This window comes from Polaribacter sp. 2305UL8-11 (genome assembly GCF_058147165.1).
Genome location: NZ_JBYVJW010000006.1, coordinates 57,672 through 115,342 on the forward strand (window position 1 = coordinate 57,672; position 57,671 = coordinate 115,342).

At 28.3% G+C, this 57,671-nt stretch carries 55 protein-coding genes (1 of these 55 only partly in view); 27 read left to right on the plus strand and 28 right to left on the minus strand.

The features are described 5' to 3' along the window. The 11 genes from ACY2RW_RS06980 to ACY2RW_RS07030 form a co-directional block, all read right to left on the minus strand. A protein-coding gene (locus ACY2RW_RS06980; RefSeq protein WP_490121993.1) for a hypothetical protein crosses the window boundary here: on the minus strand, positions 1-862 show its 5' portion. Its footprint begins 305 nt before the window's first position; 862 of the gene's 1,167 nt are visible here — the first part of the coding sequence; its start codon is at positions 860-862; its stop codon lies beyond the left edge, outside the window. A 33-nt stretch (positions 863-895) separates the two neighbouring features. Beyond that, the gene (locus ACY2RW_RS06985; protein WP_490121994.1) at positions 896-3,019 is read right to left on the minus strand and encodes a Tex family protein; all 2,124 of its coding nucleotides are present in this window, start codon (positions 3,017-3,019) and stop codon (positions 896-898) included. A gap of 197 nt (positions 3,020-3,216) precedes the next feature. Next, complete coding sequence (locus ACY2RW_RS06990; RefSeq protein WP_490121995.1) at positions 3,217-3,858, minus strand: alpha/beta hydrolase; 642 nt, start codon at positions 3,856-3,858, stop codon at positions 3,217-3,219. Between the two features lie 14 nt (positions 3,859-3,872). Then, positions 3,873-4,199 (minus strand): hypothetical protein, encoded by a 327-nt coding sequence (locus ACY2RW_RS06995; RefSeq protein ID WP_490121996.1) that lies wholly within the window; start codon positions 4,197-4,199, stop codon positions 3,873-3,875. Positions 4,200-4,204: 5 nt separating this feature from the next. After that, positions 4,205-5,461, minus strand: a complete 1,257-nt coding sequence (locus tag ACY2RW_RS07000) for a dihydroorotase (RefSeq protein WP_490121997.1) — start codon at positions 5,459-5,461, stop codon at positions 4,205-4,207. After that, the gene (locus tag ACY2RW_RS07005; RefSeq protein ID WP_490121998.1) at positions 5,458-7,407 is read right to left on the minus strand and encodes a BatA domain-containing protein; all 1,950 of its coding nucleotides are present in this window, start codon (positions 7,405-7,407) and stop codon (positions 5,458-5,460) included. Before ACY2RW_RS07005 ends, ACY2RW_RS07000 begins: the two co-directional genes overlap by 4 nt. A 4-nt stretch (positions 7,408-7,411) precedes the next feature. Next, positions 7,412-8,896, minus strand: coding sequence for a S10 family peptidase (locus tag ACY2RW_RS07010; RefSeq protein ID WP_490121999.1), 1,485 nt, complete (start codon positions 8,894-8,896; stop codon positions 7,412-7,414). A 70-nt stretch (positions 8,897-8,966) separates the two neighbouring features. After that, positions 8,967-9,731, minus strand: coding sequence for a TIGR02757 family protein (locus tag ACY2RW_RS07015; protein ID WP_490122000.1), 765 nt, complete (start codon positions 9,729-9,731; stop codon positions 8,967-8,969). Positions 9,732-9,736: 5 nt separating this feature from the next. Then, positions 9,737-10,762, minus strand: coding sequence for a hypothetical protein (locus tag ACY2RW_RS07020; protein WP_490122001.1), 1,026 nt, complete (start codon positions 10,760-10,762; stop codon positions 9,737-9,739). After that, positions 10,763-11,425 carry an ABC transporter ATP-binding protein gene (locus ACY2RW_RS07025; RefSeq protein ID WP_490122002.1) on the minus strand — a complete coding sequence of 221 codons (663 nt, stop codon included), beginning with the start codon at positions 11,423-11,425 and terminating at the stop codon, positions 10,763-10,765. A 92-nt stretch (positions 11,426-11,517) separates the two neighbouring features. Next, positions 11,518-14,004 (minus strand): DUF5916 domain-containing protein, encoded by a 2,487-nt coding sequence (locus tag ACY2RW_RS07030; RefSeq protein WP_490122003.1) that lies wholly within the window; start codon positions 14,002-14,004, stop codon positions 11,518-11,520. Between the two features lie 231 nt (positions 14,005-14,235). On the opposite strand from ACY2RW_RS07030, the gene sucC reads away from it, so the two are divergent. Beyond that, on the plus strand, positions 14,236-15,432 hold the full coding sequence (gene sucC / locus ACY2RW_RS07035) for an ADP-forming succinate--CoA ligase subunit beta (protein ID WP_490122004.1): 1,197 nt from the start codon (positions 14,236-14,238) through the stop codon (positions 15,430-15,432). Positions 15,433-15,530: 98 nt separating this feature from the next. Next, positions 15,531-15,977, plus strand: a complete 447-nt coding sequence (locus ACY2RW_RS07040) for a hypothetical protein (protein ID WP_490122005.1) — start codon at positions 15,531-15,533, stop codon at positions 15,975-15,977. 210 nt (positions 15,978-16,187) lie between these two features. Here the strand turns inward: ACY2RW_RS07040 and ACY2RW_RS07045 are convergent, their stop codons facing one another. From ACY2RW_RS07045 to ACY2RW_RS07080, 8 genes are all read right to left on the minus strand, one after another. Further along, complete coding sequence (locus ACY2RW_RS07045) at positions 16,188-17,429, minus strand: hypothetical protein (protein WP_490122006.1); 1,242 nt, start codon at positions 17,427-17,429, stop codon at positions 16,188-16,190. Between the two features lie 51 nt (positions 17,430-17,480). Further along, positions 17,481-19,469 (minus strand): excinuclease ABC subunit UvrB, encoded by a 1,989-nt coding sequence (gene uvrB, locus ACY2RW_RS07050; protein ID WP_490122007.1) that lies wholly within the window; start codon positions 19,467-19,469, stop codon positions 17,481-17,483. Between the two features lie 44 nt (positions 19,470-19,513). Then, a complete protein-coding gene (locus tag ACY2RW_RS07055; RefSeq protein WP_490122008.1) occupies positions 19,514-22,276 on the minus strand; it encodes a T9SS type B sorting domain-containing protein in 2,763 nt (920 codons plus the stop codon). Positions 22,277-22,279: 3 nt separating this feature from the next. Continuing rightward, positions 22,280-25,180 (minus strand): T9SS type B sorting domain-containing protein, encoded by a 2,901-nt coding sequence (locus tag ACY2RW_RS07060; protein ID WP_490122009.1) that lies wholly within the window; start codon positions 25,178-25,180, stop codon positions 22,280-22,282. A gap of 44 nt (positions 25,181-25,224) precedes the next feature. After that, a complete protein-coding gene (locus ACY2RW_RS07065; protein ID WP_490122010.1) occupies positions 25,225-26,070 on the minus strand; it encodes an ABC transporter permease in 846 nt (281 codons plus the stop codon). A gap of 21 nt (positions 26,071-26,091) precedes the next feature. Then, positions 26,092-26,991, minus strand: a complete 900-nt coding sequence (locus ACY2RW_RS07070; RefSeq protein WP_490122011.1) for an ABC transporter ATP-binding protein — start codon at positions 26,989-26,991, stop codon at positions 26,092-26,094. A gap of 109 nt (positions 26,992-27,100) precedes the next feature. After that, positions 27,101-27,244, minus strand: a complete 144-nt coding sequence (locus ACY2RW_RS07075; RefSeq protein ID WP_490122012.1) for a hypothetical protein — start codon at positions 27,242-27,244, stop codon at positions 27,101-27,103. Positions 27,245-27,312: 68 nt separating this feature from the next. Further along, complete coding sequence (locus tag ACY2RW_RS07080) at positions 27,313-27,813, minus strand: IS1096 element passenger TnpR family protein (protein ID WP_490122013.1); 501 nt, start codon at positions 27,811-27,813, stop codon at positions 27,313-27,315. 71 nt (positions 27,814-27,884) lie between these two features. Here ACY2RW_RS07080 and ACY2RW_RS07085 point away from each other — a divergent pair, with 71 nt between their 5' ends. After that, positions 27,885-28,301 (plus strand): PaaI family thioesterase, encoded by a 417-nt coding sequence (locus tag ACY2RW_RS07085; RefSeq protein ID WP_490122014.1) that lies wholly within the window; start codon positions 27,885-27,887, stop codon positions 28,299-28,301. Between the two features lie 13 nt (positions 28,302-28,314). Then, a complete protein-coding gene (locus tag ACY2RW_RS07090; protein WP_490122015.1) occupies positions 28,315-29,379 on the plus strand; it encodes an isochorismate synthase in 1,065 nt (354 codons plus the stop codon). Positions 29,380-29,519: 140 nt separating this feature from the next. On the opposite strand, the gene ACY2RW_RS07095 is transcribed toward ACY2RW_RS07090, so the two are convergent. Both ACY2RW_RS07095 and ACY2RW_RS07100 read right to left on the minus strand, forming a co-directional pair. Next, positions 29,520-29,885 carry a PUR family DNA/RNA-binding protein gene (locus tag ACY2RW_RS07095; RefSeq protein WP_490122016.1) on the minus strand — a complete coding sequence of 122 codons (366 nt, stop codon included), beginning with the start codon at positions 29,883-29,885 and terminating at the stop codon, positions 29,520-29,522. An 80-nt stretch (positions 29,886-29,965) separates the two neighbouring features. Beyond that, positions 29,966-31,720, minus strand: coding sequence for an ABC transporter ATP-binding protein (locus ACY2RW_RS07100; RefSeq protein ID WP_490122017.1), 1,755 nt, complete (start codon positions 31,718-31,720; stop codon positions 29,966-29,968). A gap of 147 nt (positions 31,721-31,867) precedes the next feature. Here ACY2RW_RS07100 and nusB point away from each other — a divergent pair, with 147 nt between their 5' ends. The 8 genes from nusB to ACY2RW_RS07140 all read left to right on the plus strand — a co-directional run bounded on the left by nusB (position 31,868) and on the right by ACY2RW_RS07140 (position 38,366). Further along, positions 31,868-32,806: a transcription antitermination factor NusB gene (nusB, locus tag ACY2RW_RS07105; RefSeq protein WP_490122018.1), complete on the plus strand. Its 939-nt coding sequence runs from the start codon at positions 31,868-31,870 to the stop codon at positions 32,804-32,806. 52 nt (positions 32,807-32,858) lie between these two features. Beyond that, a complete protein-coding gene (locus ACY2RW_RS07110; RefSeq protein ID WP_490122019.1) occupies positions 32,859-33,323 on the plus strand; it encodes a DUF1573 domain-containing protein in 465 nt (154 codons plus the stop codon). Further along, positions 33,323-33,643: a preprotein translocase subunit YajC gene (gene yajC, locus ACY2RW_RS07115; RefSeq protein ID WP_490122020.1), complete on the plus strand. Its 321-nt coding sequence runs from the start codon at positions 33,323-33,325 to the stop codon at positions 33,641-33,643. The genes ACY2RW_RS07110 and yajC overlap by 1 nt, the downstream gene beginning before the upstream one ends. A 102-nt stretch (positions 33,644-33,745) precedes the next feature. Continuing rightward, positions 33,746-34,690, plus strand: a complete 945-nt coding sequence (locus tag ACY2RW_RS07120) for a CdaR family protein (protein ID WP_490122021.1) — start codon at positions 33,746-33,748, stop codon at positions 34,688-34,690. A gap of 1 nt (position 34,691) precedes the next feature. Beyond that, positions 34,692-35,276: a dephospho-CoA kinase gene (coaE, locus tag ACY2RW_RS07125; protein WP_490122022.1), complete on the plus strand. Its 585-nt coding sequence runs from the start codon at positions 34,692-34,694 to the stop codon at positions 35,274-35,276. Between the two features lie 116 nt (positions 35,277-35,392). Further along, the gene (locus ACY2RW_RS07130) at positions 35,393-36,961 is read left to right on the plus strand and encodes a sensor histidine kinase (RefSeq protein ID WP_490122023.1); all 1,569 of its coding nucleotides are present in this window, start codon (positions 35,393-35,395) and stop codon (positions 36,959-36,961) included. Positions 36,962-36,973: 12 nt separating this feature from the next. Beyond that, positions 36,974-37,675 (plus strand): response regulator transcription factor, encoded by a 702-nt coding sequence (locus ACY2RW_RS07135; protein WP_490122024.1) that lies wholly within the window; start codon positions 36,974-36,976, stop codon positions 37,673-37,675. Positions 37,676-37,745: 70 nt separating this feature from the next. After that, entirely contained in the window at positions 37,746-38,366 is a 621-nt protein-coding gene (locus ACY2RW_RS07140; RefSeq protein WP_490122025.1) for an L-threonylcarbamoyladenylate synthase, read from the plus strand. Between the two features lie 62 nt (positions 38,367-38,428). Here ACY2RW_RS07140 and ACY2RW_RS07145 read toward each other — a convergent pair whose 3' ends face one another. Both ACY2RW_RS07145 and ACY2RW_RS07150 read right to left on the minus strand, forming a co-directional pair. After that, entirely contained in the window at positions 38,429-39,427 is a 999-nt protein-coding gene (locus tag ACY2RW_RS07145) for a glycosyltransferase family 2 protein (protein ID WP_490122026.1), read from the minus strand. A 200-nt stretch (positions 39,428-39,627) separates the two neighbouring features. After that, positions 39,628-40,071: a type I restriction enzyme HsdR N-terminal domain-containing protein gene (locus tag ACY2RW_RS07150; protein ID WP_490122027.1), complete on the minus strand. Its 444-nt coding sequence runs from the start codon at positions 40,069-40,071 to the stop codon at positions 39,628-39,630. 68 nt (positions 40,072-40,139) lie between these two features. Between ACY2RW_RS07150 and ACY2RW_RS07155 the strand changes: the two genes are divergently transcribed. From ACY2RW_RS07155 to ACY2RW_RS07170, 4 genes are all read left to right on the plus strand, one after another. Further along, on the plus strand, positions 40,140-40,373 hold the full coding sequence (locus tag ACY2RW_RS07155; RefSeq protein WP_490122028.1) for a GxxExxY protein: 234 nt from the start codon (positions 40,140-40,142) through the stop codon (positions 40,371-40,373). Between the two features lie 215 nt (positions 40,374-40,588). Further along, positions 40,589-41,590: a DNA polymerase III subunit delta gene (holA, locus tag ACY2RW_RS07160; RefSeq protein ID WP_490122029.1), complete on the plus strand. Its 1,002-nt coding sequence runs from the start codon at positions 40,589-40,591 to the stop codon at positions 41,588-41,590. Positions 41,591-41,704: 114 nt separating this feature from the next. Further along, positions 41,705-42,157 (plus strand): DUF1569 domain-containing protein, encoded by a 453-nt coding sequence (locus tag ACY2RW_RS07165; RefSeq protein WP_490122030.1) that lies wholly within the window; start codon positions 41,705-41,707, stop codon positions 42,155-42,157. Next, complete coding sequence (locus ACY2RW_RS07170; protein ID WP_490122031.1) at positions 42,100-42,798, plus strand: hypothetical protein; 699 nt, start codon at positions 42,100-42,102, stop codon at positions 42,796-42,798. The genes ACY2RW_RS07165 and ACY2RW_RS07170 overlap by 58 nt, the downstream gene beginning before the upstream one ends. Positions 42,799-42,966: 168 nt before the next feature. Here the strand turns inward: ACY2RW_RS07170 and ACY2RW_RS07175 are convergent, their stop codons facing one another. Together ACY2RW_RS07175 and ACY2RW_RS07180 are read right to left on the minus strand one after the other, a co-directional pair. Then, positions 42,967-43,626 (minus strand): HAD family hydrolase, encoded by a 660-nt coding sequence (locus ACY2RW_RS07175; protein WP_490122032.1) that lies wholly within the window; start codon positions 43,624-43,626, stop codon positions 42,967-42,969. Positions 43,627-43,694: 68 nt separating this feature from the next. Next, positions 43,695-44,111 carry a thiol-disulfide oxidoreductase DCC family protein gene (locus ACY2RW_RS07180; RefSeq protein WP_490122033.1) on the minus strand — a complete coding sequence of 139 codons (417 nt, stop codon included), beginning with the start codon at positions 44,109-44,111 and terminating at the stop codon, positions 43,695-43,697. Positions 44,112-44,289: 178 nt separating this feature from the next. On the opposite strand from ACY2RW_RS07180, the gene ACY2RW_RS07185 reads away from it, so the two are divergent. The 4 genes from ACY2RW_RS07185 to ACY2RW_RS07200 are packed head-to-tail and all read left to right on the plus strand — an operon-like array spanning position 44,290 to position 48,593. Beyond that, positions 44,290-44,982 carry an ABC transporter ATP-binding protein gene (locus ACY2RW_RS07185; RefSeq protein WP_490122034.1) on the plus strand — a complete coding sequence of 231 codons (693 nt, stop codon included), beginning with the start codon at positions 44,290-44,292 and terminating at the stop codon, positions 44,980-44,982. 2 nt (positions 44,983-44,984) lie between these two features. Next, positions 44,985-46,217, plus strand: a complete 1,233-nt coding sequence (locus tag ACY2RW_RS07190; protein WP_490122035.1) for an ABC transporter permease — start codon at positions 44,985-44,987, stop codon at positions 46,215-46,217. Positions 46,218-46,219: 2 nt separating this feature from the next. Further along, entirely contained in the window at positions 46,220-47,464 is a 1,245-nt protein-coding gene (locus ACY2RW_RS07195; protein ID WP_490122036.1) for an ABC transporter permease, read from the plus strand. 19 nt (positions 47,465-47,483) lie between these two features. Further along, positions 47,484-48,593, plus strand: coding sequence for an efflux RND transporter periplasmic adaptor subunit (locus tag ACY2RW_RS07200; RefSeq protein WP_490122037.1), 1,110 nt, complete (start codon positions 47,484-47,486; stop codon positions 48,591-48,593). A 128-nt stretch (positions 48,594-48,721) separates the two neighbouring features. On the opposite strand, the gene ACY2RW_RS07205 is transcribed toward ACY2RW_RS07200, so the two are convergent. Further along, positions 48,722-49,534: a DUF1853 family protein gene (locus tag ACY2RW_RS07205; RefSeq protein ID WP_490122038.1), complete on the minus strand. Its 813-nt coding sequence runs from the start codon at positions 49,532-49,534 to the stop codon at positions 48,722-48,724. A gap of 55 nt (positions 49,535-49,589) precedes the next feature. On the opposite strand from ACY2RW_RS07205, the gene ACY2RW_RS07210 reads away from it, so the two are divergent. Genes ACY2RW_RS07210 through ACY2RW_RS07225 form a run of 4 tightly spaced genes read left to right on the plus strand, consistent with a single transcriptional unit; the run spans position 49,590 to position 52,438 of the window. After that, complete coding sequence (locus ACY2RW_RS07210; protein WP_490122039.1) at positions 49,590-50,264, plus strand: DUF2461 domain-containing protein; 675 nt, start codon at positions 49,590-49,592, stop codon at positions 50,262-50,264. Continuing rightward, a complete protein-coding gene (locus ACY2RW_RS07215) occupies positions 50,264-50,659 on the plus strand; it encodes an acyl-CoA thioesterase (protein WP_490122040.1) in 396 nt (131 codons plus the stop codon). Before ACY2RW_RS07210 ends, ACY2RW_RS07215 begins: the two co-directional genes overlap by 1 nt. Positions 50,660-50,688: 29 nt before the next feature. Continuing rightward, on the plus strand, positions 50,689-51,810 hold the full coding sequence (locus tag ACY2RW_RS07220) for a DEAD/DEAH box helicase (protein WP_490122041.1): 1,122 nt from the start codon (positions 50,689-50,691) through the stop codon (positions 51,808-51,810). A gap of 1 nt (position 51,811) precedes the next feature. Next, on the plus strand, positions 51,812-52,438 hold the full coding sequence (locus tag ACY2RW_RS07225; RefSeq protein ID WP_490122042.1) for a trimeric intracellular cation channel family protein: 627 nt from the start codon (positions 51,812-51,814) through the stop codon (positions 52,436-52,438). Positions 52,439-52,605: 167 nt separating this feature from the next. Here the strand turns inward: ACY2RW_RS07225 and ACY2RW_RS07230 are convergent, their stop codons facing one another. Beyond that, on the minus strand, positions 52,606-55,863 hold the full coding sequence (locus ACY2RW_RS07230; RefSeq protein ID WP_490122043.1) for a S41 family peptidase: 3,258 nt from the start codon (positions 55,861-55,863) through the stop codon (positions 52,606-52,608). Positions 55,864-55,938: 75 nt separating this feature from the next. Between ACY2RW_RS07230 and ACY2RW_RS07235 the strand changes: the two genes are divergently transcribed. Then, on the plus strand, positions 55,939-56,403 hold the full coding sequence (locus ACY2RW_RS07235) for a MaoC family dehydratase (RefSeq protein WP_490122044.1): 465 nt from the start codon (positions 55,939-55,941) through the stop codon (positions 56,401-56,403). A gap of 47 nt (positions 56,404-56,450) precedes the next feature. Here the strand turns inward: ACY2RW_RS07235 and ACY2RW_RS07240 are convergent, their stop codons facing one another. Next, on the minus strand, positions 56,451-56,870 hold the full coding sequence (locus ACY2RW_RS07240; RefSeq protein ID WP_490122045.1) for a hypothetical protein: 420 nt from the start codon (positions 56,868-56,870) through the stop codon (positions 56,451-56,453). 119 nt (positions 56,871-56,989) lie between these two features. On the opposite strand from ACY2RW_RS07240, the gene ACY2RW_RS07245 reads away from it, so the two are divergent. Beyond that, complete coding sequence (locus ACY2RW_RS07245) at positions 56,990-57,433, plus strand: hypothetical protein (protein ID WP_490122046.1); 444 nt, start codon at positions 56,990-56,992, stop codon at positions 57,431-57,433. Between the two features lies 1 nt (position 57,434). Beyond that, entirely contained in the window at positions 57,435-57,635 is a 201-nt protein-coding gene (locus ACY2RW_RS07250; protein ID WP_490122047.1) for a helix-turn-helix transcriptional regulator, read from the plus strand. Positions 57,636-57,671: the final 36 nt, after the last annotated feature.

Below are 57,671 nucleotides of genomic sequence, written 5' to 3' on the forward strand. Positions count from 1 at the left end.
TTAGAAGAAATGAAGGTAGTAATAGGTTTTTGTATAAGAAATTTTTAAGATAAATATACCCAACAATATAATATGCAACTACACTTATTATAACAACATAATCTTTTATTTTTCTGTTGAGTTTAACTTGAGGATTTTTTAAAGTAGCAAAATCATTTTTTAATTCTATTAAATTAAAAAGTAATATAATTAATGTAACTATTCCTCCAATAAGTGCAGTTTGAATTTGTTCAATAGAGCTACTAACATAATCAGAAAGATTGAAGAAATAACCAATATTGAGATCATACAAACTAAAAAGAATTTTATTATATAAATAACCTCCACAAAATATTACTGTACTTGTAAGTGTTAGATATGATAAGATTTCTTGAAGAGAAAAGTTTATTTTAAATGCTGTTCTATCAAGTAGTTCCTCATAATCATTTTTGATTATTTTTTTTAATTCTTTTTTAACTTTTTTTATTGAAACATTTTCAATGTTATCAAAAATTACTTTTTTAGGCTTTTTATCTATATTAATTATATCTTTTTCTAGAGTCTTATTTATAGAGTTTTGTATTTTAAAATACAAATCTGTAAACTGTAATACTTTTTCATCTTTATATGAAAAATCAAGAATTTCTTTTAATTCATTATTTTTAGTTAATTTTATTTTTAAGATATGATTAGTTAATTCATATGTAGTATTATCCTCTGATTCATTATAACCATAATTTTTAAAATTATTTATTATTCTTATTCTTGTGAAAATGCACCATTTTATAAAATTTTGTAATTCTATTTTCTTTTTAAAATTAGATATATAAAACTTAAGTTTTATTTTGTAATACAACTTTATTATATAATTAAATATTCTCATATTTTGTAGTGATTTTATTTTATTACAATATAATCATTTCACCAAAGCCAATTGAATTCGCTTTCTAACTGCATCAACTTCTAAAATTTTTACTACAATTTGTTGTTGTAAAGACACAATGGTATTGACATCTTTTACAAAAGTATCTGATAAATTAGAAACGTGAATTAAACCACTTTCTTTGATACCAATATCTACAAAACAACCAAAATTGGTGATGTTATTTACAATACCTGGTAAGATTTGCCCTATTCTTAAATCGCTAATGGTTTTAATATTGTCATCAAAGGCAAATGCTTTAGCCTTTTCTCTTGGATCAACACCTGGTTTTTCTAATTCTTTAATAATATCTTTTAGAGTAGGCAAACCAACAGTTTCAGTAATATAATTATTAAACTTAACTTTTTGCAGAATTTCTTTTTTACCAATTAAATCGTCAACTTTAATTTTTAAATCTTTTGCAATTTTATCAACAACAGCATAACTTTCAGGATGTACTCCAGAATCATCTAAAGGATTTTTTGCGTTTTTAATTCGTAAAAAACCTGCTGCTTGTTCATACGCTTTTCCTCCTAATCTTGGTACTTTTTTAATATCATTTCTAGATGAAAAAGAACCATTTTCGTTTCTGCAGGTTACAATGTTTTCCGCCAATTTTGGTCCAATTCCAGAAACATAACTCAATAAAGATTCACTAGCAGTATTTATGTTTACACCTACAGTGTTTACACAACTTTCAACAGTTGTGTCTAGTGCTTTTTTTAGTTTTGTTTGGTCTACATCATGTTGATATTGTCCAACTCCAATAGATTTTGCATCAATCTTAACCAATTCAGCTAAAGGGTCTTGCAATCTTCGTCCAATTGAAACAGCTCCACGAACTGTCACATCATAGTTTGGGAATTCATCTCTTGCAATTTTAGAAGCAGAATAAATGGATGCACCAGCTTCACTCACAACAAAAACATCAACCTTAGTTTTAAACTGAACTTTTTTAATAAATTGCTCAGTTTCTCTAGATGCTGTTCCATTTCCAATAGCAATTGCTTCAATTTTATAAGATTCTGCCAAAGAACTGATTTTCTTAATGGCTTCAATGGTTTGTTTTTGAGGTTCGTGAGGAAAAATAGTTTCATTGTGTAACAAATCTCCTTGCTCATTTAAGCAAACCACTTTACAGCCTGATCTAAAACCAGGATCTATTGCCAATGTTCTTTTTTCTCCTAAAGGTGCACCTAATAGCAACTGTTTTAGGTTTTTTGCAAAAACAGTAATGGCTGCATCATCTGCTTTTTCTTTGGCAATAGTTAAGGCTTCATTGGATAAAGAAGGAAATAATAATCGTTTAAAAGCGTCTTGAATTGCCAATTGGATTTGAGAAACACACTCGTTATTAGAACGAATAATTCTATCTTCCATTTTTTGAAGTACTCTTTCAGTATCAATTTCTAATTTTATGCGAATAAAACCCTCGTTTTCTGCTCGTAAAATTGCCAATAATCTGTGTGATGGGATTCTGTTTAAAGATTCGCTCCAATCAAAATAATCTTTGAATTTTTGCGCTTTTTCACTATCAATTTCTTTCTTTATTACCTTTGACGAAATCGTTGAATAACGTTCTAATTCACGACGAATATGAGTTCTGATATCTGTTCTTTCGTTAATCCATTCTGCAATAATAAAACGCGCTCCTTCTAAAGCATCTTCAATAGTTTTAACATCTTTAGAAGTATGTTTAGAAGCAGTATATTCCAAATTATTTACACGCTGACTCATAATCATTTTAGCCAAAGGTTCTAAACCTTGTAAACGTGCAGTTTCTGCTTTGGTTTTTCGTTTCTTCTTAAAAGGTAAATACAAATCTTCTAAAGCAATTAAATTTTTAGAATTATTTATTTTTTGAGTTAATTCATCAGATAAAACATTTTGTTCTTCTAACGTTTTTAAAATCGCTTTTTTGCGTTTTTCTAAAGCTTCATAAGTTTCTTTAAATTTTACAATTTCACTAATTTGTACTTCATCTAAATTGCCAGTCATTTCTTTTCTATACCTGCTTATAAAAGGAATAGTTGCATCTTCATTTAGTAATGAAATTGTGTTTGATACAGATTTTTCTGATAGCTGAGTTTGTTGAGTTATATATTGAAGGATTTGCATTTATTATCTTTTAATTTATCTATTATTTTGAGCCTTTCGTCTTCGCTCAAGACAGGCTTTGTAGAAAAATATATGTGATTGATTTTGATTAAATAAGATTTCTCCTTTACAGAAATGACAAATTTTAATACTTTTCAGACAACCTCGACTAAGATACTTTATTTTGTGTTTTTCTTGAGCGAAATTATTTGTAAAACTTATAATCGTTTTTCAATCCAAGTTTTAAAACTATAAAAGTTTTGTGGTGCAACTCCATGACCTACAGGATATTCAGAATATTCGCATTGTAAACCTAAATTATCTAAAAAAGGTTTTGTATTTCTTGCCCAAGCTACAGGTAAAACTTGGTCTACAGTTCCATGAGAAGCATAGTAATTTGTAGTAATCTCTTTAGAAATTATTTTAGGTAGTAAATCTGTATTTATATAACCGCTCAAAGCAATTACATTCTGGACTTTATTTGGGTAGAAAAAACTTAAAGAATAGCTTAAAATTGCACCTTGACTAAAGCCTAATAAAAATGTTTTATCTGGATTTGTGTTGTATTTTACTTTAATTTCATCAATAAAAGTAGCTATTTTGTCTATAGATTCTTTGGCTTGAGTTAAATCTGAAAATTTTCCGTTTACATCATCAAAATTAATAGCATACCAAGCATAACTTCCAAAACCCATAGAATAGGGTGCTTGGGCACTAATAATTAAAAAATCTGCAGGTAATTCTTCTGCAAAAGAAAACAAATCTTGTTCATTACTACCATAACCATGCAATAAAACTAATAAAGGCGGGTTTTCTATTTGTTTTTTAGGTTCTCTTATTAGGTAATGTAAGTTATTCATAAATAGTTGTTTAATTAAATACTTTTAAACCAATCTTGAAAATGATCACCAAAAATTGGAACTTTTTTTTCATCACCTTTTATACAGCCAATAAAACTAATTAACCATAAGACGAATATGATAACTGCAAAAATCCAGCCAACAAAACCACCTATTAAGTCGTAAATAACCCACTTGTTAATAATGATAAGTATATTAATTCCTATCATTTGTCTGATATAAAAATTGGCAAAAGAATTTTTTTTACTGTTATTTAAGATAAAAGCAATAATTAAACCTATTAACCATAAATGACTGATAATTGCAAAAGTTTTACCTTCGTTTACTGTTTGGTTTTTCATAAAAATTAGTTTAAAATAAGTTGATTGTTTGCGTAAATTCCAAATGCCTTTCCAGTTAGTTTTTTATGTAAAAAAGCACTGTTTTTAGACGTTGATAAAATTTCTTTACTTGTAAAGTTGTATGTTTCTTTAGGGTTGAAAAGTGTAATTTCTGCTTTGTTACCTTCTTTTATAGTATGGCTTTCTAAGCCAAAAATAGCTCTAGGTTTTTGGGTTATATTGTCTATAAAATCTGTTAAATCTAAGACAGAGTTTAAAGCTCCGAAAAAACTTTCCAATCCGATTGTTCCGTTTTTAGCTTCGCTGAATTCGACTTTTTTGTTTTCTATATCAATTGGGTTGTGGTCTGATGTAATAACATCAATTACTCCAGATTTAACTCCTTTTTGTAGCCCTTTTACATCACTTTTTGCTCTTAATGGAGGGGTTACTTTGTAATTGCTGTCAAATTCGTGCAATTCATCATCAGTTAAAAATAAATGATGTGCAGTTACGCTACAAGTAACCTGAAGTCCTTTTTTCTTAGCTTCTTTAATTAAATTTACAGATTTTTCGGTTGTTATAGTTGGTATGTGAAGTTTGCCTCCTGTATATTCTAACAAAAACAGGTCTCTAGCAATTTGTATATGCTCTGCTAAAGCTGGACTTCCTTTTAAACCTAATTTTGTGCTATTTAAGCCTTCATTTGCAATACCTTCTCCTGCAATTGAATTGTTTTTAGGGAAACTCAATACCAAACCATCAAAATTCTGTGCATATAATAATGCAATTTTCATAAGATTGTCGTTGGTAATTGATTTTTGATAATCGCCAAAAGCAATAGCTCCAGATTGTTGCATGTCATACAATTCTGCCATTTCCAAACCTTTGCTTTCTTGAGTTAATGCAGCAATAGGATAGAGGTTTGTAGCTGCACCAATTGCTTTATTTTTTAAAAATTCTACAGCAGATTTTGAGTCTATAATTGGGTTTGTATTTGCGTTTACAGCAATTGCAGTAAACCCACTTTTAGCAGCAACTTCTAATCCTTTTTTTATGGTTTCTCTTTCTTCAAAGCCTGGTTCTCCTAAAGAAACACTTGTGTCAAACCATCCTAAAGAAACATGTAAATTTTCTTTTTCTACAATTTGATATTCTTTTTTTACAGGAATAATATCATCTATTTTTTCAATAATTCCTTTACGAATTAAAATGTCTTTTGTTTGTTGATGATAAGGGCTTGAAGAGTCTATAATCGTTGCCGATTTTATAAGCGTAATCATGGTTTATAGAATTTTAAAATCAAAATTTCTAACAGCAAAGATACAATTGCGATTGCTAAAAACCATTTCCAAAGCCATTGAACTTCATTTTTTTTATTAATAGTAGTAAAAACGGATGCAACTTCGTTAGAAATATTTATATTTTCATTCACTTTTTTAAGTTCGTTTATATCTAAAAAGTTCAAGTTACTCTCTTCTTTTGGGTAGTTAAAAGCCACTTGCTCTAAAGTATCGTTTTGTACTAAAATATGATATATACCAGCTTTTTTGGGTTGGTTTTTAGTAATGATGGTAACCTTGTTTTGAAATGTTTGTTGCAAGGGAATAAAGTTGGTTTTGTCATTCGAAATTGATAAAACTTGATCTTTTTTTACAGAAACATTTACATCTATTTTGTTTTCCTTTAAAATAGAGTAATACAATTTTGGGTGTTTAAAACTTAACTTTCCGAAATTGTAAAAGATAGGAACAATTATTGGTGAATTTAAAAAGTTACTATTTGCTTTATTAATAGCACTTGACAGTAAATAGATGGTGTTTTGTTTTTTATTTATTTGTTGAATAAATGGCTGGTTATTTTCGAAAGATAAAATAGTACTACTAGATTTTAATTGAGTAGGGTAGTAGTTATATGTTTCTGGATATTGGAAATTAGATACTTTCTTAGAAAAAACATTGTTAAACAAAGGATGACTATAATTGATTGAAGTAATTTTAACAGTATCTTTTATTTTTGATTTATAATTACCAATATTTAATTGATTTAAAAAAGTATTGTAAGAAACAATGTCTGCATTTTCGTTTGGAATAATTACCAAATTGCCACCATTTTTTGAAAATTCTAATAATTTTTTTGATAAGATTTGTGGTATATTTTCAAGTTCTGAAATGATGATTAAATCTTGTTTATCTATGCTACTATAATTTACATTTAAAAGTGAAGAATTAGTAAAGTTAAATTCTGTTTTATCATAAATTTTAGATAGAAAATTTAGATTACTACCAACAGCTAAAATGTTTGTTTTTTTGTTGTTTTTTATAGTAAAATAAAAAGTGTTGTCAAAATCAAAAGTATCGACAAAAGGTATGGTTATTTTCCCTTCAAAATTTATTTTATTTTGAATGTTAAATTCAATATTTTTTTCTGAATCTTTTTCGATAGAGAAGGACTGTTTGCTGATGAGTTTGTTTTTGTTGAAAATAGCTATGGGAACCTCTTTTTTTGAAGTACCTTGATTTCTGACAACAATATTTAGAATGAAACTTTCTGCGTTTGTATTACTAATGAAAACACTATCTATAGAAATGTTGTTTTTAATGGATTGATTCAATTTTATAGCAGAAAAAGTGGGTGTTACATTTGTAAACTCATTTAGGTAATTGTTCTGAAAATCAGAAATTAATATATTATTATTTAAAGTTTTAGTTTCTGATTCTGAATTTTGTTTTATTTTTAGTAAAACTGTTGATATATCTAATTTTTCTGTACTGTTTTTTAAGTTTAAGAGAGTGTTTTTTAATTCTGTACTTGTAATATTACTATAAAAATCTGTATTTGTTTGCAAAGAATAGATACTGTTTTCTTTTGTGTTATCTATAATTTCCTGTGCAGTAACTTTTAATAATTCGCCTTTTTCTCCTTTAGCATTTGTGCTTAAAGAGTTGTCTAAATATATAAAATTATGTGATTTTTTTTTAGCTTTTTTACTGCTAAAATAAGGTTGAGAAAAAGCAAAAAGTATCGCTGAAAATAATAGTAATCTATTTGCTAAAATCAACCATTTTTTTATACGTGAACTTTTTCTTGTTTGTTGTATTAATTTTTTAAGAAATGCAACATTTGTAAAAGGTGTTTTAACAAATTTTTGCAATTGAAATAAATGCACTAAAATAGGCACAATTAAGAGCACTAATAAGTATAATATTTCAGGATTTTTAAATTGCATTTATTTAATATTTTGCAGGTTTTCCATTGGATAAACTTTGTTTGATAAATGTTCTTAAATCATCATTTGCTTTTTGCAAATCTTCATTTCTTAAATACATCATGTGTCCACTTCTATATCCCTTAAAAAAGAACCGATCTTTCATTTTTCCACTAGGATCTATTTTCCACATCGTATATTTTGCTCCAAAATAAGTTGTTGCACCATCATAATAACCAGATTGTACTAATACTTTTAAATAAGGGTTTTGAGCCATGGCTTGCCTCAAACCTTCTCTTACATTATTATTTCTATTGTCCCAAGGAGAAACAGATCCAAAAACATTGTATTTCATATCTGTTTTAAAATTTAGTTCTTCTCTAATATAGAAGTTTATAGCTGGTGTAAAAGAGTGTAGCCAAGAGGTTAATTCTGAGTTAAAATCTGGTCTTGTACCAATTTCACGTTTATCTAAACCCAAATACCTAGAGTCTAACCTGCCTATTGTTTGCCCAGTTCTGTTACGTAGAAGCTCTTTCCAAAAAAAGCTAGGAGATACCTCTAAATTGTTTTGTAATATTACTTTTTTGCTTAAACCTGAAAAGTAAGAGAATTTTTCTGCAATACTATTTCTCTGACTTTTATCTATAAATCCGCCTTTTGCAATTGCTGGTAATAAAAAGTTGATAGCAAAATCTTCAGATTTTGGCAAAATTTCTAATAAATCTTGTTTTTGAAGTTCTTCTGGTAACATTTTATGATACCAAGCAGCAGCAGTAAAGTAAGGCAGATTAATTGCATAATCTACAGAGCTTTCTGTTCTTAATACTTTGTAATCTGCTGGAGATACCATGATAACTCCATTTAAATACATCCAGTGTCTGTTTTGTAGTTCTGCAGCTAAACCCATTACTCTTGTGCCTCCATAACTTTCTCCAATGATGTATTTAGGTGATTGCCATCTGTTATTTCTGGTAATAAAAGTATTTAACCAACCTGCCAAATATTTTACATCTGCATTAATGCCAAAGAAAAGAGATTTATGTAATTTCTTTCCTTTAGCTACAACTGGTCTTGAGTAGCCTGTATTTACTGGGTTTACATAAACAATATCTGCAACATCTAAAATAGAATTGGGATTGTCTTTGACTCCATAAGGTTGTATAGGAAAACCTTCGTCATCAATTTTTAAAACCTTAGGCCCTGTATAGGCAATATGCATCCAAACAGAGGCAGAACCTGGACCACCATTAAAAGACATGATAATTGGTCTTTTAGAGGTATCTTTTACATCAGTTCTTTTGTAATAAGTGTAGTATAGAGAGGCTATTATTTGGCCATTATCATTCCAAACTGGTTGGAAACCTGTTGTAGCCTTATAATTTATAGTTTTGCCTTTTATTTTAACAGAATTTGTGGTTACAACTGTTGTGTCTAGTGGCATTCTGTGATCTTGACTTACAGTGCTTATGCAGTATGTTAAGAGAAATAAGAATACTATTTTTTTCATAATACTTATAATTTAGAAAGATTAAATTTATCGTAATAATTACGATAAAAAAACACTTGTTAATTTCTATTTAAAACTTTTCAAAAACTCCTAAGCCAAACAAGGCAAAATCATACTTTACAGGATCGTTTTGGTCTAATTTTCTAAGTTTTGTATCTAATTCTGATAAAGCTTTCCAATCGTTTTGCATTCTTTTTAATAAAGTTAACTTTCTTGCTACATTGCCAGAATGTACATCTAAAGGACAGGATAAATTTGCTGGATTATGCGATTTCCAAATACCAAAATCTACACCAGCATTGTCATTTCTAACCATCCAACGTAAAAACATATTTATACGCTTTGCAGCAGAATTTTTTAAAGGATCTGAAATGTGTTTTTGAGTTCTTTGTTGATGTGGAATTTCAAAAAAAACTTGCTTTAAGTGATGTATAGCATTTTGGTAAGTATTTGCATGATCTTTAATTAACAGCACATTTTCTAAGCCTTGGTGATTTTTGTAAATATGTTGCAAAGATTTTATAAACTGTTGTAAATCTATGTTGTTAAAGGTTCTGTGTACAAAGTTATTTAAATGTTTTACATCTTTTTTTTGATGATTTATTACAAAATCAAAAGGAGCATTATCTAACAAATTCATTAGTTTAGAAGCATTTTTAATAATCATTTTACGATTGCCCCAAGAAATTGTAGCTGTTAAAAATGCTGCGATTTCGATATCTTCTTTTTTACTAAATAAATGCGGAATTTGAATAGGGTCAGACTCAATAAACTTAGGATTATTGTATAGAATTACTTTTTCATCTAAAAACTCTTTGAGTTGTTGTTGAGTCATAAATATTAAAAATTAATACCAAATTTGCACCCTAAAGAAAAATTTAGAAGAGTTCTTTTATTATAATCTTTAAATTCTTTAAAATCAAGAGATGGAAAATCATCATCATAAATTTTGTGAATAGTTTTATCATATTCTAAATTTATATGATTAAATTTTTTTATTCTTATTCCAAAGCCAGTGTAAAAATCAAAATAAAACCTTTTTCCAAGCGGAATTATTGCTCCATACTTTAAATTTAATACGATTACTCTTTTTTTTGTGGCAAAATCGTCTCTTATTATGTTACTGTAATTTATATTATTAACATCTTCATGATAGTCTATATAATCATTATATTGGCTGTTTATATTTCGAAATTCTATTCCTAAATATTCATTTAAATGAACATTTTCTGTCAAGTTTATTCCATTATACCATTTGGTTTCAAATCGATACAAGTTGGCAGCATCTTTTAAATAAGCAATGTTATGTCTTTTAAGTTGTGTTTTAGGAAATAAAGTACCATATTCTGCACTTAGGCTAAAGTTTTTTGCAAAAAAATATTCAACACCTATGGTTCCCATTGGAATAGAAAAATAATCGAATGCTTGGAGTGGAGAAGTATATAAAAAAAAGGTATTCTTTTTAAATGTTGTTAATTTTTTATTGCTGAGAATAATTTTTTTAGAAATCGTATCAGTTGCAAAATGAATGTTATTTCTGTATCTAAATATTTTTTTGTTATTTATATCTACTAATAAACCAATACCATAATTGTATATATTAAGTAAGGTTGTAGAAGATATTTTTCTTTTAAAATAGAAGACTTGTTGTAAACTATCTTTTATTACTGTTATTTTTAAGGGTTTGCTTGAACGAAGAGGTTTAATAATAGTTTTTTCTCTATTTATAGCAACAGTATCATTTTCAACTATTATTTTACTTAAATTATCTGATGAAATTTTAACAGTAGTTCTTTTTCCATTTAAAATAGACGCACAAGATGTTAATAGTAAAAAACTAAAAAAATAGAGTACAATTTTTTTCATTTACTGCTTAATTTTGCCATCAATCATAGTAAGAGTTCTATCTGCCATATTTGCTAATTCTTGATTGTGAGTAACTAGAACAAATGTTTGTCCAAATTCATCACGAAGCTTAAAAAATAATTCATGCAAACTTTTTGCAGAATCACTGTCTAGATTTCCACTAGGTTCATCAGCTAAAATAACAGAAGGGCTGTTAATTAAAGCTCTAGCTACTGCTACTCTTTGTTGCTCTCCTCCAGAAAGTTGGTTAGGTTTGTGTTGTATTCTATGTGATAATCCTAAAAATTCTAATAGTTCTTTTGCTTTTTTCTCTGTTTCTGATTTTCCTTTTTTACCAATAAATGCAGGGATGCAAACATTTTCTAGAGCTGTAAATTCTGGTAATAATTGATGAAATTGAAAAATAAAACCTATATGATTGTTTCGAAAACTAGATAATTCTTTATCTGAAAGGTTTTTTAGAGAAGTGTTGTTTATAGAAAGCTCAAAGTTTTGTTCTTTTAAGGGGCTGTCTAAAGTACCTAAAATTTGCAGAAGAGTTGTTTTTCCTGCTCCAGAAGGACCAACAATGGCAACAATTTCTCCTTTTTTAATATGTAAATCTACGCCTTTTAAAACGGCTACATCTCCATAATATTTATGGATATTTTTTGTAATAATCATACGAATTTTATCTTAGCACTAAAGTATAAAAAAACAGATACACTTAATTAAGTATATCTGTTTTTCTTCTAGTAATTGGGGAGATAATATTTTTAAAAAATGTTTTTTAGTTTGTTGTAATCTATAAAGTAAACAAATCTTACAGAAAATGTATGTCTTTGAGATTGGTCAAATAAATTTTCTAAATTTTCTGTAAAACTTAAATTAGAATTTGTGTCTGAATTAAAAATTGAATTTCTGTAAAATGCAATTAACTGGCTTCCAGGAGCAAATTGCCAGATATAGTTTAAGTCTAAATTCCAACTGTTAAAGTTTACATTATTACCAGTATAATTTGAGTTTGGATATAGGTTTCCATCAGAAAATAAATTTGCATAGCTGTTATAAGAAACTGTCTCCCAATAATGTCTAAAACTTAGTGATAAAGATGAATTTGTGCTAAAACTATACTTACCAGAAATAGTGTTGGTGTAATTTTTTCGGTCTCTAAAACCAAAAATAATATTATTTGCAGTTTCATCTACATATCCTTGGTCGTCATTAGTTTTATTAAATCTTAATCTATATCTTAAAGAAAACTGATTGTTAAATCTTTGACGAAGTCCAACACCAAAACCATAGCCTTCTTTTGGGTTGTTAGAATAACCAGTATAATAAATACTCCCTTGAAGTTCAAACTTTTTTTGTGAGTTGGTTTCGAACCAAGTGTTTACATTCATTCTTTGGGGTTGTGTAAAATAGATACCACTTGTTGTACCTTGTCTTGGCTCAAAAAAATCTTTGCTTTCAGAACCATAATTTAAATTACCTCCAAAAGAAAATCGTTCTCTGGTTTGTGCACTTCCTCCAACACCAGCTCTATATCCAGTATAAACACCAGAAAAGTGCTGAAAATTAGCATTGTGATAAGAATTGATCCAAATTCTATTAAAGTTTTTTGTTGGTTGTACAGTTCTCCAGCCCAAATTACCGTAAATGGTTTGTTGGTTGTTTGTAAATAAGATACCTAAATCGTTAGGGTTAAAGTCTTTATTTTCAAAGTTATATCCTAATTCCCAAAACCAATTTCCAGAGTTGTAACCAAAACTATTGTCAAATGTATACCCAGTGTTTGGGTTGTTAACATCATCAGAAATATTACTCATTCTAAAAGAACCATCTGCATTATACTTGCTATCTTTTGTCTCTATATGCCAATCTAAAGCAGTTACGTTTGCATCTCTAAAACGTCCATCTCTTGTAACATTTGTATTTATTAAAGATACACTTGAGTTTTGATTAAATTGTTGATCTAGTACTAAGATATTGTAGTTTGTAAATGGACTTGTTACTTCTTTTCTTTCTGAAACTTCTCTAGTAAATGTTCCGTTTGTATTTGTAGAGTCTACTCTTTTTATTGTTGCTTCAGTTTTTTCTGTAATGGCATTAAAAAAACCAATACCTAGGCCTTTTTTTGTTCTCCCAGAAATTTTTACAGCATTAAGCATGGTTACTTTTGTAGGGTAATCTATAATTTCTTCATTTACTTTTTTTCCGTTTGCATCAAAATTATCTTGATTTATTAAGGTAGACCTTACATTAAACTGATCAATAGGTGCATCACCAATTCTTCTTGAATAAAATAAATTGGCAATGTTAAAAAGCTCAGTACCTTCTGTAAAAAACTGTCTTTGCTCTCTAAATTGTTGTTCAAAAGGCCCTAAATTTAAGACAACATCATCAAAACCAACCTGACTAAAATCTGGGATTAATGTAGCATCTAACGTAAAGTTTTCTGTTAAACCGTATTTTACATCCATACCCACACTCCAATCAAACTCTGTTTTTCCTTCGAAAGTATTTGTAATTGCAGAGGCATAAGGATATAAATTTAACCTTGTACTTGGCTTAATATCTCTAAAATCTGTAATTAAACCATCATACTGTGTCCATCTACCTACAGTATTGTCTATATGTGTCCAAGTATGTTGTTGGTTTAGTTTTTCTAATCTTCTATGAAAATTAAATCCCCAAGATTGTACAGGTCTGTTTGCAAAACGTAAAGCTCTGTAAGGTATTTTCATTTCTACATTCCAACCATTTTCATCTGTAGAAACAGCACTATCCCAAACAGCACTCCAATCAAAATCTTCATTTCCATTAGAAACTTTAGAATCTGCTTGATTTCCTGTTGATTGGACTATAAACTCAAAAGGATTCTGACCATCATCATTTGGGTTTATGGTTACTAAAAAAAAATCTGCTTGACTAAAATTATCTCTCACAGCAAATTCTTTTGGGATGCCTTTAGGATCAGGGTCATTCATTTGTGCAGAAATATAAATAGCATCATCATCATAAATAACCTTTACTATAGTTTGATAGTTTGGTTTTACCAATTCACCATTTTCGGGTCTAAAAATTACAAAGTCGGTACATAATTCTGCTTTTTTCCAAGCTTCGTCATTTAAAACTCCATCAATTTTTGGAGCTTTTGTAACTCTTGTTGTTTTAATTGTTTTTCTGTTTTCTTTGTTTTGTGCCGAAAACTGATGAACAGAAAAAACTGCAATCAGTAATAAAAAGATCTTTTTTAACATATAGTTTTGGTTGATTATGTGTAAACACACCACGAAAGTATTTATCTTATGTAAAGAAAAATCTTAAAGAGGTGTTAATTATAAGAAAGACATCACAAAATTTAGAGTGTTACATTATTGGTTTGTTAAATATTTCTTAAAGAAAATTTCTATTTCATCTTTTAGAAAAAACTATGCATCGTTTTATTTCTGAATTTGTACTTTTGTAAACGTTTTTTAAAAGAACTATAAATGAACTTACACGAATATCAAGGAAAAGAAATTTTAAGCAGTTTTGGCGTTAGAATTCAACGTGGAATTGTTGCAAGCAACCATAAAGAAGCTGTAGATGCAGCAAAACAATTAACTGCAGAAACTGGAACAGGTTGGCATGTTATTAAAGCACAAGTTCATGCAGGTGGACGTGGAAAAGGTGGAGGAGTAAAGCTAGCTAAAAATTTGGCTGAAGTAGAAAGTATTTCTAATGAGATTATTGGAATGATGTTGGTAACCCCACAAACCTCTGCAGAAGGTAAAAAAGTAAATCAAGTTTTAATTTGTGAAGACGTTTATTATCCTGGAGATTCTGAGCCAGATGAATATTATATGTCAGTTCTATTAAATAGAGCCACTGGTAAAAATATGATTATGTATTCTACTGAGGGTGGAATGGATATTGAAACAGTTGCAGAAGAAACTCCGCATTTAATTTTTACAGAAGAGATAGATCCTTTGTTAGGAATCATGCCTTTTCAAGCTCGTAAAGTTGCCTTTAATTTAGGTTTGTCTGGAGCAGCTTTTAAAGAAATGACAAAGTTTGTTACTAATTTATACAAAGCATATATAGGTTCAGACTCTTCTATGTTTGAGATTAACCCTGTATTAAAAACATCTGATAATAAAATTATGGCTGTAGATGCTAAGGTTTCTTTAGATGAAAATGCATTATACAGACACAGAGATTATGCAGCAATGCGTGATTTACGTGAAGAAAACCCAATAGAAGTAGAAGCAAAAGCGGCTGGTTTAAATTATGTAGACTTAGATGGAAATGTAGGTTGTATGGTAAATGGAGCAGGTTTAGCAATGGGAACTATGGATTTAATTAAAGAATCTGGAGGAGAGCCTGCTAACTTTTTAGATGTTGGAGGAACTGCGGATGCACAGAGGGTAGAAACTGCTTTTGGAATTATTTTAAAAGATCCAAATGTAAAAGCAATTTTGGTAAATATTTTTGGAGGTATTGTACGTTGTGACAGAGTTGCACAAGGTGTTGTAGATGCATACAAAAGCATGGGAGACAAAATTAATGTGCCAATTATTTGTAGGTTACAAGGTACAAATGCAAAAGAAGCTAAAGAATTAATAGACAATTCTGGAATGGAAATTATTTCTGCTACAGAATTTCAAGAAGCAGCAGATAAAGTTGCTGAAGTTTTAAAGAGCTAGTAATTTTTTGAAGTTATATTTTTATAAAAACCTTGCAAATTGAATTTGGTTCAGTTTTTGCAAGGTTTTTTTTGTATATTAAAGTTAAATTTTAAAGAATGAAGATAATCCTTTTCTTTTTTATGTTGATGTCTTTACCAGTTTTTTCAAATATAGAATTTATTTCTAAGCAATTTGATGTAGAGATATATGTACAAGACAAAACCATATTAATAAAAAAGATTAAAGTAAAAATAAAAGCTTTACAAAAGAAACGTAAAAGATTAGTAACTCTTAAAAAATGGTCTGATTCTCAAGAAAAAGAATATGTTGATAAAATTAAAAACTATCAGTTAAACCTAGAAAAACTAGGCGAAAATTCTTCAAGAAAGCTAACTAATGAGCAAATTATTAAAAAATTACAAAAAGAACTAAAATATATTAATAACGCTAGAGTTAATAAAAATGCTAAAGATTCGTGGACTGAAAAAGACCGAATTAAATACGAAAAAAGAGCAAAAGTATTAATTGATAGTATTATTAAGTTGAGGATGGAAAAGAGGTAGAATTTTTACTAATTAAGAATAGATATTTTGTACTTTGAGTTAGTTAATTTAGTTTTTATAAAAAGAAACTTATGGTTGAAACATCTATTTTTGTAAATTAAACTTTCTCCTTCAAAACTGCAATTTCATCACGTAATTTTGCAGCACAATAAAATCTAAAGCTTTTGCAGTACTTCCATTTTATTTTCTGCTCATTTTTTTTTAGCATGTTTAAAATATAGAATACCCAAGAATTAATTCAAAGGAGGAAAGGTTTACGGCTTCTACTTTAATGTTATTCACATTATTAAATAGCGTTTCTCTAATATTTCTTTCTAAAGTATATTTTAATTCCATAGATAATCTATTTTTTTTGAGACCTATTCCAAAGTCATAAAAATTTCTATTTGCTATACCTAAATCTTTAGCACCATTAATAATTTCTCTATTAAATAAAATAGAAGTAAATATCATATTTGCATTTAAAAATAATTTTGAAGTATTATTAAAATAAAAATATCTTCTAATACCTACTGGAAATTTTATCCCTGAATAATCAGCGGATGTCAATATAGTTCTTGGGAAACCTACTGTTGGTGTTATAGTAGTTTTATTTTTTGTTTTAAAATAAAAGTAGGTAGGTTCTATTATTATTGACCATCTATTATTTTTTAGTGGAAAAAAATATTCAAATTCTAATCCAGTTCTATAAGTAAAGTTATTACCAGATTTTGCTGAAGTATCTTCAATTTTAAATCCTGTTGGAGTAGATGTGTTTATTAATACTGAAGATAGATTGTAAGTTACTCCAGGCCTAATTGATATTTTTAATTTTCCTCGAGAATCAGTAAACTTATTATAATCTTTAATTTTATTAGATTTACATTTATTAAATTTTATAAAATGTTTAGTTAAGCTATTCTTTGAATATTTCATATTTTTATAAGAAATATTATTACACTTTAAATTATTTTTTAATTGAAAAAGATAATTCGTATTTTCTTTAATTTTATTGGAACTAGTTTTATATTTTTTATATTCTAATTGAATTGGAGTTAGATTTTCTTTTTTATAAAAAAACTTTAATAAATGACCTTTCTTAAACATTAATAAACTTACATTACTTTCTACTAAATATTTTAAAAATAAAGTTTTTTCTTCATAATCTGATGTTCTTTTGTTACTTGGTTTATTAGAAATAGAGTTATCTATTTTTATTTTAAACTTTTTAAACTTGTAACGATTGTAAATAGAAAACTCTGAAATATTATTCATGTTGGCATTTATAATCTTTTTTGAAGATTCAGACAATTTGTAATTAAAGCCATCAAAATTATCTGTAGATTCAACGTTTTCAATAAAACATTCAGTCTTTAAATTATTATTATCAATAAAATATCCTTTTTCAAATTTTATTTGAGCTGTGAAACTGAATCCTATTAATAGGATAATAATAGTTGTGATTTTTTTCATAAAAAAATGTTGTTAGCAATTTATTTTAAGCAAACAATAATACAAAATAAATTAAACTTTCTCCTTCAAAACCGCAATTTCATCACGTAATTTTGCAGCCACAATAAAATCTAAACCTTTGGCTGCAGCCTCCATTTGTTTGCGTTTTTCTCTAATACGTTTTTCTATTTCTTCCTTTGGTAAATATTGTAAATCTTGCTCTGCAGCTACTTGTTTGGCATTGTCATAATGATAACTTGAAATTGCAGATTTAGATAAAGTATCGTCAATTTTTTTATTGATTTGAGTAGGAGTGATGTTATTTTGAGTGTTGTATGCAATTTGTTTTTCTCTTCTTCTATCGGTTTCATCCAACGTTTTCTGCATACTGTTAGTAATTTTATCAGCATACATAATAGCCAAACCATTTACATTTCTTGCAGCTCTACCTACAGTTTGCGTTAAAGAGCGGTTAGAACGTAAAAAACCTTCTTTATCTGCATCTAAAATAGCGACTAAAGAAACTTCAGGTAAATCTAAACCTTCTCTAAGTAAGTTTACCCCAATTAAAACATCAAACAACCCTTTACGCAAATCTTGCATAATTTCTACTCTTTCTAAAGTGTCTACATCAGAATGTATGTATCTACAACGTATATCTACTCTTGTTAAATATTTTGTTAACTCTTCTGCCATTCTTTTGGTAAGTGTGGTTACCAAAGTACGTTCGTCTTTTTCTACTCGAATTTGAATTTCTTCAATTAAATCATCTATTTGGTTTAAGCTTGGCCTTATTTCAATAGGTGGGTCTAATAAACCTGTTGGTCTTATAATTTGTTCTACAAAAACACCTTCTGTTTTTTGTAATTCGTAATCTGCAGGTGTTGCAGAAACATAAATAACCTGATTTTGTATGGCTTCAAACTCTTCAAATTTTAAAGGTCTATTGTCCATTGCTGCTGGTAAACGAAACCCATATTCTACCAAATTTTCCTTTCTGCTTCTGTCTCCTCCATACATAGCATGTGTTTGGGGTACAGTTACGTGGCTTTCATCAATAACCATTAAATAATCATCAGGAAAATAATCTAACAAACAGAATGGTCTTGTACCAGGTTCACGTCCATCTAAATAACGAGAATAATTTTCAATTCCAGAACAATAACCTAATTCTCGAATCATTTCTAGATCGAACTCTGTTCTTTCTTTTAAACGTTTTGCTTCTAGGTGTTTTCCAATTTCTTTGAAATAACCTACCTGTTTCATCATGTCTTCTTGAATTTGATGAATGGCATTTTGTAATACATCAGGAGAGGTTACAAACAAGTTTGCAGGGTAAATAGTAAGTTCATTAAATTTTTCTAAAACGGTTTGGCTCTCTAAATCAAACGATTCTATTTCCTCTATTTCATCACCAAAAAAATGAACTCTATAACCATTATCACCATAAGATGGATAAATTGTTACTACGTCTCCTTTTACTTTAAATGTTCCGCTTTTTATTTCGTGTTCTGTTCTAGAATATAAACTGGTGACTAATTGATGTAAAAATTTGGTTCTAGAAATTTGCTGATCTACATGAATAGGAATAACATTTTTCTTGAATTCTGTTGGATTTCCAATACCATACAAACAGGATACAGAAGCTACCACCAAAACATCTCTTCTGCCAGAAAGTAGGGAAGAGGTTGTGCTTAAACGCAAGCGTTCAATATCATCATTAATAGATAAGTCTTTTTCTATATAAGTTCCAGTTACTGGAATGTAGGCTTCTGGTTGGTAATAATCATAATAAGAAACAAAGTACTCTACAGCATTTTCTGGAAAAAATTGTTTAAACTCAGAATACAATTGTGCTGCTAATGTTTTATTATGTGCTAAAACTAAGGTTGGTTTTTTTACATTTTTTACGACATTTGCTACTGTAAAAGTTTTACCAGAACCAGTAACTCCTAAAAGGGTTTGGTATTTTTCGCCTTCTTTTACACCTTTAGAAAGTTCTTTTATTGCTTCTGGTTGATCTCCTGTTGGAGAAAATACTGATACAAGTTTAAATTCCATATTGTAAAAATACGGAATGTTGTATTATTTTAATGCAGAATTTGTTAGTTTCTAATTAAGCTAAAATAACCGGTTTCTTTTATAAGATTATCGTTTATATCTATAATTTCTGCAGTAAACCAATAATTATTTGCTTGTTGAGGTTTACCTTTAAAAGTACCATCCCAACCTTTGGAGTTAAAAGAATTTATGATGCCAATAATTCTACCAAATCTATTAAAAATAATAATATTGACAGATTTATAGAGTGTACTATCTAAACCGTTTACATTCCAAAAATCGCTATTTCCATCTCCATCTGGAGTAAAATATTTTTTAAAGCCAATAACAGAAACATTGGTTTGAATTGGTGTTTCACAATTATTAGTATCACGAACATAAATTGTTTTTAATCCTGGGCTAACATTTTGAAAGGTGTATGATGTTGAGTTTCCTTCGAAATTAATGTTGTCTAAAGAAAATTGGTACGTGCTATTTCCGTTTATAGAAACATCAACAATATTGTTTTCTTCATTTTCTGTGTTTACTGTTATAGAACCAAAAGTTGGTGCTTCTGGATTGATAACTGTAAATTCTTTGGTAAAAGAACATTCAATTCCGTTTTCAGTTTTGTAAACTGTTAAAGAAAAATTTCCTGTTTGTGTTAATGTAAAATTTTGATTGGTGTTTATTACTGTTCCAGAACTATTTTTCCATTCAAATTTATCATTACTAGCATCTGCACTAAGGGTAATATTAGGGTGCAGATTTGGATTGTAACAAATAGTATAAGTGTTTTGAATACCATTTATTTCTGGTTGTTGATTAACTGTAGCATCAAAAGATTCAATTCCTCCACAACCTAAAGCAGTATCTGCTCTTACCCATATTTTTGTGGATGATGTTTCGTAATTTTCTGGTAGCTCATTTCTTTTTGTTTGTGCGTTGTTAAAGCTATCATAAAAAGTAATTGTTATAGAGTTATCTAGGCTATATTCTGATTTTATTTGTGCTCTTTTTTCTGTTAAATTAAAAATACCTTCTGTTCTATTTGTTGATGTATTTACAATACCACAAGCAAACATTTCTTTTATATTTCCTATACCTACAGTTGCTAATTCTATAGTAAATGGAACGATGTCTAAACATCCATTTTTATTAATTACTCTTGCGTAAAGTGTTTGTACATCGCTTTTGTTTTTGTAATTATCAAAATTTCTGATTGATGGAAAACCAACTTCAGCAATATTTTTATCTTCAAAATAGAAAAATAAATAGTCTTCAGGTTTTGACACAATTTTTGATTCAATCTCAGTTAAATTAAAACGATTATCTCCTGTACCAGAATCACATTGCACAATTTTTTCATTTGCTTTTAAAATTGGTAATGGAAATATTTCTATTTCTTGCTCCAAGTTTAAAGGAAAGTTATTTAATGTAATTGTAGCTTTAACCAAGTACTTACCAGGGTTTTTGAATTGGTGAGTTGGACTTACTTCATTAGATGTGTTTCCATCACCAAAATCCCAAGTGGCGCTTTGTATTGTGGTGTAAGAATCAATTTTAAAAATTTCATCAGTGTCTACACAGCCAGTTTCATTTAAAATACGTGTTCTAAAATAAGACTGGATAAAATTTGGAAGACCTAGTCTTGTAGCCCCACCTGAAATTGTAACACCTCTTTCTATAAAATTAATTTCTCTTTCTGTATCTAATTTAGGGTTGTTTATAACACTTAAAAAAGGTTCACTATCATTAAATTTATCTCCAGAATTTACAGCATTATATATTTTGCCATCATTTGCTAATTGTAATGCACCAATTGTGCTTTCATTTCTGAAAGATACAATTGTAAAAAGTTGAGAAGTAGTGTTGTTTTGAAATACTCTAGACATATCAAATTGATACAGTCTAATATCTATTTGATCATCTTTTTTAGTTGTAAAATACAGTTTATTTGAGTCTATACTAAACTCAACTCCATAAGGTCTTACAATGTCACCAACACCAGTTGCAAACCCTAAACGTCTAGGTTGATTTATAATTCCGTTTTCGTTATCAAATTTAAAAATCCATCCCCCAGAAGTATTTGATGCCATTGCCAAAAATTCTCCATTTGGAGAAAATTTTATGTATCCTTTTCTATCAAAAATAAATTTTTGTCCAAAATCTGATTTTTTGGGAGTCTTTACTCCTGAATCTGTTACTAAAATGGTGTAAAAATCATCGAAAAATATATCATTATCATCGCTTTTATGAGTTGCTAACCAGATATCTTTTCCGTTTTTATGGTGTACTGCTGTTATTTTTTCACTTACATTTTGTAAGATAAGAATGTTTCTTTCTGTAATTTCACCTCTGTTACTATTTGCAGACATATCTACTGTAGAATAGTAAAGACCAGGTATAAAATTTGCATTTTTTTTTGAGCTATTATTTTTACCAATGGTTGGTCCTCCACCATCATCTATTACTTCACTTTTTATTGTAAAAATATAGAATATAGTAGATGAGTTTGGTTTTGGAATAATAATTACGTTTTGGGAAGTAACATAATCACTTTCTAAACCTTTACCAGAAATTTTAATATGAGAACTGTTGTAAACATTAACTCCATCTGTATAAAAAATTAGATTTCCGTTTTTGTCTGATATAGAGCTAGTTCCTCTGGGAGCCAATAGTTTACTATCATTAATTACAGTTAGTTTTTTATTTAAAAAATTTAAAGAAGTATTATTACCAAAATACCAATTTTCTGTTTCTCTTTGAGAAAAAACACTATTTATAAATAGTATAATTAATAACAGAAATGTAAAAAGGTTTTTCATTTTTTAGTTTCTTAAAAGAGAAAAATGCCCTTTTTTTGTTCTTACTTTATCATTTATATCAATTAGTGTTGCATTGTACCAATAATTACTTTCTGGCATCTGCTTGCCATTATAAAGACCATTCCACCCATTTTCTGTTTTTAAGTCAATATTTTTAATAAAACGACCATATCTATCAAAAATCTGTAAAGTTGCTACTTTGTAAAAAGAATTATCTACACCTTGTATTTTCCATGTATCAAATGTCCCATCACCATTTGGTGTAAAAAACCTTTGAAAAAAAACGAATGATACTTCTTTAGAATTGGTAATACCACAACCATCAATATCATTTATATAAATAGTATTTAAACCAGGATTTACGTTTGTAAAAGTGTAACTTAAGTTATCTGTTCCCTTGTTAAAACTTGTTGGAGCTTTACTATTAATGGCATACTCATAATTACCTTTTCCAGAAACTTTTATAGTTATTGTATTTTCATCAGGATTGTCTTGATCGTCTACAAAATCTATAGATTCTATAAATGCAGTATTAGATTCATCTACTGTAAAAGTGTTGTAACCAATGCAGGAAAAATCGTCGCTTGTATTTGTTGCATTATTACTATAAGTTCTGTAAGCTTCTACTTTATAGGTTCCTTCTTGATTTGCTTTGTAAACAGCATTGTTTGCTCCGTTTATTAGTATATTATTTCTATACCAAAGATAGGTGTCGCTTGCATTACCTGTAAATGCATCTAAATCTACAGTAAATGGTTGAGGGTTTGCAACTGGGTTGCTAACACATAAAGTAATTGTATTTGGATTGCCTTTTGGTATTGGTAATTCTTGTACAAATACTTTAAATTGACCTATACTTGTACAAGCGTCTGTGTTTTTAAGTGATATTTTTATGAAAACATCTGTGTTATCAGTAAATAAATCATCTTCAAAAGGCGCTACAATTTCGTTATTTACAAGCCTTGCATCATCTTTTGTTCTGTAATATTTAAAATTATGTGTACTTAGAGATAATGCCCCACCAGAATCTGATATGATTTGATTTGTTTTTAAGTCGAAATTAAAAAAGGCATTGCCACTTCCTAAACTATTGGTGCTTGTAGCATTGTTAGCATTAGAATCTAATTCGCAAGTGTATATCTCAGGATAATTATCGACACCAGAAGGATTTACGTTTAACTCTATAGTTACAGTTTTAAAACAAAGACTTCCTTGAAATTGAACTTTAGCAACTACTTTATGAGTACCAGTTCTTGTAGATACACTATTTCTGTAATCAGCTTTTGTTAGTGGCGTGGAGAATGAAGTATCATTTACTTCAAAAAAATCAATATTTACTGGTTCTGTACCCTTGTAAATTTCAGATTCTTTACTTTCTAAGTTAAAATTAGTTATGTAATCATTTGGGTCTGAATCAAAATCACATTGTTCAAAAATTGGAATTGTGTTTACAACTGGTTTTGGAATAAATTCAATTTCTACTGAGCTATTATATTTTTTGATTCTGCCACAAGAATCTTCAATCGTCATTTCTAAATTATATTTTCCTGAACCATAATTAGTGTTGTCTATATTTAAAACACGGTTATTAACAACTACAGATGCATCTCCTTCTTTAGTCCAAGTGTATGTAGAGCTTGTAGTACCTGAGATTTCTGGTTCCATTGTAACTGTGTCTCCAATACATACGGTTTGTTTCATTGTGTTTAAAACAAAAGTAGGTTTATTGCTATCTATAATGTTAACTGGAGAGAAAAAAGATTGTATAAATGGAGGAAGACCTTGTGTAGCTTTTGAACTTCCACCAAGTCTTATTTTATCTCTGGTGTACCTAATGTCATCTGCAGCATCATCAGGGTTTTCAATGACATCTATAAAAGAAGTACCTTCTGTATAACTAACAGGTACTAAAGAATATATCTTATTATCTGGGGCTAATTGTAAAGCACCTCTATAACCAGTTTGTTTTTGAATTTCTCTTTTTGAAGCAACAATGTCTGCTGATACTAAATCAAATTGAAATACAGTGTTATCTGTGCCATTATGAGTAGAAACATATAGTTTTGAGGATAATTGAGAAAATTCTATTCCATAAGGAGCTCCATCAATAGGAGCATTTATAAGTTTTAGCTGGTTTGTGTTTGAAATCAAACCAGTTGTAATATCAAAATCTAATAGTACTAATGCACCAGTTCCAGAATCAAAATTATTTCCAGTTCCACCAGCAGTATAATCTGCAAAAGCTACTTTTTTTCCATCTGGAGATACTTTTAAATAACCTCTTACATCTGTAGGAAAATAACTCATATTGCTTCTTTTTGGATTTGCAATATCTACACCATTTTTATCAATTTTATAAGCTATGAAATTATTAGATTCTACAGATAAAATCCAAATAGAATCACAATCATCACCCTGTACAGCTGTAACTTTTTCAGACCAAGAAGTAGCTCCTAATGATAAATCTACTGGTCCAGCAATAATTTCACCTTTATTACCATTTTTAGACATATCTACAGTGTAATAATTAAAACCTCTAGAAGAACCTACAGTAAAAATATAATATATATTAGCATCTGAAGGATTTGGAACCACTAAAGCAGATTGTGTACTGGAAGGATCTCCTAATAAATCTATACCTTGAGACCCATTAGAGTAGTTCATGATTTCATGATCTCTATTCCAAACAGTTAAACCATCTGAATAAAACTGAAGAACACCATTTACATCAGATATTGTAGAGCAACCTTCAAAAGTATTCATTTGCCCATCTCTTAAAACACTTGGTGCTCCATTTGAGAAATCTAACCCAGCATTTTCTCCAAAATACCAAAAATTGGCCTCTTTTTGAGAAAATACATTTAATGCAAAAAAGATTAGAAAAAAGGATAATAATTTCTTCATTTGACGATATTTCTTTACTAAACGTCAAATATATTCAAAAAGTACTATAAATCCCTCTTTTTTAACAGTGCATAAGACAAATAAATAAAGATAAATGTCCAAACTGAAACGATTAAGATATTTGTAAACTCTACAGCATAACTTTTTGTAAAAGTTTCTCCAATTTGATTTGCTACAGATTTAACAGCACCTAATCTCGAAAAAGGTTCTTTAATTAAGTTAGACATTGCTTCGAAGGGTAAAAACTGCATAATAGTATCTACTTTTTCAGAAGTATTTTCAGCATTTTTAAATGTCCAAAATAAATACCCCTTAAACATACTTTCTACAATTAGCCATACAACCATAGCTCCAACAGCAAAAGCAGAGCGTTTTACCAAGATTCCAAAAAACAAACCCATAGAGAAAAAAGCAACTAACTTTACAAAAAAAGCAAAAAGATATTCTAGGTCAGAAACGATAATAGCAAATTCATTATAATCAGAATATATTAGACCTAATACTAATGAAATTATAAACACAAATAATGTAGAAATAAATGCAAAACTAATTACTGTGTAAAATTTAGAAAGAATAAATTCTTTTTTACTTAAACCGTCTATTAAGTTTTGTTTTAAAGTTTTGTAACTATATTCATTTGCCATCATAGATACAATAACCAACAGTAAGAAAAATTTTAATATGGCAGCCATATAAGTATTAAAATGCCAGATGTAAGGGAAGTTAAAAATACCTGCATCTGCCAAATGAAACTTTACAGGACCAATATCAAATTTTATAGCAGCAATCAATGCAATAGAGGTTAGTAAGCCAAAATAAATGAGTGATAAAACTTTACTAGCTCTATTGTATTTTAATTTGTGAAATTCTATAGTTAATAGTCTTAACATGACTGTTTATTTTAAGGTTGATTAATTGTTGTTGGTTAAATCTAAGAATTGTTGCTCTAAACTTGGTTTACGTTTTACCAAATGCGATAAAACAATACCTTTTTTAAACAAATATTCATTAATTTCTGCGGATGAAATAGTGCTATTTAAAGTAGCAATAATGGTTTCGTGTTCTTTGGTAACTTTTCCAATTGCAGAGTGTTCTTGTAAAATAGACAATAATTTTTCTTCATCTGTATCAACTTTTAATTCGAACAAACCATTAGAGGCTGTCATTTCATCAACTCTACCACTGTATAATTTTACGCCTTTTCTAATTACAACTACATGAGAACAAACTTTTTCAACTTCATCTAAAAGGTGAGAAGCCAATAGAATTGTGGTGCCATTTGCTGCAATTTTTTGAATAATTTGACGAATTTCATGAATTCCTTGTGGGTCTAAACCATTGGTAGGTTCGTCTAAAATTAAAATCTCTGGGTCGTTTAACAATGCTGATGCAATTGCCAAACGTTGTTTCATCCCCAAAGAAAAAGTTTTAAACTTGCTATTTCTTCTTTCAAAAAGATTAACTGTAGTTAATTTCTCGTCTATTTTTTCTGTGGATATTCCTTTAATCTTACAAATCAAAGCTAAATTTTGAGTTGCAGTCATATAAGGATAGAAGTTTGGGCGCTCTATAATAGCACCTACTTTTTTTAGTGCTTCATGAGTTGATAAATTTCCATTAAACCAAGAAAATTCACCAGAAGTTCTGTTTACAACATTTAAAATAATACCTAAAGTAGTAGATTTTCCACTTCCATTTGGCCCTAAAATTCCGTAAACATTTCCTTTTTTAATATCAAAAGAAAGGTTGTTTACTGCATGAACTTGTCCGTATTTTTTATCGAGATTTTTGAGTGATAAGATAGTTTCCAAAGAAATTGTTTTAGTCGATTATGTGAATAAGACGACTAATTTACAATTTTGTTACGGGAAAAATTAGAAGTTTGAAGAATGAAGTTGGAAGCGTTGAGAATCTAAAAGGTTAATCTATATTTTTTTGTTCTTCTTTTAAAAGATTTTTTTCTGCTTTTCTTTCTTTTTTCCAAAAAACACGTTTTCCAAATTTTTTCAAGTGCTTTACCCAATCTCCATCATGAGTTAGTTGACCTTTTCTTTTGTAGCTCATTTATATTTTATTAAAATAAAAGTGAGTTATCATTTACACAAATAAACGATTATACGACTACACGTTTTTTAATATTCATTAAAATCGAAATCATCAAAATGCCCAAATTCGTCATCAATATCTCCTTCATCACCAAAATCATCATCTAATTTATCTGCAACAAATTCTTTTTCTGGAGCTTCTTCAGGAATTTCTCCAACAGATAAAATGGTTTGTGGTAAATCGTCTCTTTTTTCATCTGTAATTTCAACAACATCCACATAAAAAGTCCACATATTTAGAAAATCATATACATAAATCAGTTTGTCATTTTCTTCAGGTAAGGTATCTTCTAAAATACACGTTTGCATAGAAATACCTTCTCCAGCTTCTGCCATATTAAATAAAGGGATTTCTTCACCTTGGTTCCATTCTTCATCAGTTCTGTAAAAAGAAGCCATTTCTTGCCCCTCAAAACCAAAAGATTTTGCAATAATTAGGTGTAAATCTTCTAAATTCAATTTATCATCAACCAAAATAGTTCTAATTACATCTTCTTTGGTATCTAAAATTACGCGTATTTTATACATAAAATGCTTTAACTTTTCTGCAACAAAAATACAATTTTTTATATGTACTTTTACATTACAATTAAAAGGATATGGATACAACTACCATTTTAAAAGCGTTTAATGATCGTTCTAAAAACACATTAATGGAAACGCTTGATATTGAATATGTTGCTGTTGGGACTGATTTTTTAACTGCAAAAATGCCTGTAAACTCTAAAGTACATCAGCCTTATGGACAATTGCATGGAGGTGCAACAGCTGCTTTAGCAGAAAGTGTTGGAAGTGCAGCTTCAAATTTTTTTATAGACAGTAAAACGCAATTTATAAATGGAATCCAGTTGTCTATCAACCATATAAAAAGCAAGCGAGAAGGTGTTGTTTTTGCAACTGCTAAAAACATTCATAAAGGCAAAACCACACATTTGTGGGAAGTTACAATTGTTGATGAGAATGACAATTTGATTTCTATAGCAAAAATGACAAACATCGTTTTAAATAAAAAATAATTTAATCTTTACATTGAGCATCATTTTTAATAAAATTGAAGAGAATTTTAAGGATAATATTCCTTTTGTAGCTTATAGAAAACCAAATTCAGATTTGGTTTCTGCTTTTTTTATGAAGGATGATAACTTGTATTTCACTTCTAAATTTACTGAAAACGGATTTGTTTTTGCACCTTTTAATAGTGAAGAAAAAGCCATTTTATTTCCGAAAAAAAATGCTTGTTTTACTACTGAAAAATTAGTTTTGGATGATGAGTTTGTAAAAGATGAAGGTTTTACAAGTGCAGAAAACTTAGATAAAAAAAATCACCTTTGTTTGGTAGAGAAAGCCTTAGATGTTATCAATAATAACGAGCTTAAAAAAGTTGTGCTTTCTCGAAAAGAAGAGGTTAAAATAGAAGACTTCGATGTTTTAACTACTTTTAAAAGACTTTTAAAAACGTATCAGAATGCTTTTGTGTATGTTTGGTTTCACCCAAAAGTTGGTTTGTGGTTTGGAGCTACTCCAGAAACTTTGTTGCACATAACTGAGACTAATTTTAAAACCATGTCTTTGGCTGGAACACAGGTTTTTAAAAACGCTAAAGAAGTAGTTTGGAAAAGCAAAGAGTTAGAAGAGCAACAGTTGGTTACAGATTTTATCAAAAACCAACTAAATACTATAGCATCTGACTTGCAAATTGATAAAACAGAAACTATAAAAGCAGGAAATTTACTGCATTTAAGAACAAAAGTAGAAGGTGTTTTAAATAGAAATTCAAGTTTAGAACAATTAATTAGAAGTTTACACCCAACTCCTGCTGTTTGTGGGTTGCCAAGAGAAACTGCAAAAAAGTTTATCAATAAAAATGAAAATTATAAAAGAACTTTTTACACAGGTTTTTTAGGTGAAATTAATGTTCAAGATTCAGTATTTAGCACTCAAAATTCTCAGTTGTATGTTAATTTACGTTGTATGAGTATTCAGGATAAAATTGCATCAATTTATGTTGGAGGAGGTATTACCAAAGATAGCATCGCAAAAAAAGAGTGGGAGGAAACTGTTTCTAAAAGCAAAACCATGAAAAAAGTTTTGTAATTTTTTTTCAATAAAAAAACCGCAAGTTATGTAACTCACGGTTTTTAGTGTGTAAAATGAATTTGAATTGAAATTATTTAAATTACTCTTCTTGCAAAAAAATCTTTACAAAAAAAAGTTAATCTAAAAGGCCTAAAACCTTATATATCATCAAAAGAAACATCTGTAAAACTTTGAGCAGATTTTGGTGCTTCAGTTGCAGTTTCTTCTTCCTTTTTAAAATCTTTTTGATGACGTTCGCTAATTACTTCACTACCTTTTTCATTTAAAATATAGTCAGTTGCTTTACTTAACATGTCTTTAAAATCTGTAAAATCTTCTTTATAAAGATAGATTTTGTGCTTTTGGTAATGAAAAGTACCATCATCATGAGTAAATTTTTTACTCTCTGTAACAGTTAAATAGTAATCGTCTGCTTTTGTTGCTCTTACATCAAAAAAATAGGTTCTTCTTCCAGCTCTTAATACTTGTGAAAAGATTTCTTCTTGTTCAACTCTCTCTGCCATAATTCGTTTAAATAGTAGTTATAATATGTTTGTTATACTTAACAAATCTAATAAAATATTTTATGTAGCAATGTTAAAGATTAATTTTCTTTTTCTAAAAGTTGTTGTTCGTACAAATCTTTGTAGTAACCATCTTGTGTTATTAGTTGATTGTGAGTTCCTTGTTGGGTAATTTTACCATTATCTAACACAATAATTTTATCTGCATTTTTTGCTGATGAAACTCTGTGACTGATAATAAAAGTGGTAATATTTTTAGAAATTCTTTCTAAATTTGATAGAATTTTTTCTTCTGTTTCTGTGTCTACAGCAGACAAGCAGTCATCAAAAATTAAAATTTTAGGTTTCTTAATAATTGCTCTAGCAATAGAAACACGTTGTTTTTGTCCACCAGAAAGTGTTACACCACGTTCTCCTAGAATAGTTTTGTATCCTTTAGGAAAATCTATAATATTTTTATGAACGTCTGCATTTTTAGCAGCTGTAATAATTTCTTCTTCTGTAGCATCTTCTTTACCAAATTTAATATTGTCTTCGATAGTTTCTGAAAACAAAAACGGATCTTGAGGCACAAAACCAATTTGGCTTCTAACATCATTTAAATTGGCTTCTTTTATGTTTTTATTATCTAATAAAATACTACCTTCTTTTGTGTCATACAATCTAGATATCAATTCTATAATTGTAGATTTTCCTGAGCCAGTTTTCCCTAAAATAGCCAAAGTCTCTCCAGATTTTACAGAAAAGTTTATATTTTTTAAAGCTGTAATGTTAGTATCATCATAAGTAAAAGTAACGTTTTTAAACTCTACATCTCCTTTTAGTTCTGTAGATGAGGTAGTTGTGTTTTTAATTTCTGGTACTTGTTTTAAAAATTCGTTAATTCTTAATTGAGAAGCTTCTGCTTGTTGTACCATTGAAGTAACCCAACCAACAACTGCAACAGGCCAAGTTAGTATGTTTACATATAGCATAAACTCGATAATGGTTCCTATTTGAATTTCTCCATTAATATATTGTTTTCCACCAATATAAATTACTAATAAATTACTAATTCCTATTAATAAAATCATTAACGGAAAAAATAGTGCATTCGCTTTTTGTAAATGAATATTTTTCTCCTTGCTTTCATCTGCAATTTTATCAAAATCTTTGATAATAGAAGCTTCTATTCCATAAGATTTTACAACGCTTATGCCTGAGAAAAATTCTTGATTAAATGTGGTTAACTTAGATAAATATTGTTGAACAATGGTACTTCTTCTATGTATTACTTTGCTCAACACAAATATAGAAATAGACAATAATGGAAAAGGAATTAACGTGTACATTGTTAATTTTACATCAATGTTTATCATCTGTGTAAAACCAACCGCAAAAAGTACAATCATGTTCATACTATACATTATTGCAGGGCCAACATACATTCTTACTTTAGAAACGTCTTCAGAAATTCTATTCATTAAATCTCCTGTTCTGTTTTTTTTGTAAAAGTTGATGGATAATCTTTGGTATTGTTGATAAATTTCATTTTTCAAATCAAATTCTATCAATCTAGAAGTAACAATTATAGTTTGGCGCATTAAAAAAGTTAAAAAACCAGCAAAAACAGCAACTCCAATTATAATAAGTACATTTATAAGTAATTGATGCTTTACATCATCTAAATTTGTAACAATTCCTTTTTGGTAATCTTCTACAATATTTAAAGAATCTCCAACAATTTGGGGTACTTTTAAAGCCAAAAGCTTAGATAAAATGGTAATAATTAAACCTGCTAAGATTCGCCATTTGTATTTAGAAAAGTATTTGTTTATATATTTAAGTTCTTTCAAAAGAGAAAATTTATTAACTAAAAAGTAAAGCACGAAGATACAAGATTAACTACAAAACTTTTTCTTAAAAAAGAATTAAAAAAGGTTTCATTAAAAAAATAAAATAACCTTACTTTTGCATCGAAATTTATACAAGTTCTTTAGAAAATGATTAACAGAAGACATATTCGAGTTAAAGTAATGCAATCTGTATACGCTATATTACAGTCTAAAAATGATGACATTCTTAGAGAAGAAAAATTTTTGAAACATAGCATATTAAAAATGTACGATTTGTATGTTTTAAACCTACGATTGCTTGTAGAAGTTCAAAAATTAGCAGCAAAAAAAATAGCACTTTCTAAAAAGAAAATATTAGCTACTAAAGAAGATTTAAAACCAAACACCAAATTTTTAGATAATAAAATTATCAACGCAATTGCAGAAAGCATAAGCGTTGAAGGGTATGTAGAGTTGAACAAACTAAACAATTGGCAAGAAGATGATGAGTATGTAAAAATTATTTTTGATAAACTACAAAAAAGTAATTTGTACAAAAAATATCTAGAAACTGTAGAAGATTCTTATAAAGTTGATAAAGCTTTTGTAATTGAATTTTTTAAAGAAATTATTGCACCAAACGAAAAACTTGCAGAGTATTTTGAAGATAAAATGATTTCTTGGGTAGATGATATTCCGTTTGTAAATACTTGGGTATTAAAAACACTAAGCAAATGTAAAGAAAATACCCCTTTTGCATTAGGTAGTCTGTATAAAGATAAAGACGATGAAGATTTCGTTTCTAACTTATTCCGAAAAACGGTTTTAAAACACAAAGAATACGAAAAAGATATCGAAGAAAAAACGCCAAATTGGGAAACAGATAGAATTGCAGATATTGATATGATTTTGATAAAAATGGCAATTACAGAGTTTATCAATTTCCCATCTATACCAACAAGAGTTACTATTAATGAGTATATAGAGGTTTCTAAAGATTATTCTACAGAAAAAAGTAGTTACTTTATAAATGGTGTTTTAGACAAAATATCAAAAGAATTTGTAAAAAATAAAAGAATTGTTAAAATAGGAAGAGGTTTGCTCTAATTTATTGTTGACGATAAATAAATTTCTTATTTTTACACAAAATTAAAATACAATGAAAAAAATAACATATTTACTGGTATTAGTATTTTCAGTAACTTTTTTTACAGCTTGTAAAGATGGCTCTAATGCTACTTCTAAAATTAACAAAGCTAATTTAGACAATGCAAAAAATAGAGATGCAGAAATTAAAAAAGGGACAGCTTTAGCTACTTTTGATGAAAAAGTGTATGATTTTGGAACTGTTAATGAAGGAGAAATTATAAGCACTTCTTTTAATATTACCAATTCTGGAAAATCTGATTTAGTAATTACAGATGCACAAGTTACTTGTGGTTGTACAGTTCCTGTTTGGCCAAAAGCACCTATTAAGCCAGGAGAAACTAAAGAAATTAAAGTAAAGTTTAATACAGCTGGTAAACAAAATAGACAACAAAAAAACATCACATTAATCACAAATACAGAATCTGGTAGAGAAATATTAACTTTAAAAGGTTCTGTAACACCAAAAGCTAAATAATGATTTTTAATACAATTTTTTTACAAGGAAGTGCAGGCGGTTTTGCACAGTTTTTACCTTTTGTAGCAATTATTGCCGTTTTTTATTTTTTTATGATAAGACCACAAATGAGTCGTCAGAAAAAAGAAAAAGCTTTTCAAGCAGAAATTAAAAATGGTACAAAAGTAGTAACTTCTAGTGGTATTCATGGTAAAGTTTCTGAAGTAAATAATACCAACAACACTGTAACTATAGAGACTGGAGCTGGAAAAATAATGTTTGAACGTTCTGCAATTTCTATGGAACTAAGTAAAAAATATTTTACTCCTGCAAAAAAGTAATTTGTAGTAAATAGTTTTTTAAATAAAAGTGAGTTTCATATTGTTTGAAACTCACTTTTTTTTTCATAAAGTTTTGTGTAGATTGCATCATACTCTTTAAACATGGTATTGAAAACGAAAAAAAAAATATCAAAAAAATTTATTGGCTTTCTTGTAGTTACTATTTTAATATGGTTTTTTACAGCCATGTCAAAAGAATATGTTACTACTATTCAATTTCCTATTAAATATGCTAAGATTCCTCAAAATAAATTATTACAAGATGCTCCTAAAAAGCATTTAGATTTGGTTGTTAAGAGTTCAGGTTTTAACATTGTTAGAGCTAAATTTAGTAGTAATAAAATAAGGCTAAATGCAAATAGATTGGCTAATAAAAAAGGAAAAGCATACTATTTTTTAACTAGCAATCAATTTCAATCAATACAAAAACAACTGTTGCAAAATATTGAATTAAAAGAAATTTTACAGGACACTATTTACTTAAATTTAGGAATTTTAAAAACTAAAAAGGTACCAATAAAACCCAATTTAGATATTAACTTTCACATTGGTTATGACATTACCAAGAAAATAGTTTTAAAACCTGATAGTGTTTTAATTTCTGGCCCAGAACAAAGTATAGATACTATCAATTTTTTAGAACTAGAAAAATTAAAGTTAGAAGATGTTAAAACCAACTTTACTCATAAAGTGCCTTTAAAAAAAGTAAATATAAAAGAAAACATCAAATACAATATAAATGCTGTTACTCTTACAGGTAATGTAGAAAAATTTACTGAAGACAGTTTTAACATACCTTTTGAAATTGTAAACCTGCCTGAAAACGTTAATTTAACTACGCTTTCTAAAACTGTAGAAGTTACTTTTGTAGTTGCACTATCTGAGTTTAATAAAATAAATGAAGAATCTTTTAAAATAGAATGCGATTATAAAATGTCTGAAAAAAATAATTTAAATTATTTAATACCAAAAATAGTTTTAAAGCCCAATTTGCTTAAAAGCGTACGAGTAGTTCCTAATAAAATAGATTTTTTAATCCAGAAATAAAATGATAGTTGGTTTAACTGGAGGTATTGGAAGTGGAAAAACAACAGTGGCAAAACTTTTTCAATCAAAAAAAAATGTAGCAGTATATTTTGCAGATGATCAAGCAAAGAATTTAATAAACTCTTCTGTTGTTATACAAAAAAAAATAATAGAAAATTTTGGAGAACAAGCTTATAAAAACAACCAATTAGATAGAGCATATATATCAAATATTGTTTTTAAAAATAAAGAAAAATTACAGGTTTTAAACAGTATCGTTCATCCAGAAGTAAAAAAACATTTTCAAGAGTTTATAAAACTACACAAAGAGAAAACGTATATAATTTATGAAAATGCGATTCTTTTTGAAAGTAAAAGCAACCTTTATTGCGATGTTATAATTGCTGTTTTTGCGCCTTTAGAAATAAGAATAGATAGAATACTTTCTAGAGACAAAACCACAAGAATAGAGGCAGAAAATAGAATAAAAAACCAGTGGTTAGAAGATAAAAAGATACTACAATCTAATTACTTAATTCATAATATAGACATAGAGACTACAAAAGTCCAAGTTCAAAGAATTCACAATATTTTAACAAAAAAGTAATCATGAATTTAGGTTTATGTACTTATCTTGTTAAATAACTCTTAAATTTTAACTAAACACCCTTTTTTATTTAAAAAACGACAATTCTCTTTTCTTAAATGCGTTAACTTTGCATTATGGGCAAAAAAATGTTTGTGCTTATTGTTGTTTTAATGAGTGTTTCTTTAATAGGAATCATTACTGTACAACTGTATTGGATAAACAATGCTGTAGAGAGTAAAAAAGAACAATTTCAAAACGATGTACAAAAATCTTTAGGAAGTGTATCTGAGATAATTAACGAGAAAGAGCAGCTTTATATCGAAAGAAAATACGCAGGTATTGTAGAAAATTCTGTTTTAGCAGATGAAGCTCAAATAAAGAATTGGATTTTTCAAGAAATAGATACCACAACAAACCAAAGATTTACTTACGGAGGAACAATTTTAGAAGAAAATTTTAAAATGCCAGCAGATTTTGTAGATAATGATAGCATTATTATTAAAAGAATTAGTGGTAAAAACGATTTTTTTCAAACAAGATTGATAACAGGAGCAGACAACGTTTTTTCTTCTGTAGATGAAAAAAGATTTTCTTTTACAAAAAGATTAAAAAATGTTGAGAGAAGCCAGTTTGCAGAAATTTTTAAAAATATTAATAGCACAAGACCAATTCATAAAAGATTAAGTAATAGAGAACTAAATACAACAATTAAAGAAGAATTAAAGAAAAGAAATATAAATTTAGACTTTAAATATGGAGTTTATAGTAAAGATGGTTTGGCTACAAAATTAAAATCGGGTTATTACACCATCAATAAAAATGAAAGTATTCAATATCCATTATTTTATGACGCTATTGGAGAAGTAGATTATCGTTTATATGTAACATTTCCTTCAAAAAATAAGCACATATTATCAGGAATATCAAGCATTTTACTACTTTCTTTATTTTTTATTTTTGTAATTATTATTGCGTTTTCTAGTTCTTTATATCAATTAATAAGGCAAAAGAAAATATCAGAAATTAAAACGGATTTTATAAATAATATGACTCACGAGTTTAAAACACCAATTGCCACTATAAATTTAGCTTTAGACTCTATAAAAAATCCTAAAATCATAGATGATCAAAGTAAAGTATTAAGATACGTTCAAATGATTAGAGACGAAAATAAAAGAATGCATGCACAAGTAGAAAATGTTTTAAGAATTTCTAGATTAGAAAAAAATCAAATAGAAATTAGTAAAGAAACAGAAGATATGCACGACATTATAGAAGATGCAATTACGCATATCAATTTATTAATAGAAGACAGAAAAGGTTCTATAAATACACATTTTGAAGCAATTACTTCAGAAATTTCTGGGAACCAATTTCATTTAACCAATGTTGTGGTTAATATGTTGGAAAATGCTATAAAATACTCTGTAGATGCACCAAAAATTGATGTATATACAGAAAGTACCAATAAGTTTTTTATTCTTAAAATAAAAGATGAAGGTATAGGAATGTCTAAAGCTGTTCAAAAACACGTTTTTGACAAATTTTATAGAGAACAAAAAGGAAATATACATGATGTAAAAGGCCATGGTTTAGGTTTGGCTTATGTTAAAGAAATTATAGACAAACATCATGGAACCGTATTTGTAGAAAGCGAAAAAGGAAAAGGAAGCATATTTACAGTGAAATTACCAATAATTTAAAAAAGTATAAAAATGGGAAGTAAAAAAATTTTATTAGTAGAAGACGATCCAAATTTTGGAACCGTTTTAAAAGATTATTTAGCATTAAACGATTATAACGTTACACATGCAAAAGATGGTATAGAAGGATTAATTATGTTTAAAAACAGTGATTATGACTTATGTATTTTAGATGTTATGATGCCTCGTAAAGACGGTTTTTCTTTAGCACAAGATATTAGAAGCACAAATAAAGAAGTGCCAATTATTTTCTTAACAGCAAAAACTTTAAAAGAAGATGTTTTAAAAGGCTATGCAGTTGGTGCAGATGATTATTTAAATAAACCTTTCGACTCTGAAGTTTTATTACACAAAATTAAAGCAATATTACAACGTAAAGACACAGACAAAACTGCAGAATCAGAACAGTTTGAGTTTACAATTGGTAACTTTTTCTTTAATTCTAAATTACGCCATTTATCTGTTACAAAAGATGGAGAGCCAATAAAATTATCTCCAAAAGAAAGCAAATTATTAAGAATGTTGGCCATTCATAAAAACGACTTAATGCCAAGAGAATTGGCGTTAACTAAAATTTGGAGAGATGATAACTACTTTACATCTAGAAGTATGGATGTGTATATTGCAAAATTGCGTAAATACTTAAAAGACGATGAAAATGTAGAAATTTTAAATATTCATGGAGAAGGATTTCGTTTGGTAGACAAATCATAAGAAATAGAAACTTCCCTAATAAAAAACTCAACATAATTATAATTATGTTGAGTTTTTGTATATTTATAAAATGGCAGAGTTTATAAAAATATACAATAACAACCCAAATCAAAAAGCAATTGATAAGGTTATAAAGGTTTTAAAAAATGGAGGAGTTGTAATTTACCCAACAGATACTGTATATGGTTTAGGTTGCGATATTACAAATAACAAAGCTTTAGAAAGAATTGCAAAGATAAAAGGAGTAAAGTTAGAGAAAGCCAAATTTTCTTTTATTTGTGATAATTTAAGCAATTTGTCTGATTATGTAAAACAAATAGACACTTCCACCTTTAAAATACTTAAAAGAGCTTTACCTGGACCTTACACATTTATTTTGCCTGGTAGTAATAATCTTCCAAAAGTATTTAAGAAGAAAAAAACGGTAGGAATTCGTATTCCTGATAATAATATTATTAGAACTTTAGTAGAAAATTTAGGAAATCCAATTGTTTCTACATCAATTAGAGATGATGATGAAATCTTAGAATATACTACAGATCCTGAATTGATTTATGAAAAATGGAACAACCTAGTTGACGTAGTTATAGATGGTGGTTATGGAGATAATACTGCATCTACAATTATAGATTTAACTGACAATTATCCAGAAGTAGTAAGAGAAGGAAAAGGAAGTTTGGATATTTTATAATTTAAAGTTTTGAGTTCAAAATTCAATGCTCAGTTTTAAACTTTTAATTTTAAACCTTAAACTTATTTGAGTTCTTTAAACCTCTTTCTTCCTAAAATAAAATACTGCCAAACAACACTAGTGTGTAAATTATAATCTTGTTTTTTTATTAATTTTTTGCGTTTTCCTAAAAATTTGAAGAAATTTTTATAAAAACTAAAATGTGCTTTTAATATGGTCCAAGTGTGAATAGGTCTTAATTCTATGATGAATTTTAAACCTGCAATTCCATCTAAAATTAATCGCGAAAAAACGACAAATAAAAACCATTTTTTAGGTACATTTTTTACTACGTTTAACAAGCTATTTCTAAAATTTAAATACGTTTTATGTGGGTTTGTTTCTTGCAAAGTAGCACCACCAACATGATATACTACAGATTTACCTACATATTTTACATTGTAGCCAATATTATGTGTTCTCCAACATAAATCAATTTCTTCTTGATGCGCAAAATAATCTTCATCTAAACCTCCAATTTTATGATAAATTTTAGAGCGAATAAACAAACAAGCACCAGAAGCCCAAAAAATAGTTGTGGTATCATTAAATTGCCCAGTATCAGTTTCTAAATGATTAAAAACACGTCCTCTACAATAAGGGTAACCATATAAATCTACAAAACCACCTCCAGCTCCAGCATATTCAAATTTTGTTTTGTCTTTGTAATCTAATAATTTTGGTTGAATAATGGCTGTATTTTCTTCATTCTTAAAAACCTCTATAATAGGAAGTAACCAGTTTTTAGTTACTTCTACATCAGAATTTAATAAACAATAAACATCTGCATTTATAGATTGCAAAGCATCATTATATCCTTTAGCATACCCTCCATTAACAGCATTTTCTATGATTTTAACTGAAGGAAAAAACGCTCTCACATAATTTATAGAAGTGTCTGTAGAAGCATTATCAGCCACATAAATAGTTGCTTCTTGCGAACTAAAATTCACAATAGATGGTAAAAACTTTTCTAAAAGTTTTTGACCATTCCAATTTAATATGACAATCGCTATTTTCAAGGTTGCGAATTTACATTTTAAAAATTAGTTTATTTCTAATTTTATCTTAATAAAATTGTGTTTTCTCAGGGCTGTTAGTTCTAGAGAAATTCTTTTTTCAAGAATTTTGTATCGATAACTAATTTTAAAAAACTTCTCAATACAATTTTTTTATTCTTCAAAAATCACTCGAAGTAACAGATCCAATAGAAAAATAGGTTTTATTTATAATCAGGAATATCCTTTAAAAAAACATAGGTTTCGTTTTCAAAATCCATTTTACAATAAAAATGATCTAAACCATTTGTAACAACTAAAAAATTGGCTTTTAACTTTAAATTATAACGTGCAATTTGATCAAAAGTTGCTTGGGTAATTTTTATTGAAGGAGCTTTGCATTCTACTATAATATCATGTTTTCCATTAGAATTAAAAACCAAAATATCGGTTCTTTTTTTTCGATTGTTAATGGTGAGTTCTTTTTCTATAGCAATTAAAGAAGTTGGATATTTTTTTTCATCAACTAAAAAATGAACAAAATGTTGACGAACCCATTCTTCTGGAGTTAAAACCAAATATTTTTTTCTTAATTTATCAAAAATTAGCGTCTTATTTTCGCTACTTTTGAGCCTGAAATCATAATGTGGTAAATTAAGTTTTTGCATCTTCATTGCCACGAATATCACAAATTAAAATGATTTATAAAAAAGAAAGCTAAGATATTGTAGGAACTTTGTTTGAGGTTCATAATAATTTAGGTGGTGGTTTTTTAGAAGTAGTTTATAAAGATGCCCTCGAATATGAGTTTAAAAAGAATAATATTGATTTTGAAAGAGAAAAAGAATATTTAGTTAATTACAAAGAAGTTGTTTTGTTACATCCTTTTTATGCTGATTTTGTAGTATTTAACAAAATTATTTTAGAATTAAAATCAGTAAAAGAATTTCATCCAAAACATATAGCTTAATGTATTAATTATTTAAAAGTATCAGGTAATAAGTTGTGTATTTTGGTTAACTTTCAGAATGAATCTTTAGAGTTTAAAAGGATTGTTTTGTGAAAAATTATTGTTTCGAATTCACGAATTATTGTTAGTGTATAAAATTTTATCATAAAAACTGATTAAATTTATGATTAATTTTTATTAGTGAATTTGTGGCAAGAAAAAATATATTTATATAAATGAACGAAATTAATGCGATAGTTTCAGATATTAAAAAAGGAAATATTAAACCTATCTATTTTTTAATGGGTGAAGAACCCTACTATATTGATAAAATTTCTGATTTTATTGAAGAAAAAGTTTTGGATGAAGCCGAAAAAGGATTCAATCAACAGATAATGTATGGTAGAGATGTTACTGTAGAAGATATTGTTGGTGCTGCAAAACGTTATCCAATGATGGCAGAAAGACAAGTTTTAATTGTTAAAGAAGCGCAAGATTTAAGTAGAAATATAGAAAAACTGGTTTCTTATGCAGAAAATCCACAACCAACAACTGTACTCGTTTTAAATTATAAATATAAAAAGCTAGACAAACGTAAAAAATTACACAAAGCAATTGCAAAATCGGGTTTAATTTTTGAAAGCAAAAAATTATATGAGAACCAAGTTGCAGATTGGATTCGTAGAGTTTTAAGTGGAAAAAAGTATCAAATAGAACCAAAAGCAGCGCAAATGTTGGTAGAGTTTTTAGGAACCGATTTAAGTAAAATAGCCAATGAATTGAGTAAGCTAATGCTAATTTTACCCAAGGAAACTATTATTAACGATAAACATATTGAGGAAAATATTGGGATTTCTAAAGACTTTAATAATTTCGAATTAAAAAAAGCTGTAGGAGAGAAGAATGTTGTAAAAGCCAATAGAATTATCAATTATTTTGCAGAAAATCCTAAGAATAATCCTCTAGTCATGACAATTTCTTTATTAAATGGTTTTTTTACGCAACTGCTCATGTTTCATGGTTTACAAGATAAATCTAAAAATTCCGTCGCTAAATCTATTGGAGTAAGTCCGTATTTTGTAGATGAATATTTTTTAGCTGCAAGAAATTATCCAATGCGAAAAGTAGCCCAAAATATTGCTTTTTTAAGAGAGGCAGATGTAAAGAGTAAAGGTGTTGGCGCAAACCAATCTCAAAGAGACATTTTAAAAGAATTATTATTTAAAATTTTACATTAAAATGGATGATGAAGTTTATTAGATTTTAGAATCGATCCTTTTATTATAATCTTACATAATAAAATATAGTGTATTTTTAGAAAAGAATATTTTTTATCAAAAAAAACAATCAAAATGAAAAATATATTTACAAAAGAAGTGACTAAAGAAGTAATTGAGAGAATAGAAAAATTAACTTCAGAAACACAACCTAATTGGGGAAAAATGTCTGTTGCGCAAATGTTAGCACATTGTTGTATAACTTATGAGATGGTCTATACAGACAAACACCCAAAACCTAATGCTTTTACAAAATTTATGTTGAAGTTGTTTGTAAAAAAGATTGTTGTTTCAGAAAAGCCGTATGCAAAAAACGGAAGAACTGCTCCTCAATTTTTAATTACTGATGAAAAAGTTTTTATAACTGAAAAACAACGTCTAATTGACTATATTAACCATACACAAGAGTTAGGAGCTAGTCATTTTGAAGGAAAAGAATCTCATTCTTTTGGAAAATTGACGTCTGAAGAATGGAACAATATGTTTTACAAGCATTTAGACCATCATTTAACGCAGTTTGGAGTTTAGTTGTCTCAATACGAATGAACAAGCTAAAATACATAATAATAGTTGCTATTTTCTTTAGTTGTTCTTCTTCTAAAGAATTAAAATTAATTAATTCACAATTTGAAAATTCTAATTATGTTGAAAGTAAATCAATAAATGTTGGTGGAGAAGACAGTAAATTATATTTTAATTTCCACAATATTTTCAATAAATTAGATGAAAAGCAAAAAGAAAATCTTGCACTTAATGGAAATATTATTTCTAAATTCTATTCTTCAATTTATTTAATTAATAGTAAGTCCGAAAAGATAATGAAGGTTTTTATTTCAAATCTAAATGAACATAAGAAAATACAATTTTTAAATGGTTGTGAATTAAGTGAAACTGAAATTTCTATTGAAATGTTTAATAGAATAAAAGAACTTTTAAGCCTAAAATTAAATCATAATGATTTTATAAATCAAAAAATATCTGAATATGAAGCACAAAAAAAAGGCGAAGTTCAAAAAGAAGAACTTGAATTTATAAATGAACAACTTGAATTATTATACTCAGTTCAAAGATGGAAAGTTACTGAATTAAAAAATATAAAAGAAAATATGAAAAAAGAAATTTTAAAAAATAAAAACTCTACTAAAATGATTTTAGAAGCGATTAAATAAAGTATTGTACGCAACAAACAAACACGTTATTGGTTAACAGTAAACTATCTTTTTTTTTAATTAATTTATAGTGGTAATTGAATCTAGTATGGATTCTAATCTGTATTTATAGAAAAAGATTTTTAAAATAATATACCTTGAATTTTAATTTTTAGGAATTAAACTCTTTTATAAAACTTTGTATAACTCACTAAAATCATCAATCACTAAATCTGCATTTTCTAACGTTTGATCTTCTGCCATCGGATTTTTGTAGCCCACAACAAAAATATTTGCATCATTTGCAGCTTTTACTCCATTATCAGAATCTTCTATCACAATACAATTTTCTCTAGCAGTATTACCTAAAATTGCAGCCTTTTCAAAAATTTCTGGATGAGGTTTGGAAGCAGTTAAAACTGCACCACTAATTTTTGCAGTAAAGTATGGATTTAGAAGAAATCGATTAAAAACTCTATCAATATTTACCATGGCAGAAGAAGAGGCTAAGACTAAAGTTAATTTTTTATGATAGCAGTGTTTTATTAAATCTTCAACTCCTTTTACCAAATGTAAAGTTGGGTCATTTTCAAAGAAGTTTACATAACGTTTTCTTTTATTTAAAACTAATTCTTTAGGATCTAAATCTAGTTTAAAATGAGCTACTAATTTTTGAAAAGCATTAATGGTAGAAGAGCCTGTTAAGGTTTTATACAATTCATCAGAAACTTTTACACCAATAGATTCAAATGTTTCGTAATACGCTTTTTTATGGATTTCTTCAGAGTCTATTATTACACCATCCATATCAAAAATGACACATTTTATTTCTTTTGGTAAGCTTTTCATGAATTATTTAAAAGTATTTTTCTCTATTCTCTATTCTCTATTCTCTATTCTCTATTCTCTATTCTCACTTATTCTAAAAACTTAGCTTTTAATGCTGGTGTAGGAATCATACAGCTTTCCTTTTTACCAAACCATTTATATCTGTTTTTTGCAATAAAATCATAAACTAAATTTCTAAAACCTTCAGGAAAAATCCAAAATATGTTTGTTAAAGACCAAAGTCCTCCAAAATGATTCATTACTTTAATAGCTGCTGTCGATTTTACATCATAAGATACATTTGGTTCATATAAAATGATAGAGTCTATTTTAGCAACATCAATTTTTAAATAATTTATAATTTCTTGCCCTGTTTTAGATTGCAAAGCTGTAAATAAAAAAGTATTTTTTTTATCGTATTTAATTACTTTTAAAACAGAATTGTTGCATAAATTACAAACACCGTCAAATAAAATAATCTTTTTGTTTTTAGGAAAATTCACCATAAAATTTTTACCAAAATTTACAAAAACAAAGATACTTTATCTTTTTTTAAATTTCTTGTAACATTTTTTTATTTCAGGCGTCTTATGGTTGTATTTAAATTGTCTACCTTGCTTTTAACAAAAAATTAGTAAGAGCAATGAATAGCTTTAGGTATTTTCGTTTAAAATTAACCAACTAATGATTAAAATAGAAAAATTACACAAGTCTTATCCTATTGGTAAAGACTCTCTTCACGTTTTAAAAGGAATTGATTTACATATAAAAGAAGGCGAATTTGTTTCTATTATGGGATCTTCTGGTTCTGGAAAATCAACTTTATTAAATATTGTTGGTTTATTAGATGTTCATGATGAAGGTAATTATTATTTAAATGGACAATTAATTAAAGAATTAAACGAGAAAAAAGCAGCAATTCTTAGAAATAAATTTTTAGGATTTGTTTTTCAGTCATTTAACTTAATATCTTACAAAACTGCTTTAGAAAATGTTGCTTTACCTTTGTATTATAAAGGAATGAATAGAAAAGAGCGATTAAAAGTAGCTTTAGAATATTTAGATCAAGTTGGCTTAAAAGATTGGGCCAATCATTTACCAAACGAACTTTCTGGAGGACAAAAACAACGTGTTGCCATTGCAAGAGCCTTAGTAACAAAACCAAAGGTTGTTTTAGCAGATGAGCCTACAGGTGCATTAGATTCTACTACAACAGACTCAGTAATGGATTTATTAAAAGATATTAATGACCAAGGAATGACTGTTTTTGTAATTACGCATGAAGAAGAAGTTGCAGAACAAACCAAAAGAATCGTTCGTTTAAAAGATGGTGTTATTATAAGCGATGAATTAACCAAAGCAGTCAAAGCAGTTTAATTATGTTTGATTTAGATCGTTGGAGAGAAATATTTCAAAGCATAAATAAAAACAGGTTACGTTCTGTAATGTCTGGCTTTACAGTAGCATTTGCTATTTTACTATTTACGTTGCTTTTTGGTATAGTAAGTGGTTTAAGTAATTCCTTTAAAAGCGCATTTAATGATGATGCTCAAAATGCAATGTTTGTTCGTGTTTGGAAAACATCTAAACCATATAAGGGATTACAAACTGGTAGAAGAATTCAGTTAAGAAATGAAGAGTATAATTATGTAAAAGATGAATATGCTGATAAAATTCAATACCAATCAGCTAGAATATATAAAAATGTTTCTATAAAGTATAAAAGTAAAGCTGATAATTATCGTTTAAGAGCGGTACATCCAGATCATCAATTTTTAGAGAAAACGATAATAGATGAAGGGCGCTATTTGAATGAAAGAGATATTAGAGAAAAATCAAAAGTCCTTGTTATAGGAAGACTGATAAAAGAAGATTTATTTGGAGAAAAACCAGCCTTAAATAAACGAGTTAATCTTAATGGAAGTTCTTTTTTAATTATTGGAGTTTTTTCTGATGAAGGTGGAGATAATGAAGAAAGACAAGCATATATGCCAGTTAGTACTGCACAAATGATGTATGGTAATAACGACTATATCAGCCAAATTAATTTAGGTTACAACCCTAATTTAAGTTTAGATGCTGCTATTGCATTTGGAAACAAAATGGAACGTGATTTACGTAAAAAGATGAACATTCATCCTGATGATCAAAGTGCGCTTTCTGTTAGAAATATGGCAGAAGCAAATAAAGGTGTTGGGCAATTTATGTTTGTTTTATATTTAATTGTAATCTTTGTAGGTTCTGGAACTTTAATTGCTGGAATTATCGGTATTAGTAATATTATGATTTTTGTAATAAAAGAACGTACCAAAGAATTCGGAATTAGAAAAGCCTTAGGTGCAAAACCATCATCAATTGTAGGTATGGTTGTTCAAGAATCTGTTTTAATTACTACAATAGCAGGTTATTTAGGTTTGTCATTAGGTACTTATATTTTAAGTTTTATAGGTGATAGTTTAGAAAAAGATTATTTTATTAAAGACCCAAGCGTAAGTCCAGGTATAGTAATTGGAGCAACCATTGTTTTAATTCTTTCAGGATTAATTGCAGGTTATGTGCCAGCAAAAAGAGCTGCAAATATTAAACCTATAGAAGCCTTAAGAGCAGATTAATTATGAAGTTTTTATTCGATTCAGATACTTGGCAAGAAATTTACGGTAGCATCCGTAAAAATAAGATTAGAACTGTAATTACTATTATTGGTGTTTTATGGGGTATCTTTTTATTAGTTGTTCTTTTAGGAGCTGCTAGAGGAATGGAAAATGGTTTCAACAAAATTTTTGGAAATTTTGCAACAAATAGTGTTTTTGTTTGGACACAATCTACAGATACACCTTTTAAAGGTTTTCAAAAAGGTAGAAGGTTTAATTTAAACACAAATGATATTGATGCTTTAAAATCAGAATATTCAAAAGAAATTAAGCTTTTGGCACCAAGAAACCAAACCAATAACTTAATAACTCATAATTTTAAATCAGGTGATTTTAATGTAAGTGGAGATTATCCTGTATTAGATAAAATTCAGAAAAAGAAATTAATTTATGGACGTTTTTTAAACGAAAATGATATTCTTTCAACAGCAAAAGTTGCTGTAATTTCTGAAGATATGTACAAGCAGTTATTTGATAAAGATGTAATGCCAATAGGTGAGTACATTAAAATAAATGCTATAAATTACAAAGTAATTGGTGTTTATGAACCCTCAAATACTATAAATTTTGATGGAGATGCAGCATATATACCTTTTACAACTTTTAAAAAGGTTTATAATACTGCCAATCAAATTGATTGGATGATGATTACTGCCAATGAAGGTACAGATATAGAGCAAATGGAAAAAGATATTCTTTTAACTTTAAAGAATTTGCATAAAGTACACCCAGAAGATAAAAGAGCGTTTGGTAGCGCAAACTTAGGTAAAGAAATAGGTAAAATAACAGGTTTTTTAACTGGTATGCAATTTCTTACTTGGTTTGTAGGTATTGCCACTTTAATTGCAGGGGTTTTTGCCATTGGAAACATTTTGTTAATAACAGTAAAAGAGCGTACAAAAGAAATCGGAATTAGAAGAGCATTAGGAGCTACACCAAAAAGTATTCGACAGCAAATTATATTAGAATCTGTTTTCTTAACAACAGTAGCAGGAATGTTGGGTATTGTTTTTGGAGCCTTAATTCTATTTTTAATAGATTCTGCTTTCGGACAAGGAGATGATGCAGCATTGGTAAACCCTACAGTAAATATTCCTATTATATTTATAGCATTTACAACATTAGTTATTTTAGGAACTTTAATAGGACTAATTCCTGCACACATGGCAACAATAGTGAAACCAATAGAAGCATTAAGAGAAGAATAAAAAAATCAATCAACAAATCATGAGTAAAAGAGCAAAAATTATTTTAATTGTAATCGCAATATTTTTTATAGCTGCACTTGTTTGGTTCGGTAAAAAGAACAAAAAGAGCATAGTAGAATATGAAACAGAAAAGCCATTCAAAACCACAATTGTTAAAAAAACAGTGGCTACTGGTAAGGTTACACCTTTAGAAGAAATCGAAATTAAACCTCAAATAACAGGAATTATAGATAGAGTTTTATTATTAGAAGGTTCTAAAGTTAAAAAGGGAGATTTAATTGCCACTGTAAGAGTTGTGCCTAATGAGCAATCTTTAATTAGTGCAAAAGGTAGAGTAGATAACATTAGAATACGTTTAAATAATGCTAAAATTTCTTATGATAGAAATAAAAAGCTATTTGAAAAAGGAGTAATTGCAAGATCTGCTTATGAAAATATAGAGCTTACTTACCAACAAGCACAGCAAGATTTAAAAAATGCTCAGAACGATTATTTAATTATTAAAAAAGGTTCAGCTGGTGGAGGTGGAGCAAACACCAATATTATTGCTCAAATGTCTGGAACTATTTTAGAAATTCCTGTAAAAGAAGGAGATCAAGTAATACAATCTAACAACTTTAATGCAGGTACAACTATTGCTTCTATTGCAGATATGAGCAAAATGATTTTTGAAGGTAAAGTAGATGAATCTGAAGTGGGTAAATTAATTACAGGTAGTGATATAGAGGTTTCTATTGGAGCTATAGAAGGCAAAAAATTTCCTGCAAAATTAAATTTTGTTGCGCCAAAAGGAACAGAAGAAAATGGTGCTGTGCAATTTAAAATTAAAGCAGATGTTTCTTTAGATGATAAGTATTTTATTAGAGCTGGTTACAGTGCAAATGCAGATATCGTATTAGAAAAGAAGGACAGTGTTTTATCTATTAAAGAAGCGTTGTTAAAGTTTGATAAAAAAACAGAAGAGCCTTATGTAGAAGTAAAGCAAGCAGATGGTACTTTTAAAAAGGTAACTTTAAAATTAGGTACTTCAGATGGAATAAATGTTGAGATTTTAGAAGGTGTTGGTAAAGATGATGAGATTAAAATTTGGAACAAAGTTTCTAAAAGTGATAAGAAAAAAGAGAACTAAAATTTAATATTATAAATTTATAAAAGAGGCTATCTGAAAAGTATTAAAATCTCTCATTTCGACTGTAATGGAGAAATCTTATTTGCTCAAAATGACAGATAAATTAACTTTTCAGACAGCCTCTTTTTTTACCACCAAACTAAAAAGAATTTTTTAAGCTCTCCATTATTCATTTTCACCCAACAAAGAGGAGAAAATTCTCTTGCCAAATAAGTATTTGAAATTTTTTTAAAACTTTTAAAAGGCAACCAATTCACATTTTTATTCGGAATTATCAACCAATCTTTTTTATTTGGGATGTAAAACTTACAATCTAAAAAATATTCCAATTCTTTTTTATTGATATAAAAACCAGAAATACAATCTTGATTGGTAGTTAATAATTGTAGTTCTTTATTAGAAAAAGGTACAAACAATTGCGCTTTAAAAAATACTTGTTGCTCAATTTTTGAAGCTTCTAAGTGTATAGAATTTAGATAATCAACACATTCTTTAGAGTAGAGAAGAGGTAGTTGTTTGTCTCTTAATTTTGTTAATTTTTCAACCAAAGAGTCTTTTTTATTTGGACCTATAAAGTGTTCTATTTCAGTAGTTCCTATAGCATTATCATACAAGTAAAATTTATAAATAATTTCTAAATGAATTATTTTTTCTACTTTTTTAATGATGCAATCCAATTCACCTAAAGTTCTTTTATCTTTTTGAATTTGAATGTTTTCGCATAAAATTTCGGTATGACTATCTTGTGTTAATTGGAAAGAAACCAAACGTTCAATATACTTTCCTAAACGCAATTTTTCGTTAATATCAATATCAATTTTAGAGAATTTAGGCACCATGTCAAATTGTTGCAAATCATAAACACTATTAGATTTCCACAAACTTGAAGTTTGTAAAAAACCTTCATATCTTTTTTGGACGTCTTTAGTTTTTTGGTGCATCAGAAAACCGAAGTTACAAATCTATTTTGTAAATTGAACTTTTAAATTATTTAAAATGCAAATCGAAAAAAGTACCTTCAAATTTTTAAAAGACTTACATAAAAACAACAATAGAGATTGGTTTGCAGACAATAAACCTACCTATACAAAGGCTTTAAACAATGCTAAAGATGTTTTTGCAGAAATACACCAAAAATTACAAACGCATGACGAAATAGAAAAATCTAAAATGATGCGTATTTACAGAGATGTTCGTTTTTCTCATGACAAAACTCCTTATAAAGCACATTTTGCAAACTCATACTCACGCTTAGGAAAAGAGCTAAGAGGAGGTTATTTTTTAAGAATAAGACCAGGAGAATCTTTTTTAGCTGGTGGTTTTTGGGAACCTAATAAAGAAGACTTATTCAGAATTAGAAAAGAAATAGAACAAGATGCTTCAGAAATTAGAAGTGTTTTAGAAGAAAAAAATTACAAAAAACATTTTGGAGGTAAATTTGAAAGTTTTGGAGAGTTAAAAACAGCTCCAAGAGGTTTTGATAAAGAGCATCCAGATGTAGACTTGTTAAGAAAAAAAGGTTTTATAGCTGTTAAAAACTTTACAGACCAGGAGGTTTTAGCCACAGATTTTATAGACAAAGTAGATGAGAGTTACAAAGCTTTACGTCCGTTTTTTAACTTGTTTAGCGATATTTTAACGACGAATTTAAATGGAGAGTCTATTTTATAATGAGTTTAATTTTTGAGTTAAAAATAAAAGTATCATCCAAAGATATAGATACTTTAAACCACGTAAACAACTTGGTTTATGTAAAATGGATGGATAAAATTGCAAACACACATTGGCTACATTTAACAAAACATAATCCTTTACCACAATATATTTGGGTGGTAATGAGACACGAAATAGATTATTTAAAACAAGCTACTTTGGGTGATGAAATTACTGTAAAAACATGGGTAGGAGAAACAAAAGGAGTAACTTCGGTACGTTTTATGGAGTTTTATAAAAATCATATTTTACTGGTAAAAGCAAAAACAATATGGGTAATGTTAGATGCCAAAACACATAAACCAATTAGAATTAGAGAAAATGTTTTAAAAGTATTACAACCTCTTAAATAAAAGTATCTTTGCAGAAAATTTAGATACAAATGTCAACATTTTCTTCTTTAGGAATCCATAAAGATTACATAAAATCGATTAAAGAAATAGGAATTTCTAAGCCTTCTGAGATTCAAGAAAAAACAATTCCTATTCTATTAAAATCTAAAACTGATTTTATTGGTTTAGCTCAAACAGGAACAGGAAAAACTGCAGCTTTTGGTTTACCTGTTTTGCATCATATAGATGCAAGTTCAGAAAATATACAAGCATTAATTTTATCGCCAACAAGAGAATTGGTACAACAAATAAAAAAGCAATTATTTAAGTTTACAAAATATAGTGAAGAGCGTATTTTTGTAGAAGCTGTTTTTGGTGGAGAAAAGATAGACAGGCAAATGAACAATCTTAAAAGAACCACGCATATTGTTGTAGCAACTCCTGGTAGATTGATAGATTTAATAGAACGTGGAAGCATAGATATTAGTCACGTAAAAACCGTTGTTTTAGATGAGGCTGATGAAATGTTGAGCATGGGTTTTAAACAAGATTTAAATAGAATTTTAAAGTTTACGACAAAGTCTGAAAGAAAAACATGGTTGTTTTCGGCAACAATGCCTGATGAAATAAAAAGAATAGTAAAAACTTATATGGATGCAAATGCACCTAGAATAGAAGTTGATAAAAATTCTTTGGTAAATGCAAACATTCGTCATCATTTTACAAAAACTACTTTAAAAGAAAAAATAGCAGATATTGTTACTTTTCTAGAAAAAAGACAAGACCAAAGAGGAATCATTTTTTGTAGAACTAAAGCTGGAGCACAAAATTTGGCAGCTCAATTAATTGAAGAAGGTTTTTCTACTGCTGCTTTAGAAGGAGATATGCAACAGAAAGAACGAGACAAAGTAATGAGAGCTTTTAAGAAAGAAAATTTACAATATTTAGTTTCTACAGATGTTTCTGCAAGAGGAATTGATGTAAAAGAGTTAGAGTTTGTTATCCATCATCAATTACCAGAACAATTAGAATATTATACCCATAGAAGTGGTAGAACTGCAAGAGCAGGAAAAACTGGGGTTTCAATTGCTTTTATTTTACCTTCAGAATTAGAAAAAATTCATCAAATTCAGAAAGACTTAAATATAAAGTTTACAGAAGTTACTGTGTAAAATGGAATTTATTTATGTATTAGATATATTAGGAACGTTTGCTTTTGCAATTAGTGGTGCTTTAGTGGCTTCTGATAAAAAGTTCGATTTATTTGGAGTCATAATAATAGCTTTTGTAACTGCTGTTGGAGGAGGAATGTTACGTGATGTTTTAATAGATGCACATCCCATTAATTGGATTGGAGATTTAAATTATTTATACACAATTTTTGCAGCAGTAATTCTAACTTTTTTATTTAAAAGTAAAATTGCTCCTTTAAGCAAAACAATGTTTTTGTTTGATACTATTGGTTTAGGTGTTTTTACGTTATTAGGTTTGCAGAAAGGATTGGCCTTTAATTTACATCCTATAGTTGCATTAATTATGGGAATGATTTCTGCAGTTTTTGGCGGTGTTTTACGTGATGTTTTAACCAATAAAGTACCATTAATTTTTGAAAAAGAAATTTATGCTTCTGCTTGTTTGGCTGGTGGAATTAGCTATTTAATTTTAAACTATTTTAACTTGTCAGAAAATTTGATATTTATTATTTCTGCTTCTGTTATAGTAATTATTAGAGTAATATCTGTAAAATATCACTTACAATTACCAAAAATTAAAGATGATTTGTTTGGTAAAATAAAATAAAAGAGACTGTCTTAAAATTTGTCATTTAGACTATAATTTAGAAATCTTATTTGTTCAAAATCAATCACATAGATTTTTCGACAAAGCCTGTCTTGAGCGAATACGAAAGGCTCAAAATGACAGCTAAATTAACTTTTTAGACAGCCTTATTTTTTAAAATAAACTATTTATTTTACATCTTTTAAAAGTTCTTTTACAGAACGTATCAATTGCTGGTCTACTCCATTATCAATTTGACCAGGCATATTTTTTACTTGAATTAATGGGTTTGTTTGGTTGTTTTCCATCCATTCTCCAGCTTTATTTTTAGCACTTACAGGCACAACTCCCCAAGAAGATCCATTTGGTAAACCTTCCCAACCTGCAAAACTACAAGTTCCAGGAACTGGCATTCCTACTGTTTTTCCTATTTTTAAATCTGTGTAACCAGATGCATAGCAATGACCATCAGAATACATACTTTCATTAAAAATAGATAATGTTGGCTTTGTCCATCTGCTTGTTGGCTCTCCACCAACAACCTTAGCTTCTGTTGCATACGTTATAAAAGGAACTCCTGTAAAAAACATTGCCAAATCTGCAACCAAATCTCCACCACCATTAAAACGAGTATCTACTATAACTCCTTTTTTGTCTATATGTTTACCCATCATATCTTGATAAATACTTCTGTAAGGTCCATCACTCATTCCAGGAATGTGAACATAACCTAATTTACCATTACTTAATTTTTCTACTTCTTTTTCGTTAATTTTTACCCATCTGTCATAAAGTAATCTACTTTCAGATCGTAAAGAAATTGGTTTTACAGTAATAGTTTGTGTCTTTTTTGTTTTAGGATCTAAAATTTCTAAAAGCATAAACTTGTTTGCTTTTCTGTTTAAATACTTTGCAACATCTTGGTTTTTATCAATAGTTTTTCCATCTATTTTTTTGATAATCATTCCTGAAGAAATTTTAAATTTTCCTTTATCTAAAGGACCACCTTTTATAATTTCTTCAATACGAATCCCATCGTCTTTAAAATTATAATCCATAAAAATACCTAAAGAAGCAGTTGCATCTGCATTGGAAATACTACCACCTCTATAACTAGATCCAGCATGAGAAACATTTAACTCTCCTAACATTTCCGAAAGCATTTCTGCAAATTCAAAACCATTGCTAATATGTGGTAAATACTTTTGGTATTCTTTTTTCATTTTTTTCCAATTGATACCATGAAAAGTTGGTTCATAAAAAATAGCATTTGTTCTAATCCAAACATGATCAAACATAGCTTGTCTTTCTGCATATTCATCTAATTTTATTTCTCCATTTATTTTAACAGATTCTCTTTTTTTGGAAGCTGGATTTAATTTAGAAATTCTTCCTCCACTTAATAAGTACAAGTTTTTCATTTCTTTATCCCATTCTAAACTACCAAAACCAACATTTAACTTCATAAGCATTTTGGTTTCACGAGTTCGTAAATTTGTGCTCCATAGATTTGAGCGTCCTTCAAAACTAGATAAATAATATAAAAAGTCTCCTTTTTTAGATAAAACTGCATCTCCTAATCTAGAAGAATGTATGGTTAACCTTTTGGTTCTATCTTTCATGTCATCCCAATCAAAAGTAAGTGGTTTTACATCTTTTTTCTTGTCGGTTTTCTTTTTGTCAGTCTGTTTTTTATCTTTTTTCTTAGCGTCTTTTTTATCCTTTTTTTCTTTCTCTTTTCGCTTTTTTTCTGCCTCTTTTACAGCTTTCATTAACTTGTAATCTTCATCACTTAAATTAAATTCATCCCAAGCATCTTGTGTAAAAAACATACTATAAACATCATTTTGAGAACGACCACTTGTTGCGTAAGATTTTAATCCGTTTCTATTGCTAAACCAAAGCATTTGTTTTCCGCCATTTACCCATTTTGGACTAGAATCATAATACCCACTTTCATTTAAGTTTACTCTTTTAGAACCGTCTGCAGCCATTAATAAAACCTCGCTATTGCTTAGTGTTTTGCTCCAGTCTACAAGTAACCATTTGCTATCTGGACTCCATGTAAAATACTTGTCTCCATCTCTCATGTGAAACAAGTCTTTTGGCGTTAATAAAGTGACTTCTTTTTTTGTTTTTACATCTTTAATTTTTAAAGTTCTTCTACCTTCTATAAATGCTATTTTTTTTTCATCAGGAGAATATTGAGCCAAATAATTGTCTGTTTTTGTGTCTATTAAGCTTTCTTCTTTAAGCAATGTTGCAGCATAGAAAAAAGGTTCTTCTTTTCTTACTTTTTCAGTTTTAAAAACACTCCATTTTCCATTTCTTTCACTACTGTAAATTACAGATTTACCTTCTGGCCCCCAAGAAACAAAACGCTCGTTTTCTGGTGTATTTGTTAGTCTTTTTGTAAAAGATTTATCTACAGAAGTTACAAAAACTTCACCTCTAGCTATAAAAGCAATTTCTTTTCCATTTGGAGAAACAGCCATTTCTCTAATTCCGCCATTTAAAGAGATAAATTTATCTGCGTTTTCTTTATCTTGAGTAATGATGTTTACAGATACCTTTTTTGGTTTTTGTCCCTCTCTCATAGTATATAACTCTCCATCATAACCAAAAGAAAGTACACCATTTCCAAAACTTAAAAAACGTACAGGATGCAGTTTAAAAGAAGTTAATTGTTGTGTTTGACTAGGGTTTGCTAAAGACAATTTATGTACATTAAAAGTACCACTTCTTTCACTTAAAAAATAAAGACTTTTTTCATCTGAAGAAAAAACAGGTTGTCTATCTTCTGCATTGTGTGAAGTAATCATTTTATGTTGTTTCTTTTTAGTGTCATAAACCCATAAATCTCTGGTTATTGATGATGTGTGATGCTTCCTCCATTCATTTTCTCCTCCTTTTTTATCATGATAAACCATTGTTTTACCATCTTTAGAATATTGAACATACTCTGCAGGGATGGTTAATAATTGACTCACTTTTCCTGTATTTACAGGAACACTGTACAATTCTGATTGTGATCTATGTGGATATTGTCTGTGATTAGCAGCATCTTGTCTTAACGCACCAAAAACAATTTCTTTATCGTTTGCAGAAAAAGAAAAAGGGGTTTCGTTATTTGAATGAAAAGTTAATCTTGTGGCTTTACCACCATTAGAACTCATTACATAAATATCAAAATTGCCATATCTGTTAGATGCAAATGCAATTTTAGAACCGTCTTTGCTCCAAACTGCTTTATAGTCATGAGCACTATGATAGGTAAGTTGTTGTGCATTTCCACCATTAGCATTTACTTTGTATATATCGCCTTTGTAGGTGAATACAATTTGGGTTCCATCTGGAGAGATAGATGAGTGTCTCATCCATTGTGGATTGCTTTGACCGAAAATTGAAATAGAAATTAAGGATAAGAATAAGGTTAGTTTTTTCATTTGTGTAAAATTTTGCCTAAATTAATATTTTTTAAATTAGAATTTACATAGCAAATTGTTAAAAATATAGATAATATGAGTACATTAATTTTTGAAAATTTAAATGATTTTAAAAAGATGAAAGGGAAGAAGTTACCTACTGGCAATTGGTACTCTATATCTCAAGAAATGATTAATGATTTTGCAAATGCAACCTTAGACAAACAATGGATTCATATTGATGAAAATAAAGCTCAAAAAGAATCTCCTTTTAAGAGCACAATTGCACACGGATTTATGTCTGTTGCTATGATTTCTAAATTATTAGAGGATTTATTTGTGATAAAAAGCTTACAAATGGGACTAAATTATGGCTTGAACAAAGTTCGTTTTCCAAATCCAGTTCCTGTAAATAGTAAATTAAGAATTCTTGCAGAAGTAAAAGAAATAGAAGAATTAAACAATAACGGAATTAAAACTACATTCTCTTGTATTATAGAAATTAAAGGAAAAGAAAAACCTGCTTGTGTTGCTGAATTTATAGCTGCCCTTTTTGAATAAAAAAAGCTGCAAAAAGCAGCTTTTAAAATTAATTTATCTGAAAAATATTATTTTAAAATGCCATCTGCAATACATTTTTTCGAATACCAAATTAAGAAAATACAAACTATAATTATCAATATTGGCATTATATAGCTTGAAACTTCAACTGTAGTTAATAAGTATACTTGTTGTATTGTTGCACAAATTCCAGAAATTAGAAATAAATAATATGCAACTTTCTTTTTTGCAAGTAAGAAGATACATCCTAGAAACCCGCCAAAAACAGCAAGTGCAAAGAGTGCAGTTAACCAAGCAGGATGATCAATTAAAAGTTCTGCTTGTTGTTCTGCAGGTAACTCTGAAATCATTTCTTCGGTTACAAAAGCTTGAAATAAATACGCGCTTACTCCCATAAGATTCCATAAAAGAGCAAGTACACCAATTACCCAAAAGGCTGTACTTGGTTTGTTTGAATTTGTTGTCATAAAATAAAGTTTAGTTAATTGATTTTTTAAAAATACTAAAAAAAGTTGTGAAATTACAAAATGTAAAGTATATTTGTCATTATAATAAATATATTTATCAATTTGTAAAACAAAATAAGATGCCAAAACAATCAATTTGTGAAAGAGAAAGAAGTTATGTAGAAAAAATGAATCAATTTCAATTAAGTAATCAATTTAAAAAAATAGGTTATGTAATTGCTATAGGGAGTTTTCTTTTAATGATTATTAGAAAATATATTGAAGATTCTGAATGGGTAAGACCAATTTTGCAAGGTGTATTATTGGTTGGTTTATTATTAGTTTCTTTGGCAAAAGAAAAAATAGAAGATGAATATGTTGATAGTTTGCGATCACAATCTTACAGAATAGCATTTGTTTTAGTCATTATTTATGCTTTGGTACAGCCTTTTATTAATTATGGAGTTGGACTTTTCTTTGATGAGAAAGAAAAATTAGAGGGCTTTAACTATTTTCAAATACTTTTTTATATGTTAATAGTACAATTAATGGTGTTTTGGCAATTAAAAAGATTGAATAGGTAAGATGAAAAATACTTTAAAAGTACAACGTGCTATTTTAGACTTAACACAAGATGATTTGGCAAAAAAAATAGGAGTTTCTCGTCAAACAATTAATTCTATCGAAAAAAATAGGTACGTACCCTCTACAGTTTTGGCACTAAAACTATCTGCTATTTTTAATATTGCTGTGAATGATTTTTTTACTTTAGAAGAAGATGATTAAACTTTTTACTTATTTAATTTTTGTTTTATTAGCCCT

What these genes read in the sequence shown, in the direction of transcription:
- ACY2RW_RS07215 (WP_490122040.1), top strand. Translation starts at nt 50,264, where the DNA reads ATGAGTTTAATTTTTGAGTTAAAAATAAAAGTATCATCCAAAGATATA.
- ACY2RW_RS07240 (WP_490122045.1), bottom strand. Translation starts at nt 56,870, where the DNA reads ATGACAACAAATTCAAACAAACCAAGTACAGCCTTTTGGGTAATTGGT.
- ACY2RW_RS07135 (WP_490122024.1), top strand. Translation starts at nt 36,974, where the DNA reads ATGGGAAGTAAAAAAATTTTATTAGTAGAAGACGATCCAAATTTTGGA.
- holA (WP_490122029.1), top strand. Translation starts at nt 40,589, where the DNA reads ATGAACGAAATTAATGCGATAGTTTCAGATATTAAAAAAGGAAATATT.
- ACY2RW_RS07220 (WP_490122041.1), top strand. Translation starts at nt 50,689, where the DNA reads ATGTCAACATTTTCTTCTTTAGGAATCCATAAAGATTACATAAAATCG.
- ACY2RW_RS07015 (WP_490122000.1), bottom strand. Translation starts at nt 9,731, where the DNA reads ATGACTCAACAACAACTCAAAGAGTTTTTAGATGAAAAAGTAATTCTA.
- ACY2RW_RS07095 (WP_490122016.1), bottom strand. Translation starts at nt 29,885, where the DNA reads ATGGCAGAGAGAGTTGAACAAGAAGAAATCTTTTCACAAGTATTAAGA.
- ACY2RW_RS07020 (WP_490122001.1), bottom strand. Translation starts at nt 10,762, where the DNA reads ATGAAAAAAATTGTACTCTATTTTTTTAGTTTTTTACTATTAACATCT.
- ACY2RW_RS07075 (WP_490122012.1), bottom strand. Translation starts at nt 27,244, where the DNA reads ATGAGCTACAAAAGAAAAGGTCAACTAACTCATGATGGAGATTGGGTA.
- ACY2RW_RS07185 (WP_490122034.1), top strand. Translation starts at nt 44,290, where the DNA reads ATGATTAAAATAGAAAAATTACACAAGTCTTATCCTATTGGTAAAGAC.
- ACY2RW_RS07025 (WP_490122002.1), bottom strand. Translation starts at nt 11,425, where the DNA reads ATGATTATTACAAAAAATATCCATAAATATTATGGAGATGTAGCCGTT.
- sucC (WP_490122004.1), top strand. Translation starts at nt 14,236, where the DNA reads ATGAACTTACACGAATATCAAGGAAAAGAAATTTTAAGCAGTTTTGGC.
- ACY2RW_RS07235 (WP_490122044.1), top strand. Translation starts at nt 55,939, where the DNA reads ATGAGTACATTAATTTTTGAAAATTTAAATGATTTTAAAAAGATGAAA.
- ACY2RW_RS06985 (WP_490121994.1), bottom strand. Translation starts at nt 3,019, where the DNA reads ATGCAAATCCTTCAATATATAACTCAACAAACTCAGCTATCAGAAAAA.
- ACY2RW_RS07010 (WP_490121999.1), bottom strand. Translation starts at nt 8,896, where the DNA reads ATGAAAAAAATAGTATTCTTATTTCTCTTAACATACTGCATAAGCACT.
- ACY2RW_RS07065 (WP_490122010.1), bottom strand. Translation starts at nt 26,070, where the DNA reads ATGTTAAGACTATTAACTATAGAATTTCACAAATTAAAATACAATAGA.
- ACY2RW_RS07175 (WP_490122032.1), bottom strand. Translation starts at nt 43,626, where the DNA reads ATGAAAAGCTTACCAAAAGAAATAAAATGTGTCATTTTTGATATGGAT.
- ACY2RW_RS07040 (WP_490122005.1), top strand. Translation starts at nt 15,531, where the DNA reads ATGAAGATAATCCTTTTCTTTTTTATGTTGATGTCTTTACCAGTTTTT.
- uvrB (WP_490122007.1), bottom strand. Translation starts at nt 19,469, where the DNA reads ATGGAATTTAAACTTGTATCAGTATTTTCTCCAACAGGAGATCAACCA.
- ACY2RW_RS07000 (WP_490121997.1), bottom strand. Translation starts at nt 5,461, where the DNA reads ATGATTACGCTTATAAAATCGGCAACGATTATAGACTCTTCAAGCCCT.
- ACY2RW_RS07150 (WP_490122027.1), bottom strand. Translation starts at nt 40,071, where the DNA reads ATGCAAAAACTTAATTTACCACATTATGATTTCAGGCTCAAAAGTAGC.
- ACY2RW_RS07190 (WP_490122035.1), top strand. Translation starts at nt 44,985, where the DNA reads ATGTTTGATTTAGATCGTTGGAGAGAAATATTTCAAAGCATAAATAAA.
- ACY2RW_RS07130 (WP_490122023.1), top strand. Translation starts at nt 35,393, where the DNA reads ATGGGCAAAAAAATGTTTGTGCTTATTGTTGTTTTAATGAGTGTTTCT.
- ACY2RW_RS07055 (WP_490122008.1), bottom strand. Translation starts at nt 22,276, where the DNA reads ATGAAAAACCTTTTTACATTTCTGTTATTAATTATACTATTTATAAAT.
- ACY2RW_RS07120 (WP_490122021.1), top strand. Translation starts at nt 33,746, where the DNA reads ATGGTATTGAAAACGAAAAAAAAAATATCAAAAAAATTTATTGGCTTT.
- ACY2RW_RS07080 (WP_490122013.1), bottom strand. Translation starts at nt 27,813, where the DNA reads ATGTATAAAATACGCGTAATTTTAGATACCAAAGAAGATGTAATTAGA.
- ACY2RW_RS07250 (WP_490122047.1), top strand. Translation starts at nt 57,435, where the DNA reads ATGAAAAATACTTTAAAAGTACAACGTGCTATTTTAGACTTAACACAA.
- ACY2RW_RS07110 (WP_490122019.1), top strand. Translation starts at nt 32,859, where the DNA reads ATGAAAAAAATAACATATTTACTGGTATTAGTATTTTCAGTAACTTTT.
- ACY2RW_RS07205 (WP_490122038.1), bottom strand. Translation starts at nt 49,534, where the DNA reads ATGCACCAAAAAACTAAAGACGTCCAAAAAAGATATGAAGGTTTTTTA.
- yajC (WP_490122020.1), top strand. Translation starts at nt 33,323, where the DNA reads ATGATTTTTAATACAATTTTTTTACAAGGAAGTGCAGGCGGTTTTGCA.
- nusB (WP_490122018.1), top strand. Translation starts at nt 31,868, where the DNA reads ATGATTAACAGAAGACATATTCGAGTTAAAGTAATGCAATCTGTATAC.
- ACY2RW_RS06995 (WP_490121996.1), bottom strand. Translation starts at nt 4,199, where the DNA reads ATGAAAAACCAAACAGTAAACGAAGGTAAAACTTTTGCAATTATCAGT.
- ACY2RW_RS07140 (WP_490122025.1), top strand. Translation starts at nt 37,746, where the DNA reads ATGGCAGAGTTTATAAAAATATACAATAACAACCCAAATCAAAAAGCA.
- ACY2RW_RS07200 (WP_490122037.1), top strand. Translation starts at nt 47,484, where the DNA reads ATGAGTAAAAGAGCAAAAATTATTTTAATTGTAATCGCAATATTTTTT.
- ACY2RW_RS07170 (WP_490122031.1), top strand. Translation starts at nt 42,100, where the DNA reads ATGGAACAATATGTTTTACAAGCATTTAGACCATCATTTAACGCAGTT.
- ACY2RW_RS07030 (WP_490122003.1), bottom strand. Translation starts at nt 14,004, where the DNA reads ATGTTAAAAAAGATCTTTTTATTACTGATTGCAGTTTTTTCTGTTCAT.
- ACY2RW_RS07230 (WP_490122043.1), bottom strand. Translation starts at nt 55,863, where the DNA reads ATGAAAAAACTAACCTTATTCTTATCCTTAATTTCTATTTCAATTTTC.
- ACY2RW_RS07210 (WP_490122039.1), top strand. Translation starts at nt 49,590, where the DNA reads ATGCAAATCGAAAAAAGTACCTTCAAATTTTTAAAAGACTTACATAAA.
- ACY2RW_RS07180 (WP_490122033.1), bottom strand. Translation starts at nt 44,111, where the DNA reads ATGGTGAATTTTCCTAAAAACAAAAAGATTATTTTATTTGACGGTGTT.
- coaE (WP_490122022.1), top strand. Translation starts at nt 34,692, where the DNA reads ATGATAGTTGGTTTAACTGGAGGTATTGGAAGTGGAAAAACAACAGTG.
- ACY2RW_RS07085 (WP_490122014.1), top strand. Translation starts at nt 27,885, where the DNA reads ATGGATACAACTACCATTTTAAAAGCGTTTAATGATCGTTCTAAAAAC.
- ACY2RW_RS07195 (WP_490122036.1), top strand. Translation starts at nt 46,220, where the DNA reads ATGAAGTTTTTATTCGATTCAGATACTTGGCAAGAAATTTACGGTAGC.
- ACY2RW_RS07225 (WP_490122042.1), top strand. Translation starts at nt 51,812, where the DNA reads ATGGAATTTATTTATGTATTAGATATATTAGGAACGTTTGCTTTTGCA.
- ACY2RW_RS07060 (WP_490122009.1), bottom strand. Translation starts at nt 25,180, where the DNA reads ATGAAGAAATTATTATCCTTTTTTCTAATCTTTTTTGCATTAAATGTA.
- ACY2RW_RS07165 (WP_490122030.1), top strand. Translation starts at nt 41,705, where the DNA reads ATGAAAAATATATTTACAAAAGAAGTGACTAAAGAAGTAATTGAGAGA.
- ACY2RW_RS06990 (WP_490121995.1), bottom strand. Translation starts at nt 3,858, where the DNA reads ATGAATAACTTACATTACCTAATAAGAGAACCTAAAAAACAAATAGAA.
- ACY2RW_RS07045 (WP_490122006.1), bottom strand. Translation starts at nt 17,429, where the DNA reads ATGAAAAAAATCACAACTATTATTATCCTATTAATAGGATTCAGTTTC.
- ACY2RW_RS07005 (WP_490121998.1), bottom strand. Translation starts at nt 7,407, where the DNA reads ATGCAATTTAAAAATCCTGAAATATTATACTTATTAGTGCTCTTAATT.
- ACY2RW_RS07245 (WP_490122046.1), top strand. Translation starts at nt 56,990, where the DNA reads ATGCCAAAACAATCAATTTGTGAAAGAGAAAGAAGTTATGTAGAAAAA.